The sequence below is a fragment of the Tepidiphilus succinatimandens genome, from assembly GCF_006503695.1.
GTDB classification, from domain to species: Bacteria; Pseudomonadota; Gammaproteobacteria; order Burkholderiales; family Rhodocyclaceae; genus Tepidiphilus; species Tepidiphilus succinatimandens.
Genome location: NZ_SBIK01000007.1, coordinates 1336 through 56904, shown reverse-complemented (window position 1 = coordinate 56904; position 55569 = coordinate 1336). Strand labels below are relative to the sequence as shown.

Annotated in this window: 50 protein-coding genes and 1 pseudogene (1 of these 51 only partly in view); 19 read left to right on the top strand and 32 right to left on the bottom strand. The window is 66.6% G+C overall.

The genetic code is table 11. The features are described from left to right. The 6 genes from EPD82_RS05830 to EPD82_RS05805 all read left to right on the top strand — a co-directional run. Positions 1-615, top strand: partial view of a branched-chain amino acid ABC transporter permease gene (locus EPD82_RS05830; RefSeq protein WP_141056104.1) — the 3' portion only. Its footprint begins 312 nt before the window's first position; 615 of the gene's 927 nt are visible here — the last part of the coding sequence; its start codon lies off the left edge, out of view; it ends in the stop codon at positions 613-615. Between the two features lie 21 nt (positions 616-636). Beyond that, positions 637-1704 (top strand): branched-chain amino acid ABC transporter permease, encoded by a 1068-nt coding sequence (locus EPD82_RS05825; RefSeq protein ID WP_055423258.1) that lies wholly within the window; start codon positions 637-639, stop codon positions 1702-1704. Between the two features lie 53 nt (positions 1705-1757). Next, positions 1758-3089, top strand: a complete 1332-nt coding sequence (locus EPD82_RS05820; RefSeq protein ID WP_141056103.1) for an ABC transporter substrate-binding protein — start codon at positions 1758-1760, stop codon at positions 3087-3089. Positions 3090-3157: 68 nt separating this feature from the next. Next, entirely contained in the window at positions 3158-3994 is an 837-nt protein-coding gene (locus EPD82_RS05815) for an ABC transporter ATP-binding protein (protein ID WP_055423256.1), read from the top strand. Between the two features lie 12 nt (positions 3995-4006). After that, complete coding sequence (locus tag EPD82_RS05810) at positions 4007-5269, top strand: phenylacetate--CoA ligase family protein (RefSeq protein WP_141056102.1); 1263 nt, start codon at positions 4007-4009, stop codon at positions 5267-5269. Further along, positions 5262-6335, top strand: a complete 1074-nt coding sequence (locus EPD82_RS05805; protein WP_206202209.1) for a CaiB/BaiF CoA transferase family protein — start codon at positions 5262-5264, stop codon at positions 6333-6335. The genes EPD82_RS05810 and EPD82_RS05805 overlap by 8 nt, the downstream gene beginning before the upstream one ends. Here EPD82_RS05805 and EPD82_RS05800 read toward each other — a convergent pair. From EPD82_RS05800 to EPD82_RS05755, 10 genes are all read right to left on the bottom strand, one after another. Then, positions 6332-6889 carry a PhaM family polyhydroxyalkanoate granule multifunctional regulatory protein gene (locus EPD82_RS05800; RefSeq protein WP_141056101.1) on the bottom strand — a complete coding sequence of 186 codons (558 nt, stop codon included), beginning with the start codon at positions 6887-6889 and terminating at the stop codon, positions 6332-6334. The genes EPD82_RS05805 and EPD82_RS05800 overlap by 4 nt on opposite strands. A gap of 71 nt (positions 6890-6960) precedes the next feature. Then, a complete protein-coding gene (locus tag EPD82_RS05795; RefSeq protein ID WP_141056100.1) occupies positions 6961-7656 on the bottom strand; it encodes a nucleotide-binding protein in 696 nt (231 codons plus the stop codon). A gap of 102 nt (positions 7657-7758) precedes the next feature. Then, positions 7759-8508 carry a class I SAM-dependent methyltransferase gene (locus EPD82_RS05790; protein ID WP_141056099.1) on the bottom strand — a complete coding sequence of 250 codons (750 nt, stop codon included), beginning with the start codon at positions 8506-8508 and terminating at the stop codon, positions 7759-7761. A gap of 33 nt (positions 8509-8541) precedes the next feature. Continuing rightward, positions 8542-12129, bottom strand: coding sequence for an indolepyruvate ferredoxin oxidoreductase family protein (locus EPD82_RS05785; RefSeq protein WP_141056098.1), 3588 nt, complete (start codon positions 12127-12129; stop codon positions 8542-8544). A gap of 160 nt (positions 12130-12289) precedes the next feature. Continuing rightward, positions 12290-12760: a 23S rRNA (pseudouridine(1915)-N(3))-methyltransferase RlmH gene (rlmH, locus tag EPD82_RS05780; protein ID WP_055423249.1), complete on the bottom strand. Its 471-nt coding sequence runs from the start codon at positions 12758-12760 to the stop codon at positions 12290-12292. Between the two features lie 10 nt (positions 12761-12770). After that, positions 12771-13136: a ribosome silencing factor gene (gene rsfS, locus EPD82_RS05775; RefSeq protein WP_141056097.1), complete on the bottom strand. Its 366-nt coding sequence runs from the start codon at positions 13134-13136 to the stop codon at positions 12771-12773. Then, complete coding sequence (gene nadD / locus EPD82_RS05770) at positions 13133-13861, bottom strand: nicotinate-nucleotide adenylyltransferase (protein ID WP_141056096.1); 729 nt, start codon at positions 13859-13861, stop codon at positions 13133-13135. Before nadD ends, rsfS begins: the two co-directional genes overlap by 4 nt. Beyond that, a complete protein-coding gene (locus EPD82_RS05765) occupies positions 13842-14591 on the bottom strand; it encodes a BPSS1780 family membrane protein (protein WP_055423246.1) in 750 nt (249 codons plus the stop codon). The genes nadD and EPD82_RS05765 overlap by 20 nt, the downstream gene beginning before the upstream one ends. 13 nt (positions 14592-14604) lie before the next feature. Beyond that, complete coding sequence (locus EPD82_RS05760; protein ID WP_206202208.1) at positions 14605-14952, bottom strand: DUF2782 domain-containing protein; 348 nt, start codon at positions 14950-14952, stop codon at positions 14605-14607. Positions 14953-15030: 78 nt separating this feature from the next. Then, entirely contained in the window at positions 15031-15756 is a 726-nt protein-coding gene (locus tag EPD82_RS05755) for an LOG family protein (protein WP_055423244.1), read from the bottom strand. Positions 15757-15824: 68 nt separating this feature from the next. On the opposite strand from EPD82_RS05755, the gene polA reads away from it, so the two are divergent. After that, a complete protein-coding gene (gene polA, locus EPD82_RS05750; RefSeq protein WP_141056095.1) occupies positions 15825-18545 on the top strand; it encodes a DNA polymerase I in 2721 nt (906 codons plus the stop codon). 11 nt (positions 18546-18556) lie between these two features. Next, entirely contained in the window at positions 18557-20317 is a 1761-nt protein-coding gene (msbA, locus tag EPD82_RS05745; protein WP_206202207.1) for a lipid A export permease/ATP-binding protein MsbA, read from the top strand. Between the two features lie 67 nt (positions 20318-20384). On the opposite strand, the gene EPD82_RS05740 is transcribed toward msbA, so the two are convergent. From EPD82_RS05740 to cobU, 4 genes are all read right to left on the bottom strand, one after another. Then, positions 20385-20942, bottom strand: a complete 558-nt coding sequence (locus EPD82_RS05740) for a histidine phosphatase family protein (RefSeq protein WP_141056093.1) — start codon at positions 20940-20942, stop codon at positions 20385-20387. Further along, a complete protein-coding gene (cobS, locus tag EPD82_RS05735) occupies positions 20927-21706 on the bottom strand; it encodes an adenosylcobinamide-GDP ribazoletransferase (protein WP_141056092.1) in 780 nt (259 codons plus the stop codon). The genes EPD82_RS05740 and cobS overlap by 16 nt, the downstream gene beginning before the upstream one ends. Before the next feature lie 25 nt (positions 21707-21731). After that, complete coding sequence (gene cobT, locus EPD82_RS05730; RefSeq protein WP_141056091.1) at positions 21732-22772, bottom strand: nicotinate-nucleotide--dimethylbenzimidazole phosphoribosyltransferase; 1041 nt, start codon at positions 22770-22772, stop codon at positions 21732-21734. 71 nt (positions 22773-22843) lie between these two features. Beyond that, positions 22844-23377 (bottom strand): bifunctional adenosylcobinamide kinase/adenosylcobinamide-phosphate guanylyltransferase, encoded by a 534-nt coding sequence (gene cobU / locus EPD82_RS05725; protein WP_055423238.1) that lies wholly within the window; start codon positions 23375-23377, stop codon positions 22844-22846. Positions 23378-23447: 70 nt separating this feature from the next. Here cobU and ampD point away from each other — a divergent pair, with 70 nt between their 5' ends. Beyond that, positions 23448-24056, top strand: a complete 609-nt coding sequence (ampD, locus tag EPD82_RS05720; RefSeq protein ID WP_072247923.1) for a 1,6-anhydro-N-acetylmuramyl-L-alanine amidase AmpD — start codon at positions 23448-23450, stop codon at positions 24054-24056. Between the two features lie 257 nt (positions 24057-24313). After that, on the top strand, positions 24314-25156 hold the full coding sequence (locus EPD82_RS05715; RefSeq protein ID WP_055423237.1) for a lytic transglycosylase domain-containing protein: 843 nt from the start codon (positions 24314-24316) through the stop codon (positions 25154-25156). A gap of 28 nt (positions 25157-25184) precedes the next feature. On the opposite strand, the gene EPD82_RS05710 is transcribed toward EPD82_RS05715, so the two are convergent. Together EPD82_RS05710 and EPD82_RS05705 are read right to left on the bottom strand one after the other, a co-directional pair. Further along, positions 25185-26351, bottom strand: coding sequence for a pyridoxal phosphate-dependent aminotransferase (locus EPD82_RS05710; RefSeq protein WP_141056090.1), 1167 nt, complete (start codon positions 26349-26351; stop codon positions 25185-25187). Between the two features lie 19 nt (positions 26352-26370). Continuing rightward, a complete protein-coding gene (locus EPD82_RS05705) occupies positions 26371-28215 on the bottom strand; it encodes a phosphoenolpyruvate carboxykinase (GTP) (RefSeq protein WP_206202206.1) in 1845 nt (614 codons plus the stop codon). 200 nt (positions 28216-28415) lie between these two features. On the opposite strand from EPD82_RS05705, the gene pbpG reads away from it, so the two are divergent. Beyond that, positions 28416-29279, top strand: a complete 864-nt coding sequence (pbpG, locus tag EPD82_RS05700; protein ID WP_055423234.1) for a D-alanyl-D-alanine endopeptidase — start codon at positions 28416-28418, stop codon at positions 29277-29279. 119 nt (positions 29280-29398) lie between these two features. Here the strand turns inward: pbpG and EPD82_RS05695 are convergent, their stop codons facing one another. Beyond that, entirely contained in the window at positions 29399-30235 is an 837-nt protein-coding gene (locus EPD82_RS05695; protein ID WP_141056088.1) for an IclR family transcriptional regulator, read from the bottom strand. A 67-nt stretch (positions 30236-30302) separates the two neighbouring features. Between EPD82_RS05695 and mbhE the strand changes: the two genes are divergently transcribed. The 6 genes from mbhE to EPD82_RS05665 are packed head-to-tail and all read left to right on the top strand — an operon-like array spanning position 30303 to position 36166. Further along, positions 30303-33140: a hydrogen gas-evolving membrane-bound hydrogenase subunit E gene (mbhE, locus tag EPD82_RS05690; protein WP_141056087.1), complete on the top strand. Its 2838-nt coding sequence runs from the start codon at positions 30303-30305 to the stop codon at positions 33138-33140. Position 33141: 1 nt separating this feature from the next. Continuing rightward, positions 33142-33492 carry a Na+/H+ antiporter subunit C gene (locus tag EPD82_RS05685; RefSeq protein WP_141056086.1) on the top strand — a complete coding sequence of 117 codons (351 nt, stop codon included), beginning with the start codon at positions 33142-33144 and terminating at the stop codon, positions 33490-33492. Beyond that, entirely contained in the window at positions 33489-34985 is a 1497-nt protein-coding gene (locus EPD82_RS05680; RefSeq protein WP_141056085.1) for a monovalent cation/H+ antiporter subunit D, read from the top strand. Before EPD82_RS05685 ends, EPD82_RS05680 begins: the two co-directional genes overlap by 4 nt. Then, positions 34982-35500 carry a Na+/H+ antiporter subunit E gene (locus EPD82_RS05675; protein ID WP_141056084.1) on the top strand — a complete coding sequence of 173 codons (519 nt, stop codon included), beginning with the start codon at positions 34982-34984 and terminating at the stop codon, positions 35498-35500. Before EPD82_RS05680 ends, EPD82_RS05675 begins: the two co-directional genes overlap by 4 nt. Further along, a complete protein-coding gene (locus EPD82_RS05670) occupies positions 35497-35766 on the top strand; it encodes a K+/H+ antiporter subunit F (protein WP_055423228.1) in 270 nt (89 codons plus the stop codon). Before EPD82_RS05675 ends, EPD82_RS05670 begins: the two co-directional genes overlap by 4 nt. Before the next feature lie 10 nt (positions 35767-35776). After that, entirely contained in the window at positions 35777-36166 is a 390-nt protein-coding gene (locus EPD82_RS05665) for a Na+/H+ antiporter subunit G (protein ID WP_055423227.1), read from the top strand. A gap of 3 nt (positions 36167-36169) precedes the next feature. On the opposite strand, the gene EPD82_RS05660 is transcribed toward EPD82_RS05665, so the two are convergent. From EPD82_RS05660 to EPD82_RS05640, 5 genes are read right to left on the bottom strand one after another with little or no spacing between them, the layout of a single operon-like run. After that, positions 36170-37435 carry a sulfate adenylyltransferase subunit 1 gene (locus tag EPD82_RS05660; protein ID WP_141056083.1) on the bottom strand — a complete coding sequence of 422 codons (1266 nt, stop codon included), beginning with the start codon at positions 37433-37435 and terminating at the stop codon, positions 36170-36172. Continuing rightward, a complete protein-coding gene (gene cysD, locus EPD82_RS05655; RefSeq protein WP_141056082.1) occupies positions 37435-38337 on the bottom strand; it encodes a sulfate adenylyltransferase subunit CysD in 903 nt (300 codons plus the stop codon). The genes EPD82_RS05660 and cysD overlap by 1 nt, the downstream gene beginning before the upstream one ends. Then, positions 38334-39077 carry a phosphoadenylyl-sulfate reductase gene (locus tag EPD82_RS05650; protein ID WP_055423224.1) on the bottom strand — a complete coding sequence of 248 codons (744 nt, stop codon included), beginning with the start codon at positions 39075-39077 and terminating at the stop codon, positions 38334-38336. Before EPD82_RS05650 ends, cysD begins: the two co-directional genes overlap by 4 nt. Continuing rightward, positions 39074-39598 carry a DUF934 domain-containing protein gene (locus tag EPD82_RS05645; protein WP_055423223.1) on the bottom strand — a complete coding sequence of 175 codons (525 nt, stop codon included), beginning with the start codon at positions 39596-39598 and terminating at the stop codon, positions 39074-39076. The genes EPD82_RS05650 and EPD82_RS05645 overlap by 4 nt, the downstream gene beginning before the upstream one ends. Next, a complete protein-coding gene (locus tag EPD82_RS05640) occupies positions 39585-41300 on the bottom strand; it encodes a nitrite/sulfite reductase (protein WP_055423222.1) in 1716 nt (571 codons plus the stop codon). Before EPD82_RS05640 ends, EPD82_RS05645 begins: the two co-directional genes overlap by 14 nt. A gap of 103 nt (positions 41301-41403) precedes the next feature. On the opposite strand from EPD82_RS05640, the gene EPD82_RS05635 reads away from it, so the two are divergent. Next, entirely contained in the window at positions 41404-42345 is a 942-nt protein-coding gene (locus EPD82_RS05635) for a CysB family HTH-type transcriptional regulator (protein WP_141056081.1), read from the top strand. Here the strand turns inward: EPD82_RS05635 and EPD82_RS05630 are convergent. The 7 genes from EPD82_RS05630 to EPD82_RS05600 are packed head-to-tail and all read right to left on the bottom strand — an operon-like array spanning position 42333 to position 48087. Then, positions 42333-42971, bottom strand: coding sequence for a trimeric intracellular cation channel family protein (locus tag EPD82_RS05630; protein ID WP_141056080.1), 639 nt, complete (start codon positions 42969-42971; stop codon positions 42333-42335). The two genes, EPD82_RS05635 and EPD82_RS05630, sit on opposite strands and share 13 nt — an antisense overlap. Further along, the gene (locus tag EPD82_RS05625) at positions 42972-43844 is read right to left on the bottom strand and encodes a glycine betaine ABC transporter substrate-binding protein (protein WP_141056079.1); all 873 of its coding nucleotides are present in this window, start codon (positions 43842-43844) and stop codon (positions 42972-42974) included. Further along, positions 43841-44710, bottom strand: a complete 870-nt coding sequence (locus EPD82_RS05620; protein ID WP_141056077.1) for an ABC transporter permease — start codon at positions 44708-44710, stop codon at positions 43841-43843. Before EPD82_RS05620 ends, EPD82_RS05625 begins: the two co-directional genes overlap by 4 nt. Further along, entirely contained in the window at positions 44707-46068 is a 1362-nt protein-coding gene (locus EPD82_RS05615; protein WP_141056075.1) for a quaternary amine ABC transporter ATP-binding protein, read from the bottom strand. The genes EPD82_RS05620 and EPD82_RS05615 overlap by 4 nt, the downstream gene beginning before the upstream one ends. Continuing rightward, entirely contained in the window at positions 46065-46514 is a 450-nt protein-coding gene (locus EPD82_RS05610) for an OsmC family protein (protein ID WP_141056073.1), read from the bottom strand. The genes EPD82_RS05615 and EPD82_RS05610 overlap by 4 nt, the downstream gene beginning before the upstream one ends. A gap of 50 nt (positions 46515-46564) precedes the next feature. Beyond that, positions 46565-47167 (bottom strand): YqiA/YcfP family alpha/beta fold hydrolase, encoded by a 603-nt coding sequence (locus EPD82_RS05605; RefSeq protein ID WP_141056071.1) that lies wholly within the window; start codon positions 47165-47167, stop codon positions 46565-46567. Next, the gene (locus EPD82_RS05600) at positions 47167-48087 is read right to left on the bottom strand and encodes an NAD(P)-dependent oxidoreductase (RefSeq protein ID WP_476718293.1); all 921 of its coding nucleotides are present in this window, start codon (positions 48085-48087) and stop codon (positions 47167-47169) included. Before EPD82_RS05600 ends, EPD82_RS05605 begins: the two co-directional genes overlap by 1 nt. Before the next feature lie 414 nt (positions 48088-48501). Here EPD82_RS05600 and EPD82_RS05595 point away from each other — a divergent pair. Beyond that, positions 48502-48873: pseudogene (locus EPD82_RS05595) on the top strand (integrase core domain-containing protein); the annotation flags it as partial. 542 nt (positions 48874-49415) lie between these two features. Here EPD82_RS05595 and EPD82_RS05590 read toward each other — a convergent pair. The 3 genes from EPD82_RS05590 to EPD82_RS05580 form a co-directional block, all read right to left on the bottom strand. Next, positions 49416-52568, bottom strand: a complete 3153-nt coding sequence (locus EPD82_RS05590) for a CusA/CzcA family heavy metal efflux RND transporter (protein ID WP_141056067.1) — start codon at positions 52566-52568, stop codon at positions 49416-49418. A 16-nt stretch (positions 52569-52584) separates the two neighbouring features. Then, the gene (locus EPD82_RS05585) at positions 52585-54183 is read right to left on the bottom strand and encodes an efflux RND transporter periplasmic adaptor subunit (RefSeq protein WP_141056065.1); all 1599 of its coding nucleotides are present in this window, start codon (positions 54181-54183) and stop codon (positions 52585-52587) included. 2 nt (positions 54184-54185) lie between these two features. Beyond that, the coding region (locus EPD82_RS05580) for a TolC family protein (protein ID WP_206202204.1) at positions 54186-55569 on the bottom strand (1384 nt) is incomplete at its 5' end.

Below are 55569 nucleotides of genomic sequence, written 5' to 3'. Positions count from 1 at the left end.
CTCTTCATGGCCACCATCGGGCTCAGCTACCTCATCGAGGGGGTGGCGCAAGGTATGTGGGGGGCGGTGGTGCGTGGGCTGGATCTGGGCATCGCCGACGAGCCGGTGATGGGGCTGCTCGAGCGCTACAACCTCATGATCTCCAAGTTCGATCTCGTCGCAGCCACGGTGGCCGGGGTGCTGGTGGCGGTGCTCGCGCTCTTCTTCCAATACACCAAGGTGGGGCGGGCGCTGCGGGCGGTGGCGGACGATCACCAGGCGGCGCTGTCGATCGGCATTCCGCTGCAGCGCATCTGGGTGATCGTGTGGGCGGTGGCCGGGTTCGTGGCCATCGTGGCCGGGCTGGTGTGGGGCTCGCGCAACGGCGTACAGTTCGCGCTCACCTATACGGCGCTCAAGGCGCTGCCGGTGCTGATCCTCGGCGGGCTCACTTCGGTGCCCGGCGCCATCGTCGGCGGGCTCATCATCGGGGCGAGCGAGAAACTGGCCGAAGTGTATCTCGGGCCTTTCGTGGGCGGGGGGATCGATTCGTGGTTTCCCTACGTGTTGGCGCTCGTCTTCCTGCTGATCCGGCCCGAGGGGCTCTTCGGCGAAAAACACATCGACCGCGTCTGACGGTATCGGGAGGAACGTGAGATGATCTATCGCGAGGCGGGACAGTTCAAGGCGAGCTACGAGGAAGATCAGCAGATTTTCCCCATCAAGCAGGACCGCATCGTCATGGCGGCGCTCGTGGCTGCGGCGTTCTTCGTCGCGCCCTTCGTGGCGAGCGAATACTGGCTGCAGGCGGTGCTCACGCCGGTACTGGTGTTCGCCCTCGCTGCCCTGGGGCTCAACATCCTCACCGGTTACGCCGGGCAGCTGTCGCTGGGCACGGGGGCCTTCATGGCCGTGGGGGCGTACGCCACTTACAATTTCTTGCTGCGCCTCGACGGGCTGCCTTTCCTGGTGGGACTCGTCCTCGGCGGGCTGAGCGCGGCGGCCGTGGGGGTCGTCTTCGGCCTGCCTTCGCTGCGCATCAAGGGTTTCTACCTCGCCATGGCTACGCTGGCGGCGCAGTTCTTCATCGTCTGGGCGCTCGCCAAGTTTCCCTGGTTCTCCAACTATTCTTCCTCCGGCATCATCACCGCGCAGCGCATCGAGATCTTCGGCTTCGCTTTCGATACGCCGGCGCGCAAGTATCTGCTCACGCTCGCCATCGTCTCGCTGCTCGCCCTGGTGGCGAAGAATCTCGCGCGCACCAACACGGGCCGCTCGTGGATGGCGGTGCGCGACATGGACGTGGCGGCCGAGGTGATCGGCATTCCGCTCATGAAGACCAAGCTGCTCGCCTTCGCCGTCTCTTCCTTTTACTGCGGCATCGCCGGCGGGCTCTACGCCTACACCTACCTCGGCACGGTGGAGCCCGATGGCTTCGGGCTCGATCTTTCCTTCAAGATCCTCTTCATGATCATCATCGGTGGGATGGGTTCGGTGCTGGGGGCTTTTCTCGGCGCGGCCTTCATCCTGTTGCTGCCGGTGGGACTCAACGTGCTGATGCACACTTCGGTCGGGGCGCTCGTCCCGGCCACGCTCGCCTCGAACCTGGAGTTGATCGTGTTCGGCGTGCTCATCATCTTCTTCCTGATCGTCGAGCCGCACGGCCTCACCCGCCTGTGGCAGATCGGCAAGGAGAAACTGCGCCTGTGGCCTTTCCCGCACTGAGCGGAGGCGGTCGACGGCGCGGGCGTTTCACCACACCAAGAGGAGGCATGGCGATGAAACTGAAAAAAGCATGGCTGACGGCGGTGGCGGCGGCCACCGTCTGGGGCGCGGCCGGTCTGGGTACGGCGCAGGCGGCGGAACAGTACCTCGGCTTGCCGAGCTATCGCGTCGGACCGTACGCGGCCGGCGGCACGGGGGTGTTCGGCGGCTGGATCGACTACATGAAGCTCATCAACGAGCGCGAGGGCGGGGTCAATGGTGTCAAGCTCGTGTGGCAGGAATGCGAGACAGAATACAACAACGCGCGCGGCGTGGAGTGCTACGAGCGGCTGAAGAAACAGGGGGATCAGCAGAACGTGCTCTTCGCCCCGGTCTCCACCGGCATCACCTTCGGCGTGTTCGAGCGCGTGCCGCAGGACAAGATCCCGCTGCTGTCGATCGGCATCGGCCGCTCGGACACCGCCGACGGGCGCGTCTTCCCCTGGGTCTTCCCCATGATCGCCACTTACTGGTCGCAGGCCTCGGCCATCGTCGGCTACCTCGGCCAGCGCGAGGGCGGCATGGACAAGCTCAAGGGCAAGAAGATCGCCGTGCTCTATCTCGACTTCGCCCCGGGCAAGGAGCCTTTCCCCGTGCTCGACCGCTTGGCGCAGAAGTGGGGTTTCACCACCGAGAAGATCGCCGTGGCCATGCCCGGCAACGAGCAGCAGGCGCAGTGGCTGCAGATCCGGCAGATGCGACCGGATTACGTGATTCTGCTCACCTATGGCGTGTCGAACCCGACGGCCCTGAAGACTGCGGCGCGCACGGGTTTCCCGGCCGAGCGGATCGTGGGCTGGTGGTGGTCCGGGGCCGAGGAGGACGTCGTGCCGGCGGGCGATGCCGCCAAGGGCTTCGTGGCCGGGGCGTTCAACCCGGCGGGCACCGACTTCGCCGTCATCCAGGACATCCAGAAGCTCGTCTATGCCAAAGGCCAGGGCGATATGCAGGATCCCAAGCGCGTCGGCAGCACCTATTACAACCGCGGCGTGGGCCACGGCATCATCTACGTGGAAGCGCTGCGGCTCGCGCAGGAGAAATTCGGCAAGGGCAAGCCGGTCACCGGCGAGCAGATGCGCTGGGCGCTGGAAAACCTCAAGCTCGACGAGAAGCGGCTGGAGGCAATCGGCGCCAAGGGCCTGATGCCGGCGCTGGCACTGTCGTGCGCCGACCACGAGGGCTCGGGGCGGGTGCGCTTCCAGCAGTGGGACGGCACGAAGTGGGTGTCGGTCTCCGACTGGATCGAACCAGACCGCAAGCTGGTGCGCTCGCTGGTGGAAGAGTCGGCGGCGGCCTACGCCAAGGAAAAAGGCATCACGCCGCGTGATTGCAGCAAGGAGCAGTGAGGCATTGGCGGCGGTCCTCGACGGGCCGCCGCGCTTGGGGACAGGAGAGCCAAGGATGAGGGCTGGGCATGAATGCTGAAGCGCTTCGCGGGGCCGCCGGCGGCGAACCCTATCTCGTCGTCAACAACGTCGAGGTGATCTACGACCACGTGATCCTGGTGCTCAAGGGCGTCTCGCTCGAAGTGCCGCGCGGCGGCGTCGTCGCCCTGCTCGGCGCGAACGGGGCGGGCAAATCGACCACGCTCAAGGCCATCTCCAACCTGCTGCGCGCCGAGCGCGGCGAGGTGACCAAAGGCTCGATCAGCTTCAAGGGGGAACGCGTGGATGATCTCACGCCCAACGAGCTGGTGCGCCGGGGTGTCATCCAGGTGATGGAGGGGCGGCACTGTTTCGAGCACCTCACCATCGAGGAAAATCTTCTCACCGGGGCCTACACGCGCAGGCTCTCGCGCGCCCAGCTCGGCCAGGCGCTCGAGCGCGTCTATCACTACTTCCCCCGGCTCAAGGAGCGGCGCAAGTCGCAGGCCGGCTACACCTCGGGCGGCGAGCAGCAGATGTGCGCCATCGGCCGGGCGCTCATGGCCGCGCCCGAGATGATCCTGCTCGACGAACCTTCCATGGGCCTGGCGCCGCAGGTGGTCGAAGAGATTTTCGAAATCGTGCATGAGCTCAACGCCAAGGAAAACGTGAGCTTTCTGCTCGCCGAACAGAACACCATGGTGGCGCTGCGCTACGCCAATTTCGGCTACATCCTGGAAAACGGCCGCGTGGTGATGGAGGGCGACGCTCAGGAACTGCGCGAGAACGAGGACGTGAAGGAGTTCTACCTCGGTCTGTCGTCGCAGGGGCGCAAGAGCTTCCGCGAGGTGAAACATTATCGTCGGCGCAAGCGCTGGCTGTCTTGACGGAGAGAACACATGACCCAGGGGACGACTCGGGCGGCGCGGCGCCGCTACTACGACGAGCGCGAGACCTGGCCGCAGGAGCGGCGTGAAGCCGATCTCTTTGCCCGCTTGCCGGCGCAGATCGCGCATGCCAAGGCGCATGCGCCGGCCTACGCCAGATTGCTCGCCGACATCGATCCAAGTGAGATCACTTCGCGCGCGGCGCTCGCCCGGCTGCCGGTGGTGCGCAAGTCGGAATTGCTGGAACTGCAACAGCGCGAGCGGCCGTTCGGCGGTTTCGCCGCTGCCGGGTGGGGGCGGGAGGTGCTGCGCGTATTCGCTTCCCCCGGCCCGATCTACGAGCCCGAGGGCAACCGGCCGGATCATTACCGCGTGGCGCGTGCCCTTTTCGCCGCCGGTTTCGCCGAAGGGGATCTGGTACAGAACACTTTTTCCTATCACATGACGCCAGCGGGCAGCATGATGGAGACCGGTGCGCATGCGCTCGGCTGCACCGTCTTTCCGGCCGGAGTCGGGCAGACCGAACTGCAGGTACAGGCGATCGCCGATTTGAAACCGAATGCCTACACCGGTACACCTTCCTTCCTGCGCATCCTGATCCACAAGTGCCGTGAGGCAGGCGTGGCGCTTTCCCTGCGCAAGGCTTTCGTTTCTGGCGAAGCGTTCCCTCCGGCACTGCAGCGCGAAGTGGCCGAAGCCGGCATCGACGCCTATCAGGGCTACGCCACCGCGGATCTGGGCCTCGTCGCCTACGAGACCGAGGCGCGCGAGGGGCTGGTACTCGACGAGGACGTGATCGTCGAGATCGTGCGCCCGGGCGGGAGCGAACCGGTGCCCGAGGGTGAGGTGGGGGAGGTGGTGGTCACTACCTTCAATCCGGTCTATCCCCTGATCCGCTTCGGTACGGGGGATCTCTCGGCCGTCTTGCCCGGCATCTCGCCCTGCGGGCGCACCAACACGCGCATCCGCGGCTGGCTCGGACGGGCGGATCAGACGACCAAGGTCAAAGGGATGTTCGTGCATCCCTCGCAGGTGCTGGCGGTGGCTTCGCGCCACCCTGAAGTGCGGCGCGCCCGGTTGGTGGTCGAGAATCCGAATCTCTCCGACGTCATGATTCTCGAGTGCGAAGTGGCGCAGGGGGACGACGATCTGCGTCAGGCGATCGAGACGAGCTTGCGCGAGATCACCAAGCTGCGCGGCGAGGTGCGTTTCGTGCCGCCAGGCAGCCTGCCGAACGACGGCAAGGTGATCGATGATCGGAGGAAATATGACTGAGATGACTGAGCCCATGCCTCTGCTTGCGGGCATGACGGTGCTCGATCTCTCGCTGCTGCTGCCGGGGCCGATGGCCGGTTGGCATCTGGCCGAACTCGGTGCGCGCGTGATCAAGGTCGAGCCGCCCCAAGGCGACGACGCCGCGCGTTTGGGCGTGCGCCTGCCCGGGGAGGACGAATCCTTCATTTACCGTCGTCTCAATGCGCGCAAGGAAATCCATCGCATCGATCTCAAGAGCGAGGAGGGGCGGGCGTGGTTCGCGGCGCGTCTGCGCGAGGCCGACGCGGTGCTCGAAGGATTCCGTCCCGGCGTGCTCGAGCGGCTCGGCTGGGGGTTCGACGCCATGCGCGCGCTCAATCCGCGCATCGTGCTGGTGTCCATCTCCGGCTACGGCCAGGACGGGCCGATGGCGCAGGCGGCGGGGCACGACATCAACTATCTCTCGCTCGCCGGGGTGCTGCATCAGACCGGCACGGCCGGTGGACCGCCCGCGCAGTGCAACCTGCAGATCGCCGACCTGCTGGGCGGGGCGCTGCACGCGGCGCTGGCCGTGGTGGCCGCCGTGCATGCGGCGCGGCGCGACGGGGTTGGCGCGCACGTCGACCTCTCCATGACCGAGGCCAGCTGGGCGCATCTGGTATTTCCTCTGGCGCAGGCGCTGGTCGAAGGGCGCAGCGAACCGCGCGGTGCGGGGCTGCTCACTGGCGGGGTGCCGTGCTATGGCGTCTACGAGACTGCCGACGGGCGCCACCTCGCCGTCGGGGCGCTGGAAGAGAAATTCTGGGTGCGGCTGTGCGAGGCGATCGCTCGCCCCGACCTCATCCCTTTCCATCGCGCCGCGGGCGACGAAGGGGCCAGGGCCAGAGCGGAACTGGCGGCGGTGCTGCGCACGCGCACGCGCGACGAATGGGCGGTGTTCTTCGCGCCGCTCGATTGCTGCGTCACGCCGGTGCTTGCACCCGAGGAAACGCTGGAGCACCCGCTCTTTCGTGAGCGGAATGCCCTGAAGACGGCGGAGGAAGGCGGCCCCTGGCCTCGCTCGCCGCTGCGGGTGCGGCGGGGTTAGGCGTTTTCGCCGCCGCCTTGATCGGGCGCCTGGGCGCTTTTCTGCCGCCGTCGCGCCGCCTTGGGTTTGGGCGAAGATCCTTCCGGGCCCGTGTCCGCGCCGGCCGAGGGCGGCGCGGCCGGAGACTCGGCTGCGGGCGGTGGGGAAGGGGGTTGGGAGAAGGCCTGATGCGCCGCCTGAGCGGCGGTGGCGGTGGCCTCCACCGTCTGCTGGGCGGCCTGTTGCATCGTCTGCCACAGCTGCGCCATCGCCTCGAAAGGATTGCCGGCCGGCGTGGTGGCCGCTTCCGCTGCTGCGGCTTGGCTCGCCGTGCCCATCTGGGAGAGCGAGAGGATGGCGACCCGCTGCATTTCCAGCGATTGGCGCGTCATCTGCAGGGTGCTGAGGTTCATCTGCAGCCACTGTTCCACCGCCTTGAACTCGGCGATGCGCCGCTCGACGTCGGCGAGGTCCATCGTCGGAAACACCATTCCCGGCAGCGGCACGCCGATGTTGGCGCACATCTGCCGCATGAAGGCGAAGGGATCGCTGCTCTCGAAGAAATTCTGCGTCATGGTCTTCCTCCCCGGTCGGTGCGGCGCTGCGTGCCGCCGTTTTCCCTTGGCATTGTAGCGCGAGGCGCTCCTCAGCGCTTGAGGCGCAACGGCATTTCTTCTTCGGGAATGCCTTCACAGACTGCTTCGCCTTCTTCTTCCTCGAAGGAGGTGGGTAGCTCCCGGCCGAGGTCGAGCACTTCCAGCAGCTGGCGGGCGAAGCGCCGGGCCGTGTTGTTGAGGGGGGTGGGAAGTTGCGCCGGCAGACGCTTTTGCAGCAACAGCTTGCTTGCCGAGACCATCGGGACGGGGCGCAGGATGCGGCCGAGGTAAGGCGCCATCAGCTGCGCTACCGCGCGATCGGCCGCCTCGCGCTGCCAGGCGTTGACCGGCCACTGGCTGGGTACGGCGTAGGCGCGGGGGAACTGCTCGAGATCGGCGACGACCGTGCGGATATCTTCGTGCGACTCGCGAAACGGCAGCAGCACCAGATCGGACAGGGCATAGAGGCGCCGGTCGACGTCGGGACGGTTGCCGCCGCCGTCGATCACGCCGATCCAGTCATCGAGCGGGCGCAGCTTGTCGATGATGCGCTTGAGCGTATCGAGCGAGCGGGCGTCGGCGATCACGTAGCGCCGTCCGCGCGGATCGAGCGGTTGGCGGGTGGTGTCGGTGAGCACGCAGGCCGAGCGCCGGCCGAGCAGTCCCAGGCCGTGGCACAGCAGGTGCGAGAGCGTGGTCTTGCCGGTGCCGCCTTTGTTGCCGATGATCGCGATCAGGATCGCCATGACGAAAAACCTCGTGGTGGAGGGCAGCCTTGGCAGGATTATCGGCAGATACGCGCCGAATCTTGAGGAAAATAGCGGCCCCCTATCCCTCCAATTCCAACGCTACGCCACGCGGTAAAGCCAGAGAGGACGGGTGGTGCCTTGCGGCAAGACGCGGGCTTGGGGCTCGATCCCTGGGATGGGGAACTCGTTGCTACAGACGAGCGCTCCCGGCGGGAGTTCCGCGCAAGCCTTGCGCCACAAGTCGGGCATGGGCACGGGCGAGAGGAAGGCGTAGAGCACGTCGTATCCTGTCCAGGGCAGCGCGAAGGCATCGGCGCGCCGCAGGTGCAGGTTGGGCAGTCCGCGGCCGCGCCAGCGCGCGATCAGGTGCGGCAGGATCGCCTGCTCGACGCCCGTGAATTCTCCCTGGGGAAAGGCGCGTGCGAGCGCGACGACGACGCGTCCCGTGCCGCTGCCTACGTCCAGAAAACGAAAGAGGCGATCCGGCGGCAAGAGCGGCGCGAGCGCCTCTATCGTGGCGCGGTGCGACAAAAAGAGCGGTACGCGCGTGCGCACGGGATTGCCGAAGACGAGGGCGAGCGCGACGAAGGCCGCCAGATACCATGCCGGCGCGAGCCCCAGGCCGTGCAGGGCCACGAGGGCGGGGGAAAAGACGAGGTGCAGGGCGAGCCACCACCAGGGGCTGCGCAGCAGCGCGGCCGTGCCTGCCGCTGCGAACGCCTGCACGGCGAGGAGCGGCCACAGTCCGGTGATGAAGCCCAGGCGCGCGGCGGCGAAGGCGAGCAGCCAGCCCAGCAGCTGGACCAGGGCCGCGGCGAAAAGCGGCGAGCGCGGGAGGCGAAACGTCATGTTTTCATGATACCGCCTCGCGCGCTTCAGTGCTCAAGCCGGCACGGGGTATCCCGCCGCCGGCTGCGTCGCGCTGGCCGCGCCCGTTTCCTGCCAGCGTTGCCACAAGGCCGCGCGTCGCCGGGCTGCCTCTTCGCCGGCGGCGCGTTTGACGTGCCCGTAGCCGCGGATGCGCTGCGGCAAGGAAAGCAGCTCGGTGGCGAGCGCCAGGCGCTCGGCGGTGAGTTCGCGCAGCACGCGGTCGACGTCGCCCTCGAATTCGGCGACGAGCCCCCGCTCCCAGCGCCGCTCCTCGGTGCGGGCGAAAGGATCGAGCGCCGTGCCGCGCAGCCGTTTCATCTTCGCGAGCAGGGCGAAGGCGTGGCGCATGCTCGGACCGTACTCGCGCTTGGCGATGAGGCCGGTGACGGGGTCAGGGCGGGCAAGGAGCGGCGGGGCGAGATGGAAGCGCACCTCGAAGGGGCCTTCGAAGGTGTCCTCCAGTTTTTGCCAGAATTTCGGGTCGCAGTACAGGCGCGCCACTTCGTATTCGTCCTTGATCGCCAGCAGCTTGAAGTAGGAGCGGGCCACGGCGTCGGTGAGTGGCATCGTGCCGGGGGTCTCTTCGGCGGGGGCGCCGCGCAGCGCGCGTTCGGCCTCGCGCACGCGCGCCACCAGCCGGCGATAGCGTTCGGCATAGGCTTCGTCCTGGTAGTCGACGAGGTAGGCGGCGCGCCGTTCGATCACCTCGTCGAGCGTGCGGGCGAAGCGCGCCCCGGACTCGGCTGCGGGGCGGGCGAAATCGCGCACCGCCTGCGGCTCGTGCGCCATGCGCCGCCCCCACAGGAAGGCGGCGCGGTTCATCTCCACCGCCACGCCGTTCAATTCGATCGCCCGCATGAGCGATTCGTGGCGCACCGGCACCCAGCCTTTCTGCCAGGCGTAGCCCAGCAGGAAGAGGTTGGTGGCGATGGCGTCCCCCATGAGCCGGGTCGCGAGCCCCGTGGCATCGAGAAACTCGGCGCTTTCTTCGCCCACGGCCTCGCGCAGGCGGGTGCGCAGCTCCTGTTCGGGGAAGGCCCAGTCGGGATTGCGCAGAAAATCGATGGTGGGGATCTCGGCGGCGTTGGTGACCACGCGCGTGCGTCCGGCTGCCATCTTGGTGAGCGCTTCGGCGCTCGCGGTGACGATGAGATCCCCGCCGATGACCGCATCGGCCGCGCCGGCGGCGATGCGCACCGCGTGCAAGTCCTGCGGGGTGGCGGCGATGCGGATGTGGCTGAAGACCGAGCCGTTCTTCTGCGCCAACCCCGTCATGTCGAGCACGGTGACGCCCTTGCCGTCGAGGTGCGCCGCCATGCCGATGAGCGCACCGATCGTGATCACCCCTGTGCCGCCCACGCCGGTCACGAGAAGGTTCCAGGGCGATGCGAGCTCGGGCAGAATCGGTTCGGGCGGCTCGGTGAAACGCGCCGGCTCGTCGGCGAGCGCCTTGCCCTTGCGCGGTCGCCCCCCTTCGATGGTGACGAAACTGGGGCAAAATCCCTTGAGACAGCTGTAGTCCTTGTTGCAGTTGGACTGGTCGATGCGCCGCTTGCGCCCGAACTCGGTCTCCACCGGGACGACGGCCACGCAGTTCGATTGCACCGTGCAGTCGCCGCACCCCTCGCACACCGCCTCGTGGATGAACACGCGCCGGGAGGGATCGGGGTAGAGCCCACGCTTGCGCCGGCGCCGCTTCTCGGCGGCGCAGGTCTGGTCGTAGACGAGGGCGGAGACGCCCGGCAGTTGCCGCAGCTCGCGCTGGATCGCCTCGAGCTCGTCGCGATGCCGGATCGGGACGTGGCGCAGGTCGGCCGGACCATAGGGGCGCGGCGTGCCGTCGGTGACCACCACGATGTTGGCCACGCCTTCAGCCTGCAGCTGTTTGACGAGCAGCGGCACGGTGAGCGGGCCATCGACCGGCTGACCGCCGGTCATGGCCACGGCGTCGTTGAACAGGATCTTGTAGGTGATATTGACTCCGGCGGCCACCGCCTGACGGATGGCGAGAATGCCGGAGTGGAAATAGGTGCCGTCGCCCATGTTGGCGAAGAGGTGGCGCTCCTCGGTAAAGGGCGCCTGTCCTACCCAATTGACGCCCTCGCCGCCCATGTGGGTGAAGGTGGCGGTGCGCCGATCGGGCATCCAGGTGACCATGTAATGGCAGCCGATGCCGGCGACCGCCCGGCTGCCCTCGGGCACGCGGGTGGAGGTGTTGTGCGGGCAGCCTGGGCAGAAGGTGGGGATGCGTTCGGCAGCCGGTGGGCGCACGCTGAGCGCGCGTTCGCTCGCCTCGAGGAAAGCCAGGCGCTCGCGGATGCGCTCGGAGGTGTAGAAGCGCGCGATGCGCTGGGCGATGACGCGGGCGATCTGCGCCGGCGTGAGCTCGCCGGCCGCGGGCAGCAGCCATTGGCCGTGGTCTACCGTTCCGTCCGGGCGCAGGATGTGGGCCCATTCACCTTTCTCGTCGAACTTGCCGATCACGCGCGGCCGCACGTCCTCGCGCCAGTTGTAGAGCTCCTCCTTGAGCTGGTATTCGATGAGCTGGCGTTTCTCCTCGACGACGAGGATCTCTTCGAGCCCTTCGGCGAAACGGCGCACCCCTTCGGCTTCGAGCGGCCAGACCATGCCGACCTTGTAGACGCGCAGGCCGATCTGCGCGGCGAGCGTCTCGTCGATGCCCAGATCGTCGAGCGCCTGGCGCACGTCCAGATAGGCCTTGCCGGAGGTGATGATGCCCAGGCGCGGCTGCGGCGAATCGATGACCACGCGATTGAGCCCGTTGGCGCGGCAGTAGGCGAGCGCGGCATAGAGCTTGTGGTGCAGCAGCCGTTTTTCTTGCACCAGCGGCGGATCGGGCCAGCGGATGTTGAGGCCGTCGGGCGGCAGGGGAAAATCGTCGGGGATGCGGGTTTCGATGCGAAACGGATCGACGTCGATCGAGGCCGAAGTCTCCACCGTGTCGGCGAGCGCCTTGAAGGCCACCCAGCAGCCGCAGTAGCGCGACAGGGCGTAACCGTGGAGGCCCAGGTCGAGGTATTCCTGCACGCCGGCCGGTGCGAGCACCGGCATCATCAGCGCCTTGAAGACGTGATCCGTCTGGTGCGGCAGCGTGGAGGACTTGGCGGCATGGTCGTCGCCAGCCACGGCCAGCACGCCGCCGAAGCGCGAGGTGCCGGCGGCGTTGGCGTGGCGGAAGACGTCGCCGCATCGGTCCACCCCCGGCCCCTTGCCGTACCACATGGCGAAGACGCCGTCGTATTTGGCTCCGGGGAAGAGCCCCACCTGCTGCGTTCCCCAGACGGCGGTGGCGGCGAGGTCTTCGTTGACGCCGGGCTGGAAGACGATGTGGTGCGAGCGCAAGTGTTCCTTGGCGCGCCACAGGGTCTGATCGAGCCCGCCCAGAGGCGAGCCGCGATAGCCGGAGACGAACCCGGCGGTGTTGAGCCCGGCGGCTGCGTCGCGTTCGCGCTGGATGAGCAGCAGACGCACGAGCGCCTGGTAGCCGGTGAGATAGACGCGCCCAGTGACGCGATAGCGGTCGTCGAGCGAGGCGAGGGGGGCGGCCACGGCGGGCGCGCCGGCAGGGGTGCTGGCCATCGGTGTCTCCTCCTTTCATCCGCCGGGCTCGCTCGTGGCGAGTCGGCAGGGATTCATGCGGTCGGGCGCGGGTAGGCGCCTCTTCTCCGCTTCAGCTTAGTCGAGGAGTAAGCCTAGTGCCAAATGGTTGCTTGCGGCAGTCGGGTAAACCCTGAAGGGTTTACTCGCGGTGATAGGGATGTCCGGCCGTCAGGCTCCAGGCGCGATAGAGCGCTTCGATGAGCACGACGCGGGCGAGCGCGTGCGGCAGCGTCAGACTGGAGAGGCGCACGGTTTCGTCGGCGGCCTGCAGTAGCGCGGGATCGAGCCCGTCGGGCCCGCCGATGAGGAGCGCCACGTCGCGTCCGTCCCGGCGCCAGGACTGGAGCCGATCGGCGAGCTGCTTCGTATCGAGGTCGGAGCCATGCTCGTCGAGCGCGACGAGGCGTGCCCCGGTGGGGATCTGCGCGCGCAGCCGTTCGGCTTCGCGGCGCTTGAGTTCGACCACGGGCTTGCCGCCGGTGCGCGGCTCGGCTTTGACTTCCACGATCGCCAGCGGCAGATCGGGGGGAAAACGCCGCGCGTATTCGGCGCAGGCGGACTCGGCCCAGGAAGGCAGGCGCGTGCCGACCGCTAGCAGCGTGAGCTTCATCGGCCGGGGTTCAGGCGCTTTGCCGCCCGCCAGCGCCGTGCTGCCACAGGTCTTCGAGGCGATAGTAGGCGCGCACGGCCGGCTGCATGACGTGCACGACGACCGGTCCGAGATCGACGAGCACCCATTCGCCCAGCGCCTCGCCCTCGACGCCGACGATGGGGATGCCGACCTCCTTGGCGCGCTGGATCACGCGTTGGGCGAGCGCCTTGGTCTGGCGCGTGGACTGGGCGCTGGCGACGATGACGCGATCGAAGAGCGGCGAGAGCGCTTGCGTGTCGAACACGCGGATGTCTTCACCTTTGACGTCTTCGAGGGCGCCCACGGACAGGGCGGCGATGGCTTCGGCATCGAGCAGGGTATCGGTGGCGGTCATGGGATCAGAGAGTCTCCTTGGTACAGCGAATGGGTGGCGATGTAGCGCAGCACCGCCTCCGGCAAGAGATAGCGGGCGCTGCGCCCCTCGTGCAGCAGCCGGCGGATGCTCGTGGCCGAGATGGCGAGCGGCGTGTTGCGGAAGAATCCGACGAGGCCGGCCGGGGTCTCGGCAAGGTGCGCGAGTTTCGGTGCACGCCGTACGGCGAGTACCTCCTGCAGCGCCGGCGGCAAGCCGGCTCCGGGCTCAGGGGGATCGTCTTCGGGCGGTTCGCTTCCCCAAGGCGGCGGAAAATCCGGCCGCATGGCCACGAGCAGGTGGGCCAGCTCGAAGAGCCGCTGCCACTGGTGCCACGAAGGCAGGCCGAAGAAGGCGTCGGCGCCGAGAATCAGCACGAGCGGGCGGTGTGGACCGTAGCGGCGGCGCAAGGTTTCCAGCGTGGTGACGGTATAGCTCTTGCCGCCGCGGCGCAGCTCCAGGTCGTCGGCGCGAAAGGCGGCATGGCCACGGAGGGCGCAACGTACCATTCCGAGCCGATGGGCGGCCGGGGTGCCCGGCGCGGGCCGATGCGGCGGGTCGCCCGCCGGGATGAAGAGCACGCGCTCGAGGGCCAGCGCCTCGCGGGCCTCTTCGGCGAGCCGCAGGTGCCCGTAGTGGATGGGGTCGAAGGTGCCGCCGAGCACGCCGATCGGCCGCAGCGGGGCGTTAGCGGGGACCGAAGACATCGCGTACTTGCAAGTAGAGCCCGGCGAAGAGCGTCGGCACGAGCACCAGCGGCAGCAGGAACATGGCGATGCCGAGCACGTAGGGATGGATGAGCGCGGCGAGCAGCGAGACCGCGAACGCCACGACGAAGGCGAGCGCCGCGAGCCCCAGCGCATAGAGGAGGAAAGGGCGCCAGTTGCGCAGCATGGCGTAGAAGCTGAAGAAGAGCGCCTTGATCCAGGGCTGCCGGTACCAGGCGACCAGCGGCGGGGCGAACCAGTAGGCCATGGTCACCGGCAGCGCCACCGCGAGCCAGACGAGCAGCGGCCACAGGAGTTGCGGGTCGCCCTCGAGCGAGGCGGGATCGATCGTGCCGCGGTACAGGCCGAGCAGCAGGCCGCCGTCGACGAGCACCGTGGCGAGCACGGCGAGCAGGTTTCCCGCCAATTGGAAAGCGCCGAGGAGGGCGAGCGAGCGCCAAGGACCGCGGAATCCGGCGAAAAGAATCTCCGGTCCCGGACGGCGCCCGGCTTCGGCAGCGGCCATGCCCTCGAGCACGCCGATGGAAAGAATGGGCATGAGGAGCGGCGCGATGAGCTGTCCGAGATAGGGCAGGCTGGAAGCGAGCAGCAGGATCAGCACGTAGGCGAAACTGACGTAACTCGTGAGCGCCGGGGCGCGGCGCCACAGCGCGAACCCGTCGGCGATCCAGCGCCAACCCTGCGAATACCCTAGGATGTGAGCGTGCATGCGGCGCCCGTGCTCACCAGGACTTGAGGATCCACATTGGCACGGAGAGCTCCGGCGTGCCGTCGAAGCGCTCCATCGCGCCGTTGCCGGTGCGATCGATCAGATAGTACGGCGTCCCTCCGTGGGCCGGTACGACCTTGATCATATAGACGCGCCCGCCGACGCGGTATTCGGTGACTTCGTCCTCTCCTTCCTTGCGGATCGTCACCTGGGGTTCGATCAGATCCTCTTCGGTGATCGGTCCGGGCAGCGGCGGCGGCTCCGGGATCGGTTCGAGCGGCGGGCGCGAGGATTGCTGCGCCCAAGCCGTGCCGGCCATGAGCAAGGAGGCGAACAGGAAGGGGCGAAGGCGGGGTTTCATGGATACGATTCCGACGGGGAGGCTTCTTGCCGGCATTCTACAATAGCGGCAGGCAGACTCGCCCTTTTCTTCGCTTTTTCACAGGTTGAGCATCAGCTCGCGCTCCGTGGGCAGGGGCTCGAAACCGCGGCTTTCGTAGTACTTGAAGATCGCCGCGACGATCTCGTCGGGATCGTCGATGAGCTGCACGATGTCGAGGTCCTTCTCGTCGATCATCCCTTCGCCCACCAGGCGCTCGCGCATCCAGTCGAGCAGCCCCTGCCAGAAGGGGTGATGGACGAGGATCACGGGGATGCGCCGGCTTTTTCCCGTCTGGATGAGGGTCATCGCTTCGAGCAGCTCGTCGAGGGTGCCGAATCCGCCGGGCATGACGACGTAGGCCGAGGCGAACTTGACGAACATGTACTTGCGCGCGAAGAAGTGGCGGAACGTCTGCGAGATGTCCTGGTAGGGGTTGGCGTGCTGCTCGTGCGGCAACTGGATGTTGAGCCCCACCGAAGGGCTCTTGCCGAAGTAGGCGCCTTTGTTGGCCGCTTCCATCACGCCGGGGCCGCCGCCGGAGATGACGGTGAAGCCGGCGTCCGACAGTTTGCGCGCGATGCGCTCGGCGAGCAGGTAATAAGGATGGTCGGGGACGACGCGGGCGCTGCCGAAGATGCTCACCGCCGGCCGGATGGCGGCCAGCCGCTCGGTGCCCTCGACGAATTCGGCCATGATGCCGAAGATGCGCCAGGATTCGCGTCCGTTGTACTGGATGTCCTTGGGGTCGACGATGGGGTTGGGGAGTTTGTCGTGCAGCGGCATGGTCTTCCTTTCATCGTGCGCCGAACCGCGGTATAGTTTCCCGTTTGCAAGCTTCTGTGAGAGACGCCATGACGACGCGTCTGCTGCTCGTCGACGGTTCGAGCTATCTTTATCGAGCGTATCACGCTTTGCCCGATCTGCGTACCTCGCGTGGCGAGCCCACCGGTGCCATCCGCGGCGTGCTGTCGATGCTGCGGCGTTTGGCGCAGGAATTTCCCTCCCGTTATCGCGCCTGCGTGTTCGACGCGCCGGGCAAAACCTTCCGCGACGAGTGGTATCCCCAGTACAAGGCGCAGCGCCCCGAGATGCCCGAAGACCTCGCCGCGCAGATTCCCGTATTGCACGAGGCGATCGAGGCCGAGGGCTGGCCGCTCCTGATGATCCCAGGGGTGGAAGCCGACGACGTGATCGGCACGCTCACCCGTCAGGCACTGGCGCGCGGCTGGGAGGTGGTGATCTCCACCGGCGACAAGGACCTCACCCAGCTCGTCGGCCCGCGGGTGCTGTGGGTCGACACCATGCGCGGCGAGAAGCTCGACGCCAAGGGTGTGGAGGAGAAGTTCGGCGTGCCGCCCGAGCGCATCGTCGATTACCTGGCGCTGGTGGGCGATGCGGTCGACAACGTCCCCGGGGTGGCCGGCTGCGGTCCCAAGACGGCGGCGAAGTGGCTGCAGCAGTACGGCTCGCTCGAAGCGCTGCTCGCGCACGCCGACGAGATCAAGGGAAAGGTGGGGGAGAATCTGCGCGCGGCGCGCGACTTCCTGCCGTTGGCAAGAAAGCTCCTGACGGTGCGCTGCGACCTCGATCTGCCGGTGCGGCTCGACGACCTGCAGGCGCGTCCGCCGCAGCGCGAGAAACTCCTCGCGCTCTATGAACGGCTCGAATTCCAGGCGTGGTTGAACGAACTGCGGGCGCAGGGGGTTGCAGCCCCGGCGGGGCAGGAGGGCGGCGACGGGTTCGAAACGCCCGCGCAGGCCGCGGCGCGGCGTTCGGCCTACGCCTGCATCACCGACTGGGACGAATTCGAGCGCTGGCTCGGTGAAATCGAGCAGGGCGCCCGCGTGTCCTTCGACACCGAGACGACCAGCCTGGATGCGCGCAACGCATCCCTCGTCGGCGTTTCCTTCGCCGTGGGGCCCGGGCGGGCGTGCTACATTCCGCTCGCGCATCGCGGGCTCGAGGTCGGGCCGCAGCTGCCGCGCGAGGAAGTGCTGCGCCGGCTCGCGCCCTGGTTTGCCACGGCCGATGGCAAGGTGGCGCAGAACGCGAAGTACGACTGGCATGTGCTCGCGGCGCACGGGGCGGAGCCGGGCGGGACCATCGACGACACGATGTTGATGTCCTATGTGCTCGAAAGCGACGCCCAGCACGACCTCGATCGCCTCAGCCGCCGCTGGCTTTCGCTCGAACCGCTCACCTACGCCGAGCTGTGCGGCAGCGGCAAGAAACAGATCGGCTTCGACGAAGTGCCGCCGGCGCGCGCGGCGGCCTATGCCGCCGAGGACGCGGACCTCACTTGGCGGCTCTTCGAGGTGCTCTCGGCCAAACTCGCTGCCGAACCCAGGCTCGAGCGCGTCTATCGCGACATCGAGCGCCCGCTCGTGCCGGTGCTGGTGGCCATGGAGCGCGCCGGCGTGGCGATCGATCCCAAGGTGCTCGCGGCGCAGTCCCGCGAGTTCGAGACCCAGCTGCGTGTGCTCGAGCAGAAAGCCCATGAACTGGCGGGGCGGGCATTCAATCTCGCCTCGCCCAAGCAGGTCGCCGAACTCCTGTTTGGCGAGCTGGGCCTGAAAGCGGCCAAGAAGACCGCCGGGGGTCAGGCTTCGACCAGCGAGGAAGTGCTCGAACGCCTGGCGCACGAGCATCCCATCGTCGAGGTGCTGCTGCAGCACCGCCAACTCTCGAAACTGAAGAATACCTATCTCGACAAACTGCCGAAGATGATCGATCCGCGCACGGGGCGGGTGCACACCACCTTTTCCCAGAGCGTGGTGGTCACGGGACGCCTGTCCTCGAGCGAGCCGAACCTGCAGAACATCCCGGCGCGCACGCCCGAGGGGCGGCGCATCCGCTCGGCCTTCGTCGCCCCGACCGGCTGCCTGCTGCTGTCGGCGGACTATTCCCAGATCGAGCTGCGCATCATGGCGCACCTCTCGGGCGATGCGACCCTGGTGGCGGCCTTCCTGCATGGCGAGGACATCCACAGGCACACCGCTGCCGAGATCTTCGGCGTGCCGCTCGAGGCGGTCACGCCCGAGCAGCGGCGCGTGGCCAAGACCATCAACTTCGGCCTCATCTACGGCATGAGCGCGCATGGCCTGGCGCGCAGCCTGGGGATCGACCGCGCTTCGGCGCAGGAATACATCGACCGCTATTTCGCCCGCTATCCTGGGGTGGCAAAGTACATGGAGCAGGCGCGCAAGACGGCCTATGAGCAGGGCTACGTCGAGACGCTCTACGGGCGCCGCGTGTGGCTGCGCCACATTCGTTCGCGCAACCCGGCCCAGCGCCAGGCCGACGAGCGCGCGGCGATCAATGCCCCCATGCAGGGCACCGCGGCCGATCTCATCAAACTGGCCATGATCGGCGTGCATCGCGCCTTGCAAGAGGGCGGCCTCGCGACGCGGCTCGTCCTGCAGGTTCATGACGAACTGGTGCTTGAAGTGCCCGAGGCGGAGGTGGACGCCGCACGTGCGCTCGTCACCGACCAGATGCAGAACGTTGCCAAGCTCCGTGTGCCGCTCGTGGTCGACGTCGGCGTGGGACGTAATTGGGACGAGGCGCATTGATGGAACGAAGCATGGATTCTTCCTGGGTGCTCTATCGCCGCCTGTGGCAGTACGTGCGCCCCTATCGCGGCGCGTTCGCGCTGGCCATGCTCGGTTACGTGATCTTCGCCAGCGGCCAGCCGATGATGATGGGCGCGCTGAAGTATTTCGTCGATGGCCTGACCAACCCGGCGCGGGCTCGGCTGGTGGTGCCGGCGTTGGGCGAAGTCGACACGCTCTACCTCGTGCCGGCGGCCTTGATGCTGGTGGCGCTGTGGCAGGGGATCGGCTCGTTTCTCGGGGCCTACTCCATGTCCAAGGTGTCCGTAGGGATCATCCACGACCTGCGTGCGGCGCTCTTCGCGCATGGGCTGAGGCTTCCTACGGCCTATTACGATTCCCAGGATTCCGGGCGGATCATCTCGCGGCTCACCTTCGACGTGACCATGACCACCGGCGCCGTGACCGAGGCGGTGCGCGTCGTCGTGCGCGAAGGCTTGACCGTGGTCTCGCTCTTTTCCTATCTGCTGTGGTCGAACTGGAAACTCACGCTGGTGCTGGCGGTGCTCCTTCCCGTGCTCGGCGCGATGATGCGCAGCGCCGGGCGCAAGCTGCGCTCTGCCTCGCGCCGCTTGCAGGAGACGATGGGGCGCATCACCGCCATCGCCACCGAGGCGGTATTGGCCCAACGGGTCATCAAAGCCTTTGGCGGCGAGCAGCGGGAATTGCAGCGCTTCGCCCAAGCCAACGACGAGGATTTCCAGCGGCAGCTGCGGCTGGCGCGGATCGGGGCACGCAACGGCTCGACGACGCAGCTCGTCACCTTCGTGGCGATCGGCTCCTTGCTGTGGCTCGTGCTGTGGCTGCGCGGCGATGCTTCCGCCGGTGAGCTGGTGGCCTACGTCACGGCCGCGGGGTTGCTGCCCAAACCGATCCGGCAGCTGACCGAGGTCAATAGCCGCATCGCCCGTGGCTTGGCCGGGGCCGAGAGCATTTTTTCGCTGCTCGACGTGCCGCCGGAACATGACGAGGGGAGCTTTGCCCCCGAGCGTGCCCGCGGCGAGATCGCCTATGAGGGGGTGCGCTTCCGTTATCCCAATGCCCAGGACTGGGCGCTCGACGGCCTGGATCTGCGCATCGAGCCCGGCTCGGTGGTTGCCCTGGTGGGCCCCTCGGGCAGCGGCAAGTCGACCATGGCCCAGCTGCTGCTGCGCTTCTACGATCCCACCGAGGGCTGCATCCGCTTGGACGGCGTCCCCTTGCCGCAGTGGCGGCTCGCGGCGCTGCGCCGTCAGATCGCCTACGTCGGACAGCAGGTGGTGCTGTTCGACGCGACCGTGGCGGAGAACATCGCCTACGGGGCGGGCGAGCGGGCGGTGTCGCGCGAGGAGATCGTCGCCGCGGCGCGCGCGGCGCATGCGCTGGAGTTCATCGAGCGTTTGCCGCAAGGTTTCGACACCCCCATCGGCGAGAACGGGGCGCTGCTCTCCGGCGGCCAGCGCCAGCGCCTGGCGATCGCCCGCGCCCTCCTGAAAGACGCGCCGGTGCTGGTACTCGACGAGGCGACCTCTGCCCTGGACAACGAATCCGAGCGCGCGGTGCAGGCGGCGCTGGAGACCCTCATGCGAGGACGCACGACGCTCGTGATCGCGCACCGCCTCACGACCGTGGAGCGGGCCGATCGCATCGTGGTGATGGAGCGCGGGCGCATCGTCGAGAGCGGCACGCACGCACAGCTGCTCGCCGCGGGTGGGCGCTACGCGCAGCTGTACCGGGAGGATCTGGTGGCATGAAAGCCGGAGCGCCCTCCATGCTTCGGAGATAGATCTCGCTATCCCTGCCGGCGGCAGCCGTGCCGGTTCACGTCCGGTTGAACCACCGCAGCATGCTTCCCCAGGGTTCGAGGTCGATGCGGGTGGCCTGGGCGCAACCGAAGTCGAGCGACAGCCAGCGCTCGCGCGGCAGCCCGAGCAGATGCCCGGCGAGTACGCGCAAGGGGCCGCCGTGGGCGACGATCACGATCGCCTCTTCGTCCTGGTGACGTTCGCGCGCCTCCTGCCACCATTCGAGCACGCGCATGGCCATTTCGGCGGCCGACTCGCCTGCCGGCGGTTGAAACCCGAAGGGATTTTTCGCCCACTGTTCCAAGGCTTCGCCCAGCGACTCGAACGGCTGCAGCTCCCATTGGCCGAAGTGCATTTCTTTTAGCCGTTCGTCGAGGATGGGCTGCCCCAGGACTTGGGCCAGCGCGAGGGCTCGGCTCGAGGGGCTGGAGAAGAGACGGAAGCGTTCGGGCAGCCAGGGACGCAGACGTTCGGCAGCCTCTTCGGCGGGTTCGGCCAGCGGCACGTCGCTCTGGCCATAGCACAGCTGCGGGTCGATGGCCACGCGCGGATGTCGGATCAGATGAATTTCCATGCAGCCAAGATTCCTAGCAGAAAGGCGATTTCGCCCGTTTGTTGGACGGCGCCGAGCACGTCGCCGGTATAGCCCCCCAGCCGGCGGGCGCACAGCCGCGTCCATGCGGCCCCCGTGGCCCCGGCGGCGACGAGCCCCGCGAGCGCAACCGGCGGTGGGAGCAAGGCGAGCGGGCCGAGCACCCCGAGCGCGGCGGTGAGCCGCGCGGTGCCGTCCAGCCCTTGCACCACCGGTTTGGCGCGGCTCGTGGCATCTTCGGCGCGCGCGTAAGGCAGAGTCAGCATGGGGAGCAGCACCGTGCCGCGCGAGACCGCGTGCGCGGCCACGATCGCGGCCAGGAGCACCGCCCCGTCGAGCCGGACGGCGATCGCGGCAGTGAGTGCGATGCGCGCCGCCAGCGCCAGGATGAGCGCCGTGGCGCCATAATTGCCCAGCCGCACGTCCTTCATGATGGCGAGGATGTGCATTCTATCCCAGCCCGCGCCGAAGCCGTCGACGGTATCGCTCAGACCGTCCTCGTGCAGGGCGCCGGTGAGCGCCACTGCGGCGGCCACGGCGAGCACGGCGGCGACTTCCGGCGGCCAGAGCCAGCGCGCCAGGAGCAGCACGGCCCCGCAGAGCAGTCCGACGACGATGCCTGCCCAGGGGAAGAATCCGATGGCGCCGCTCTGGTGAATCGGCACCTGCGGCAAGTCGCGCGGCAGCGGCAGCCGGGTGAAGAACTGCAGCGCCGCGACGAACCGCCAGAAGAGGGTGCGGATCATGTATGAGGCGGGGGCGCGTGGCGGTTCAGCTGCCCGAGGCCACGCCGGCGGCCGAGAAACTGGCCATCTCGCGCAGGAAGGCGGCGGCGGAAACGATGAGCGGATAGGCGAGCGCTGCGCCGGTACCTTCGCCCAGACGCAGATCGAGTTCGAGCAGCGCTTCGGCGCCAAGCCGCTCGAGCTGCAGGCGGTGTCCCGGCTCCTGCGAACGGTGCGAGAAGAGGCAGTAGTCGAGCACGGCCGGTTCCAGGGCATGGGCGACGAGGAGCGCGGCGGTGACGATGAATCCGTCGACGAGGATGACGAGACGGCGTTCGGCCGCGGCGAGCATCGCCCCGGCGATCTGGCCGATTTCGAGCCCGCCGTATTCGGCGAGCACGTCGATCGGATCGGCGGGTACGCCGCCGCGCGCGAGCGCCGTCTCGAGCAGCCGGCGCTTGGTCGCCAGTCCCTCATCGTCGAGCCCCGTGCCGCGGCCAGTGATCGCCTCGAGCGGTGCGCCGGTAAAGCAGTGGGTGAGCAGCGTCGCCGAAGCCGTGTTGCCGATGCCCATCTCGCCCAGCAACAAGCAGTCGGTCTCGGGTGCCAGGCGGCGCACCAGCTCGGCGCCGGTGGCGAGGCAGCGCACGGCCAATTCCCGGCCGAGCGCCGGCGCCTGGAGATAGTCGTTGCTGCCGAAAGCGAGTTTGGCGTCGATCAGGCCGGGGCGCGGCGCGAACACGTGATCCACGCCGGCATCGACCACGGCGAGCGGGATGCCGTGCTGCCGGCAGAAGACGTTGATCGCCGCCCCGCCGGCGAGGAAATTCTCCACCATCTGCCAGGTGACCTCGCGCGGGAAGGCCGAGATGCCGGGCCGGTGCGTGGCACCGTGATCGGCAGCGAAGACGAGCGCCTGCGGGCGTTCCAGGCGGGGATCGAGGCGGCGCTGGATGAGCCCCAGACGCAGCGCCGTGGTTTCGAGCCGCCCCAGCGCGCCGCGCGGCTTGGTCTTGTCGTCGATGGCGCGCTGCAGGCGGGCGGCGAGGTCCGGGTCGTGCGTCGGCGTGAGGGAGAATTCGAGCATCGGAAGGGAAGGATCGTCGGCGAAAGCCCGCATTGTACGCAAAGGCGATGGCGGGGGAAACGCCGGCGCCGCTATTTCAGGCGCAACGGCAGTCCGGCAGCGACGAAGCTCACCGCGGCCGCGCGCGCGGCGACGTCCTGATTGAGCCGCCCGGCCTCGTCGCGGAAGCGCCGCCCGAGCGCCGTTTCGGGAACCAGTCCCAGCCCGACTTCGTTGGCGACCAGGACGAGCGGCCCCGGCGGGGCGGCTACGAGTTCGAGCAGCGCCGCACGTTCGGCGGAGAATTCCTCCGGGCCGCGGCGCGGCGTGTCGTCGAGACAGGCCAGGAGCCAGTTCGACAGCCACAGCGTCAGGCAATCGACGAGCACGAAGCGTCCGGGGGCGGCATGGGCGCGCAGCGCGTCGGCGAGTGCGAAGGGGGCTTCCACCGTGCGCCAGTGGGCGGGGCGCTCACGTCGGTGGCGGGCGATGCGCTCGGCCATCTCTGCGTCGCGCGGCTCGCCCGTGACGATCACCGTCACCGGCAGAGCGCTTTCTTCGGCGAGCCGCTGGGCCAGGGCGCTCTTGCCGCTGCGGGCGCCGCCGAGCAGGAAGTGGGCGCTCATGAGGTAGGGGTCCGATCCGTGGAAACCCTCTATTATAGGGAGGACGGCGACCACTGGTGTGGGGGGAACGATGGAGGGGAAAGAGGCGCTCGAGGCCTGCATCGACCGGCGCGTGGCCTCGCCCAACTGTGACGAGCGCCCGGCAGGGATGCCGATCAGCCTCGTGGTGCTGCACGCGATCAGCCTGCCGCCGGAAGTCTTCGGTGGCGACGCGGTCGAGCGGCTCTTTACCAACACGCTCGATCCGGCAGGGCATCCCGCCTTCGCCTCACTCGAAGGGCTGCGCGTGTCGGCACACTACTTCATCCGGCGCGACGCCGAGACGATCGAATTCGTTCCTCCGGATCGCCGTGCCTGGCATGCCGGTCTCTCCTGCTGGGAAGGGCGGGCCCGCTGCAACGATTTCTCCGTGGGCATCGAGCTGGAAGGATCCGATCGCCAGCCTTTCACTTCCGCCCAATATGAGCGGGTGGCGGCGCTCGTCGCCGCCCTCCTGAGACGATATCCTTCGATCGACTCGGTTGCAGGGCACTGTCATATTGCGCCGGTCCGCAAGACCGACCCCGGACCTTTCTTCGACTGGCACCGTTTCGCTGCCCTTCTGCCTCCGACGTCGACGGCGCGCGTGCGGATCGCAGGCCTTTCTTCGGGGCGTTTTCTTCCCCTTTTGCTGTCGTAAGGATGCAACAAACGCGGGTCGGCCGCGCATTCTGATCAGCCAACCCCTTGGCGGAACGAAAGTTTCGCGTTATCCTGCGTTTTCCTCAACTATCATTCTGCTTTTTCTCCCCTGCGGCGGCACCCCCGCCGCGCCCCGATCGGCCGCATTTCGGCCGGCATGTACGACCTCACGATCGCCTTCGTCGCCGCCATTTCTGCGGCAGCATCACTGTGATACTCGGCGAAGGCGCCTCGGTACGAAAGGAGGACATCGTCATGACCGAAGACCGACGGTATGACAAAGAAGTAGAAATTGCGACCGGTCGCACTGCCGTGCCCGGTCGCGTGGCGGCCACCGTCCTGCTCGCGCTCGCCTGCTGTACCGGCCTCTTGGGGCTTTTCGTCGTCTCCGGTCCCGGAGAAGCAGCGATGGCGCCGGCGGCCACGGCCTTGTTGCCTTTGCCCGAAGACGACGGCGACGACGATATCGATGCCGCTGCCGAAGTTTCGCAGCCGGTGGTCAGCGAAACGGCCGCGCCTGCTCCCGTGTCCGCTCCGGCCGAAAAGCGCGTCGCTTCTTCGTCCGTCCCTCGTGAGCCGGCCAAGGTTGCCAAGGCGCCCGGCGATTCGGTGCAGGCGCACCTCGGCATCCAGGCCCTGAGCCCCGAGATGCGCCGCGTGCGCGATCACGTGGCGCGGCGTTATCGCGTGGCCTCCGCCGCGCTCACGCCGCTCTTCCTTACGCTGGAGCAGGAAGCTCGCCGCCGTGGGCTCGATCCAACGCTGGTGGTGGCGGTGATCGCCATCGAGTCCGAGTTCAACCCCTTTGCCGAGAGCCCCGACGGGGCGCAAGGGCTTATGCAAGTCGTCCCGAAGTGGCACGTGCAACGCATCCATGCGCGGCTCAAGCGGAAAGCGCCCGAAGATGCGCTCTTCGATCCTCAGCTCAACGTTTCGGTGGGGATCGAAGTGCTGGCCGAAGCCAAACAGCGCTACGGTAGCACCGAGAAGGCCCTGCAAGCCTTTGCCGGCGCTTTGGACGACCCGGAGCAGCGCTACGCGCGCCGGGTGCTGGCGATGAAGCGCAGCCTGGAGCAGATCGCGCGGCGGCAAGGCTGAGGATCTGCGCGGAACTCGCTGCGTCGCTTCAGCGGCGCAGCACCTTGGCCAGCCGCTCGATGGCGGCGGCGATGCGCGCCTGGGTGGTGGTGTAGGCAAAGCGCAGGAATCGATCGGCGCGGTGCTCGCCAAAATCCCTGCCGGGGGTGACGGCCACGTGCGCCTCCTCGATAAAGCGCTGCGCCAGGCGCTCGGCCGTCTCTCCCAAAGCCGAGACGTCGGCGTAGGCGTAGAAGGCGCCGGTGGGTTCGGCCGGCACGGTCAGGCCCAACGTGTCGAGTCCGCGCAGCAGCACGGCTCTGCGCCGGGCGAACTCCGCGCGGCGCCGTTCCAGCTCGTCCTGCGTCTGCGGCAGGAAGGCGGCGAGCGCCGCGTGCTGCGCCACTGTCGAAGGCGAGATGAAAAGGTGCTGGGCGAGCTTTTCCGCCTCGCGCACCCAGTCGGCGTCGGGGAGCACCAGCCAGCCGAGCCGCCAGCCGGTCATGCCGAAATACTTGGAGAAGCTGTTGACGACGAGCACGTCGCGCCGGCGCGAGAGGATGGTGCGCATCGGCACGCCGTAGGTGAGCCCTTGGTAGATCTCGTCGACGAGGGTGATCGCGCCGCGCTCGGCCGCCGCCTCGGCGATCGCATCGATCTCATCGAGCGAGAGCAGGGTGCCGGTGGGATTGGCTGGCGAGGCGAGCATCACGCCGCGGGTGCGTGGCCCGCAGGCGGCGGCGATCATCGCCGCCGTGGGCTGGAAAGCCGTTTCCGGACCGACCGGCAGCAGCCGCACCCGGCCTTCGAAGGTGCGCACGAGGTGGCGGTTGCAGGGGTAGGACGGGTCGGGCAGCAGCCACTCGTCGCCGGGGTCGGTGATGAGGCCCAAGACCAGCACCAGGGCGCCAGAGGCGCCGGCGGTGATGACGATGCGCTCGGGAGCGACATCGGCCCCCAGACGTTCGGCGTAGAAGGCGGAAATGGCCTCGCGCAGGGCCGGCAGCCCCAGCGCCGGCGTGTAGGCCACGCGCCCGGCGGCGAGGAAACGCTGCGCCGCTTCCAGCACCGGTTCGGGCGTGGGAAAGTCGGGCTCGCCCACTTCCATGTGGATCACGTCGCAACCGGAGCGTTCGAGCTCGGAGGCGCGGCGCAGCAGCTCCATCACGTGAAACGGCGCAATCTCGCCCATGCGGGCGGCGAACCTCGGGGCCATCGCCGCGCTCCTTTGCCGGTCAGTCTTCGTGCAGCATCAGTTCGAAGAGTTCGCGCTTGAGTACCAGCTCGCGCGGCAGGCGCTCGCCGAGCTTGTCGAACCACTCCTTGTGCTCGGAGAGTTCTTTGCGCCAGGCTTCGACGTCGACGCGGGTGAGCGCCTCGAATTGTTCTCGGGTGATGTCGAGCCCCGTCCAGTCGATGTCCTCGAAGCGCGGCATCCAACCGAGCGGCGTCTCCTTGGCGCCGACGCGGCCGTGGCAGCGATCGACGATCCACTTGAGCACGCGCATGTTTTCGCCGAAACCTGGCCACATGAAGCGGCCGTTTTCGTCCAGGCGGAACCAATTGACGCAGAAGATGCGCGGCGGGTGCTCGACCACGCGCCCCATGCGCAGCCAGTGGTTGAAGTAGTCGCCCATGTGGTAGCCGCAGAAGGGCAGCATGGCGAAGGGATCGCGGCGCACCACGCCCTGCTTGCCGGTGGCCGCCGCCGTGGTTTCCGACCCCAGGGTCGCGGCCATGTACACGCCGTAGCCCCAGTTGAAGGCCTCATAGACGAGCGGCACGGTGGTGGCGCGCCGTCCGCCGAAGATGAAGGCGGAGATGGGCACGCCCTCGGGGTTTTCCCATTCGGGGTCGATGGAGGGGCACTGGCTTGCCGGCGCGGTGAAGCGGGCGTTGGGGTGCGCCGCCTTGCGCCCGGTCTCGCGGGCGATTTCGGGCGTCCAGTCGCGCCCTTGCCAGTCGAGGCAGTGCGCCGGCGGCTCGGACATGCCTTCCCACCACACGTCGCCGTCGTCGGTGAGCGCGACGTTGGTGAAGATCACGTTGGCGTGCAGCGTGGCCATGGCGTTGGGGTTGGTCTTCACGCCGGTGCCGGGCGCGACGCCGAAGAAGCCCGCCTCGGGGTTGATGGCGCGGAACTTCCCGTCAGGGCCGGGCTTGATCCAGGCGATGTCGTCGCCCACCGTGGTGACCTTCCAGCCGTCGAAGCGCTTGGGTGGGATGAGCATGGCGAAGTTGGTCTTGCCGCAGGCCGAGGGGAAGGCAGCGGCCACGTAGGTCTTCTCGCCCTGCGGGGATTCGACGCCGAGGATGAGCATGTGCTCGGCAAGCCACCCTTCGTCGCGTGCCATGGTGGAGGCGATGCGCAGCGCAAAGCACTTCTTGCCAAGGAGTGCGTTGCCGCCGTAGCCCGAACCGAAAGACCAGATCTCGCGCGTTTCGGGGAAGTGCACGATGTACTTGGTGTGGTTGCACGGCCAGCGCGCATCTTTCTGGCCCGGCTCGAGTGGCGCGCCCACCGAATGCACGGCCGGCACGAAGAATCCGTCTTCGCCCAGCACGTCGTAGACGGCTTTGCCCATGCGCGTCATGATGCGCATGTTGGCCACGACGTAGGGGCTGTCGGAGAGTTCGACGCCGAGGTGGGCGATCGGGCTGCCCAGCGGCCCCATGGAGAAGGGGATGATGTAGAGCGTGCGCCCGTGCATGCAGCCGCGGAAGAGCCCGGTGAGCGTGGCGCGCATCTTCGCCGGATCTTCCCAGTTGTTGGTGGGGCCGGCGTCGTCGGGGTTCTGCGTGCAGATGAAGGTGCGGTCTTCCACCCGGGCGACGTCGGAGGGGTCGGACCAGGCGAGGTAGGAGTTCGGGCGTTTCTCGGGGTTGAGCCGGATCAGCGTGCCGGACTCGACCATTTCCTGACACAGGCGGTCGTATTCTTCCTGCGAGCCGTCGCACCAATGGACGCGGTCGGGTTCGGTGAGCTCGGCGATGTCGGCCACCCAGCGCTTGAGCCCTTCGTGGCGGACGTAGTCAGGCGCCGATTCGAGCGCCATGCGGCGGAAACGATTGTCGGTCATGGACTTCCTCACGGGTGATACAGTAAAAAGCCGGTCGGCGACGCGGCCCGCAGGCGGCGGCGAAGCCGTAATTATCGCACGAGTCGATGACGGGGATGCCGGCGCGACGGCGTAATTCCGTCCGTGGGGGGCTCGTTTTTCGTCACGAACTGTTATATTTGGCGGATTGTCGGGTGCGCGATTTGCGTCGGGAGGCTGCCATGCTGCGTCGACTCGTTCAGAGGGGGATTTTCGCGATCCTCCTGGTGATGGTGTCGTGGGCCCAGGCGGGGGAGCCGCCGCTCAAATCCGAGTCTTTCCTCGTGGCGGATGCGCGCTCGCTCGAGCGCATCGCCCTGCGCGGTGATCCGGCCGAACCCATGCCGATCGCTTCCATCACCAAGCTGATGACGGCCATGGTGGTGCTCGAGAGCCACCTGCCGCTCGACGAGACGATCACCGTCGGCCAGGAGGACATCGATACCCTCAAGGGGACGCGTTCGCGCCTGCCGGTCGGCACCCGCCTCACCCGGCGCGAGGCGCTCCTTCTGGCGCTCATGGCTTCCGAAAACCGGGCGGCCATGGCCCTGTCGCGCCATTATCCCGGCGGGCGGCCGGCCTTTTTGCAGGCGATGAACGTCAAGGCCCGCATGCTGGGAATGCGCAATTCCCGTTTCGTCGACCCGGCAGGGCTCAACCCAGGCAACGTCGCCTCCATGCAGGATCTGGTGAAAATGGTGCGCGCCGCGAGCGAGTACCCCTTGATCCGCGACTTTTCCACCCGGGAACAGGCCGCCGTGCAGGTCGGCCGGCGGCTGGTGCAGTTCGGCACCACCAACCGGCTGGTGAAACGCGACGACTGGCACATCACGCTGCAGAAGACCGGCTATACCAGCGAGGCGGGGCGATGTCTGGTGATGATCAGCGAGGTCTCCGGCCGACCGGTGATCATGGTGCTGATGAACAGCCAAGGTAAGCTCACGCGGGTGGCCGACGCGCAGCGCCTGCGCCGCTGGTTGGAGACGGGCGGCAGCGTCACCGAGGCGCGCGGCGGCAAACCGCGGCTGGCGGCGCACCGCGGTTGATCTAGGGGTAGCGCCAGGGAATCGGGCTGGCGTCCGGTCCGGTCGTGGCGTCGCCCGCTCCTGGCGTCCGCGTGCCACGCTACTATCCCGAGCGGGGGCGAGTGCTTCGCGGCGGGCGCTCAGGGAGCGAAGACTTCGTGCGCCGGCGTCTCGGCCCGGCCCGTGGGGGCATGGCCGAGCGCCCGCGAGATCGCATCCGCCGTTCGCTTCACCGGTCCGGCCAGCGCCGGGTCGTAGCGCTCGGCCGGTGTGGAGAGCGATAGCCCCGCCACCAGCGCGCCGTCTTCGTCGCGAATGCCGGCGGCGATACAGCGCACCCCCACCTCCTGTTCGTCGAGATCGTAGGCGATGCCTTCCCGGCGAACCCGCGCCAATTCTTCGTGCAGCCGCGCCGGATCGGTGATCGAACGCGGCGTCATTGGGGGGAGGCCCGTGCGGGCGATGTAGCGCTCGACCTCCGCCTGCGGCTCTTCGGCGAGGAAGAGCTTGCCGGTGGCGGTGGTGTGTAGCGGCGCACGGGAGCCGACGATGTGCACCACGCGTACCGCCGAGCGCCCGCCGCTCGTGCGCTCGATGTAGACGATGTGATCGCCGTCGCGGATGCCCAGATTGACGCTCTCGCCGGTGGCGCGATGCAGCCGCTGCAGCCAGGGATGGGCGACGTCGCGCAGCGACAGGCGCGCCTTGACGAGCGCGCCGAGTTCGAGCAGCCGAATGCCCAGGCGGTAGGTTCCTCCTTCGAGCCGCTCGACGAAACCGGCCGCCGTCATGGCGGCGAGGATGCGGTGCGCCGTGGAGGGGTGCAAACCGGCCTCGCCCGCGAGCGCCTTGAGCGGCAGCGGATCGGGATGGCGGGCGAGCACGTCGAGCAGGGTGACGAGCCGGTCGATCACCTGGATCGAACTTTTTGCTTCGACCGGAGCCGGGTCGGGGGCTGCGCAGGGATGTTGTATCATCGGGTCGATCGCTTGTTTCGAGGCGAAAGTATAGCGCATTTTTCGCATCGTGAAATGAGGAGGGGCGATGGGGGTAAGTGCAATCGTCGCTTTGCCGCTGCTGGGGGCGATCCTGCCGCCGCTCTTCGCCCGGACGGGGCGTACGCCGGCGCTGCTCGCCGCCCTAGCACCGAGCCTGGTGGCGCTCGCGCTGCTGTGGGGGAGCGCGCCGACGGTATTCTCCGGCGCGGTGGTGGAAGAGGTCGTGCCCTGGGTACCTTCCCTGGGTTTGGAATGGGCGCTGCGCCTCGATGGTCTGGGGTTTTTCTTCGCCTCCCTGATCCTGGCGATCGGTATCCTGATCTTCATCTATAGCCGCGCTTATCTCGCCGGCAACGAACCTCTCGGCACGTTCTACGCTTATCTCCTCCTGTTCCAGGGGGCGATGCTGGGGGTGGTGCTCGCCGACAATCTCTTGCTCTTACCCGTCTTCTGGGAGCTCACCAGCCTTTCTTCTTTTCTCCTCATCGGCTTCTGGCACCATCAGGCCGATGGACGGCGCGGGGCGAGGCTCGCGCTGGCGATCACCGGTGCCGGGGGGCTCGCGCTGCTCGCCGGCCTGATCCTGCTCGGGGAGATCGCTGGCACCTACCGCATCTCGGAGCTCGCGGCGCGGCGCGAGCTGATCCTCGCCGCGCCTGTGGCGCCGGTGGTGCTTGCCTTGATCCTGCTGGGCGCCTTTACCAAGAGCGCGCAGTTCCCCTTCCATTTTTGGTTGCCGCACGCGATGGCTGCGCCCACTCCGGTTTCGGCCTACCTGCATTCGGCCACCATGGTGAAGGCGGGGCTGTATCTGCTCGCGCGCCTGTGGCCGGTGTTCGGCCAAACCGACGCGTGGAGCGCATGGGTGACGGGGGTCGGGGCAGCGACCATGCTCCTGGGAGCGGCGATCGCGCTCTTCAAGGACGATCTGAAGGCGCTGCTGGCCTATTCCACCGTGAGTCATCTGGGTTTGGTGACCATGCTCCTTGGCTTGGGCTCGCCTGCGGCGGTGTTCGCCGCTCTGCTGCACGTGCTGATGCACGCCACCTTCAAGGCGGCGCTCTTCATGAACGCGGGCATCGTCGATCACGAGACGGGTTCGCGCGACCTGCGCCGCCTCGGGGGCCTGGCCAAAGTCATGCCGGGGACGGCAGGCATGGGAACGCTGGCGGCACTGTCGATGGCCGGGGTGCCGCCGTTGAACGGGTTCGTCTCCAAGGAGACGATGCTCTCCGAGGTGCTGGCGACACGCTGGGGGGACGGCTGGCTGCTGTGGGGAATCGTCGTCTTGGCGACGATCTTCTCCGCGGCCTACGCGTTCCGGTATTTTTCGGCGCTCTTCTTCGGGCCGTTGCGCTTTCCGGAAGGACGACGTCCGCACGATCCTCCGGCGCTGCTGTGGGGGCCACCCTTGGCCCTGGTCGTGGCGGTGGTGGCGTTGGGGCTGTGGCCCGGTCTGGCCGAGCCCTTGCTCGTTGCGGCGAGCGCGGCCGCCGCGGGGAGCGGCCGTGAGTGGCCGGAGCTCGCGCCGTGGCATGGGTTCGGCGCGCCGCTCGTGGTGTCGGCCGCGGCCTTCGTTTGTGGTGCGGCGCTGGTGTGGCGCTACCAAGCGCTGTCTTGCCGGGTGCTTGCCTGGGCTTTGCCGCTCGATGGACGAAGGGCGTTCTTCGCCGCGCAGGAAGGGTTGGTGCGGGGGGCGCACTGCCTCGTCGCTCGCCTGCACTTGGGGGTACTGGGGCGCTACGTGCTGCTGCTCGCCCTGGTGAGCCTCCTTGCGCTCGCGCTGGGTTGGGGTACAGGGGAGGGCTGGCAGCCGCAGCGCCCGCCCACGCCCGCCAACGGACTGGCCTGGATCTTCGCCGGCCTTGCGCTCGTGGCCACCGCCGCCGTGCTGCGCTGGCATCACGAGCGACTGCGGGCGGTGCTGCTCATCGGAGTGGTGGGGCTGGTCGTTTCGCTCGCTTTCCTCCATGCGTCCGCGCCGGATCTGGCGCTTACTCAGATCGCGGTGGAGGCGGTAACCACCGTGCTGCTCTTGCTTACGCTGTTCTTCCTGCCACAGCAGGATGCACCCCGGGCGTCGGCACCGCGCGGTGCGGCGGTGGTGGCGATACTCGTCGGCCTGGCGGTGGGGCTGCTCGCCTGGGTGATGATGCGCAATGAGGCCCCCACCCTGGCCGAGTATTTCTGGAGCCGTTCGGTACCAGAAGGCGGAGGGCGCAACGTGGTCAATGTGATCCTGGTCGATTTCCGCGGCTACGACACCTACGGCGAGATCACGGTGCTTGGCATCGCCGGACTGGTGATCTATGCCCTGCTGCAGGGGATGCAGGAGGGGCCGGCGCGCGAGGGGCTTCGCGCCTGGCATTTCCCCTTCGCCCTCTCGCCCACGCGCCATCCTCTGCCTTTCGCCGTCACGGCGCGGGTGATGTTGCCTTTCCTGCTCACGGCCGGGGTCTATGTGTTCTTGCGTGGGCACAATGCCCCGGGCGGCGGGTTCATTGCCGCGCTGCTCGTGGCGCTCGCCTTCCTGATCCAGTACATGGCGAGCGGCCTGTGCTGGACGATGCAGCGCCTGCGCGTCGATGCCCATCTGTGGATCGGTGCGGGCTTGCTCGTGGCCGGCATCACCGGCATGGCGGCGATGGGCTTGGGCGCGTCCTTTTTGCGCAGTGCCCATGGAGAAGTGCATCTTCCGGGCATCGGGCCGGTGGCGCTGGCGAGCGCCATGGGGTTCGATCTGGGGGTGCTGCTGACGGTGTTCGGAGCGGTGACGCTGGCCTTGGCGCAGCTGGCGCGCCTGGGGCGGCTGGCGGGGTTTGCGCCGAACCGCACGCCCATGGATCCGGACGTGCCGCCGGAGTCGTCGAGGGAGGGAGAGTGAAATGGAAGGCTTGTTCGCCGTGCTCATCGGGGCGCTGACCGCCGCCGGGCTGTATCTGTGCTGTCTGAGGCAGGTTTTTCCCGTGGTGCTGGGTCTGTCGCTGCTCTCCTACGCCACCAACCTCTTCGTCTTCGTCGCGGGACGGCTGAGCTTGGGCGCGCCGCCGATCTGGGAGGAAGGCGTGACGCGCTTCGCCGATCCGCTGCCGCAGGCGCTGGTGCTCACGGCCATCGTCATTTCCTTCGGGATGACGGCGCTCCTGGTGGTGCTGGCGATCCGGGCGCGCTTCGAGGCGGGCGAGGAGCGTATCGACGTGCCGCCGGTGACGCGCGCGACGGAGACGGACCGGTGACGGCGCATCTGCCGGTCTTGCCGGTGCTGATTCCGGCGGTGAGCGCGGCAGTGATGGTGGCGCTCACGCGCCAGGACGTGGTGCTGGCGCGCGTGCTCGCCTTTGCTTCGGCCGCCGCCCAGATTGGAGTCGCCATCCTACTCTTCGCCGCGGTGCGCGAGGGCGAAATCCTCGTCTATCGGCTGGGGGACTGGCCGGTACCCTACGGCATCGCGCTGGTGGCCGATCGTCTGTCGGTGGCCTTGGTGCTGCTCACTGCCAGTTTGGGAGCCGTGCTCCTGCTGCAGGCGCTCTCTGCCTGGGACCGGGCCGGGCCGCATTTTCACCCGCTCTTCCAGTTCCAGCTCATGGGGATTTATGGCGCTTTTCTCACGGGCGACTTTTTCAACCTCTTCGTCTTCTTCGAGGTGATGCTGATCGCCTCCTACGGGCTGATGGTGCATGGCGGCGGCGCGGCGCGCCTGACGAACGCCATGCAGTACATGGTGGTGAACCTCATCGGTTCGACGCTCTTTCTCTTCGCCGTCTCGCTCGTCTACAACGCGGCCGGCACCCTCAATTTCGCCGATTTGGCACTGCGCGTGCCGACGGTGCCGGCTTCCGATCGGGGCATCCTCATGGCCGGGGGGATGCTGCTGTGCGTCGTTTTCTTGCTGAAAGCGGCGGTGGTGCCGCTGCAGTTCTGGCTGCCGGGGGCCTACGGGCACGCGCCGGGGGTGGCGGCGGCGCTCTTTGCCTTGCTCTCCAAGGTCGGGGCTTATGCGCTGCTGCGCTTCGCGCTCGTCGGCCTGGGTCTGGGGCAGCTGGCGGCGCTGGAGCCGCTCGCCTGGCTTACCTTGTTGGCCGGGGCTTTGGGGGTTCTGGCCGCACCCACGCTGGGGGTGCTCGCCGGTTTTGCCTCCATCGCCTCGATCGGCGTGCTCTTCGTCGGCCTTGCGGGGGCGCAGGCGCCGCGCCTGGGGGCCGGGCTCTATTATCTGGTGCATTCCACCCTGGCTGGCGCCGCGCTCTTCGTGCTCGCCGATCTGGTGCGTGCGGCACGGCGCAAGGAAGGCGACGCCGTTGTCGGCGGCCAGAATTTCGCCGGACGGGCGCTGCTCGGCGGGGGCTTTTTCCTCGCGGCGATCGCGGCGGTGGGCCTGCCGCCGCTCTCCGGCTTCGTCGGCAAGATCGCGCTGCTGCGCAGCATCCCGGTGGAGGGGGGCGCCGGGGCAGCGAGCTGGGCCTTCGTGCTCGTGACGTCTTTCCTCCTGCTGCTGGGTCTGTCGCGGGCGGGTTCGCGGGTGTTTTGGAAGGCGCAAGGGGAGGCGCCGGCCGCGGCACGCGGACCGGCGGCGGGCGGCGTGGCGGCGCTCGCGCTGCTGTTCGCGGCGATGTTCGCCTGGGCGATCGCTGCCGAGCCGGCGCTCGCCTATTTCACGCAGGCAGCCCAGGCCCTGCTCAAGCCGGGTGCCTACGTGCAGGCGGTGACGGGGGCGGGGGTGTTCCGATGAGCGTTCGTGCGCGCCTGCGGCGCTGGCTGCCGCATCCGGTCTTGAGCCTGGCACTGATCCTGGCGTGGGTGGCGCTGCAAAACGAGTTCGCCGCGGCGCATTGGCTGATGGGTGCGATTGTGGGCGTGGTGATTCCGCGGCTCCTGCGCCCTTTCTGGCCGGATCCGCCGCCGGTGCGCTCGTGGCGCGCCGCGCTGGCCTATGCGGCCGTCGTGCTGTGGGACATCGCCAAGGCCAACGTGCAGGTGGCCGGCTGGGTGCTGCTGCGCCGGCCCGAGACGCTGCGCTCGAGCTGGCTCGTCGTGCCGCTGGAATTGCGCGTACCGGAGGCGATCACCTTGCTCGCGGGCACGATCACCATGACACCGGGCACGGTGAGCTGCGATCTGGCCGCAGACGGTTCGGCGCTGCTGGTGCATTGCCTGCACACCAAGGATGCGGCGGCGACGGTGGCCGAGATCAAGGCGCGTTACGAAGCGCGCCTGATGCGGATGTTCGGGGAGGATGAATCATGATCGAGATGGCGGCGTTGGTGGCGCTGGCGGCGTTCGGGTTGGGGGTGCTGCTGTGTGCCTGGCGGCTTTGGCGCGGCCCGGATCTGGTCGACCGGGTGCTGGCGATGGATACCTTGACGGTGAACGTGATCGCGCTCATCGTCACCTCGGGCATCTGGCAGGGAAGCTCGGTGCCGTTCGTGGCGGCGCTTTTTTTCGCCATGATCGGGTTCGTGTCGACGGTGGCGTTTTGCCGCTATGTGCTGCGCGGGCAGATCATCGAATAGGAGGGGCGAGATGGCGGATATGCTGGTCGCGGCCTTGCTGCTCGTGGGGGCGTTCTTCGGTCTGGTGGGCTCGTGGGGGCTGGTGCGGCTGCCGCAGACGATGCAGCGCCTGCACACGCCGACCAAGGCGACCACGCTGGGAGTGGGCGGAGTACTGCTCGCGTCGATCGTCTATTTCGGCGGTGTGCGCGGCGAGTGGTCGATCCATGAGCTGCTCGTCACCCTCTTTCTCTTCCTGACGGCCCCGGTTTCGGCGCTCATGCTCGCTCGGGCCTGGCTGCACCGCGAGCGGGAACGGGTGCGCGCAACGCTGCCCCGTCCTGGGGCGTCCGGCGTCGACTGGGGAGTGTACCAGCCGATACCGGAGGAAGCGGAGCACGGTGCCGCACCGAAGCGATAGGCTTCACTGCGCTCCGCGGATCATCCCCGCGGCCACCGTGTCCCAGGTGACGGGGTCGAGGAGAAGGAAACTCCCGGTGTCGCGCAGCGCCTCGTAGGGGTCGGCGGCGATCGGCTGGGCGAGCTTCACGCGCACGCGGGCGATGTCGTTCATCGCGAGTTCGTGCGCCGGCACGCGCTCGAGCGTGGCCACGTCCAGGTTCCATTCGATCGTTTCGATCCGCGCCTGTACTTCGCGCGTGGTGTGGCGCAGCAGGTAGGTGCGCCGCGGCGCGAGGGGAGCCGGGTCGAGCCAGACGAGGTCGGCCTCTACGCCGCGGGCGAGCGTCGGGGCGGATTCGTCGGCGCGCACGAGGAGATCGCCCCGGCCGACGTCGAGATCGTCGGCGAGCCGGATCATGACCGAATCGCCGGCGAGGGCGCGCTCGCGCGGCACGCCGCCCAGTTCGATGGCGGTCACGCGGCTGCGGCGCCCAGAAGGTAGCACGACGATCTCCTCGCCCACGGCGAGCGTGCCGGCCGCGACCTGTCCCGCCAGGCCGCGGTAGTCGTGCAGCAAGGGGTCGGTGGATTCGCGCGGCCGGCAGACCCATTGCACGGGAAAGCGGAAGGGCTTGTCGCGCGCGCCGTCCTCGACGGGGGTGCGCTCGAGCACTTCCAGCAGCGTCGGGCCCAGGTACCAGGGCAGATGCTCGCCGCGCTCGACCACCATGTCGCCCAAAAGGGCCGACATGGGGATGTAGTGGCGGCGCGCGCGCAGGCCGCTTGCCTCGGCGAAGTCCTCGAAGGCGTAGACCACCGCCTCGAAGGCGGCCGGGTCGAACCCGACGAGGTCCATTTTGTTCACCGCGATCGCCAGCGCCGGGATGCCGACGAGGTCGGCGAGCAGGGCATGGCGCCGGGTCTGGGCCGTGAGTCCCTGGCGCACGTCGACCAGCAGCACGGCGAGCTGGGCGGTGGAGGCGGCGGTGACCATGTTGCGGGTGTATTGCTCGTGGCCCGGTGCGTCGGCGATGATGAAGGTGCGCGCGCCGCTGCGGAAGTAGCGGTAGGCGACGTCGATGGTGATGCCCTGTTCGCGCTCGGCGATCAGCCCGTCGGTGACGAGCGAGAGGTCGGGGGCGGTGGCTCCGCGGCGCCGGCTGGTGCGTTCGATTCCCTCGAGAGTGTCGACCAGCAGCGCCCGGCTGTCGTAGAGCAGACGCCCGATGAGCGTGCTCTTGCCGTCATCGACGCTGCCGCAGGTGAGAAAGCGCAGTACGGTATCCATCAGAAATAACCCTCGCGTTTGCGTTGTTCCATCGACGCTTCGTGCGTCTGGTCATCGAGCCGGGTGGCGCCTCGCTCGGAGACGGTGGTCGCGGCGGTCTCGCGCAGAATCTCCTCGATCGTGCGGGCGCGCGATTCCACCGGCGCGGTACAGGTGATGTCACCCACCGTGCGAAAACGTACCCACAAAGTTTCGACCGCTTCGCCTTCCCGCGCCGGAGTGAGCTCGGTGACCGGCGCGAGCAGGCTGCCGCGGCGCACGCAGGGGCGGGGATGGGCGAAGTAGATCGAGGGCAGTTCCAAGCCCTCGCGGGCGATGTACTGCCATACGTCCAGTTCCGTCCAGTCGCTGATGGGGAAGGCGCGCACGTGCCCGCCCGGCGGGACCTTGGCGTTGTAGAGGCGCCAGAGCTCCGGACGCTGGTTCTTCGGATCCCATTGGCCGAACTCGTCGCGCACGCTGAAGACGCGCTCCTTGGCGCGGGCTTTTTCTTCGTCGCGGCGCGCGCCGCCGATGAGGCAGTCGAAACCGAACTCCTCGATCGCCTCGCGCAGGGTCACCGACTGATGTCGGTTGCGCGACTCGTCCGGACGGGCGAGGCGGACCGTGCCGCGGGCGATGGAATCTTCCACCGAGCGCACGATGAGCCGCTCGCCGAGTTCGGCGGCGCGCCGGTCGCGGAAGGCGATCACCTCGGGGTAGTTGTGACCGGTGTCGATGTGCAGCAGGGGAAAGGGAAAACGGCCGGGGCGGAAGGCTTTTTCGGCGAGCCGCAGCAGGCAGACCGAGTCCTTGCCGCCGGAGAAGAGCAGGGCGGGGTTCTGGCATTGCCCCGCCACTTCACGCAGGATGTGGATGGCCTCGGCTTCGAGCCGGTCGAGATGGGTGCGGGGGGCGATCATCGGGTCTCTCCGGTGAGGACGGGGCGGCGGTGCAGGCCGCATTCCTTGTGTTCGGGCCGTTCCCACCACCAGCGTCCGGCGCGCGGGTCTTCGCCCACGGCCACGGCTCGGGTGCAGGGGGCGCAGCCGATGCTGGGGTAGAAACGCTCGTGCAGGGGGTGGAAGGGCACGCCGTGGTGGCGCAGGTAGGCCCAGACGTCGCGCGCGCTCCAGTCGGCGAGCGGGTTGAACTTCGCCAGCCCGTGCGCTTCGTCCCATTGCTCCGGCGGCAGGTCGCTGCGGGTGGGAGATTGCTCGCGGCGCATGCCCGTGATCCAGGCTCGCTTGCCGGCGAGCGCCCGGGCGAGTGGGCGCACCTTGCGCGCGTCGCAGCAGGCAAGGCGCGCTTCGAGCGAATCATAGAATCCGTTGATGCCATGGCGGGCGACGAAGGCTTCCACGTCCTCGGCCTGCGGGGCGAAGAGCTGCAGACGCAGGCCGTAGTGCGCTTCCACCCGGGCGATCAGAGCATAGGTCTCCTCGTGCAGACGGCCGGTGTCGAGCACGAAGAGGCCGATGGAGGGGGCGTGGCGGGCGATGAGGTCGGTGAGTACCATGTCCTCGGCGCCGAGGCTGCTCGCGAGCACCGCCGGGGCGTGCTCGCGGGCGATGCGCTCGAGAAGGGCGATGGCGGCCTCGGTTTTTTTGTCGAGCGCCGCCAGTTCGGCGGCATCGAGCCGGGGGCGGGTGGGATCGCTCATGGGGTTCGCTCCTCGGCAAGTCCGCGCGCCCGGCGACGGAAAAGCGGCTCGGGTACGGCGGCGCTCGCCTGATAGGGTTCGGGGAAGACGGTCAGCAAACGGGTGCCGTCGCGCTCCAGGGTTGCACGGTCGTAGCGGGCCGGGTCGGGAACGAAGCCGTCGAAACCGCAGCGGCGAAGATAATCGAGCTGGTCGAGCAGGAAGGCACCGAAAGCGGTGAGCCGGCCATGCCAGCCGCGCCGACGCAGGCGCGTGGCCTGGCTGAAGGCCCGTCCGTCGGTGAATTTGGCAAAAGGCAGCACGATCTCCCCGAGCCGGGCGCATTCTTCCGCCGTGAGGATCGGTTCTTCTTCCGGAGCGAGCCACACCCGCCGCGGCAGGGGTGATGCGCCCGCGGCGAGCGCCTCGCGCCAGGCCGGGAGTGCCAGCACGGCGTCCGCTTCGTCGAGCGCGGCTTCCCAGGCCGATACCAGCACCGCGCGGTAGGCAGAGACGCGGCCGTCGAGCTCAAGCTTCCACATCGGCGGCCTCCTGGAGCGCGGGGTGACGGGCGGCGGGGGTACCGGCATAGACGGCCTCCTTGAAAGGCGCAGGCCCCAGACGGTCGAGCGTGTCGAGGAAGGTCTCGCCCGGGGCGCGTCGGGCGCGGTAGGTTTCGACCAGGGTGCGCGCCACGCGCGGCATGTCCTCGGCGCGGAAGGCCGGCCCGATCACCTTACCCAGCCGCGTGTCGTTCCCCTGCCGTCCGCCGATCGTCACCTGGAACCATTCCTCGCCGTTCTTATCCACCCCGAGCACGCCGATGTGCCCCACGTGATGGTGGCCGCAGGCGTTCATGCAGCCCGAGACGTTGATCGACAGCGGTCCGATGTCTTCCAGCTCCGCTTCGGTGAACTCGGCGAGCAGCGCCTGCGCCACCGGAATCGAGCGGGCGTTGGCGAGGGCGCAGTAGTCACCGCCGGGGCAGGAGATGAGATCGTGCGCGAGGCGGAAGCTCGGATGCCCGAAACCGAGCGCGCGTGCTTCGCGCCACAGTCCCGGCAGCGTTTCCTCGCGCACCCAGGCAAGCGCCAGGTTCTGCTCGTGCGTGACGCGGATCTCGCCGTCGCCGTAGCGTTCGGCCCAGTCGGCGATCGCCTCCATCTCATCGGCGGAAACGTCGCCCGGGGCGCTCGCTGCGCGCTTGGTGGTGAGCACGACGAGGGCGTAACCCGGCTGACGCTGCAGGTGCACGTTGCGCTGCCGCCAGCGCGTGAAGGCCGGCCATTCGTCCGCGCCGAGCGAGGCGACGGCAGGCAGCTCGGTTTGCCGCGCCCGCACGCGGCGCAGATCGTCGAAGTGCGCTGCCACGCGTTCGATCTCCTCGCGCGTGGGCCGCAGGGCCTCGCCCTGGGCCGCGAGTTCGGCGCGGTAGGCATCGACCTCGGCGCGAAAGGCGTCGACGCCGATCGCCTGCACCAGGATCTTGATGCGCGCCTTGTAGAGGTTGTCGCGCCGCCCATGGCGGTTGTAGACGTGCAGGATCGCTTCCAGCACGGTGAAGAGTTCCTCGGCCGGCACCTCGTCGTAGAGGAGTTTGCCCAGGATCGGCGTGCGTCCCAGCCCACCGCCCACGAAGACGCGCACCCGCGGCAGGAGGGGATCTTCGCCCGGCAAGAGTTCGAGGCCGATGTCGTGGGCCCGGACGAGCACGCGGTCTTCCTCGGCTCCATGCACGGCGATCTTGAACTTGCGCGGCAGGAAGGCGAACTCGGGGTGGAAACTCGACCATTGGCGGATCAGTTCGCACCAGGGGCGCGGATCGACGCGCTCATCCGGGGCCGCGCCGGCAAACGGATCGGTGGTGAGGTTGCGGATGCAGTTGCCGGAAGTCTGGATGGCGTGCAGCCCCACTTCGGCCAGACGCTCGAGGATGTCGGCCGTGTCCTCCAGCCGGATCCAGTTGAACTGGATGTTCTGCCGGGTGGTGAAGTGACCGTAGCCGCGGTCGTAGCGGCGGGCGATGTTGGCCAGCATCCGTAGCTGCCGCGCCTCCAGCAGTCCATAGGGAATGGCCACGCGCAGCATGGGCGCGTGGCGCTGGACGTAGAGGCCGTTTTGCAGGCGCAGCGGGCGAAATTCGTCCTCGCCGAGCTCACCGGCAAGGAAACGGCGCAGCTGGTCGCGATACTGGGCGACGCGGGCCTGCACCATGGCTTGATCCCAGGAATCGTAGCGGTACATGCAAGTTTCCCCTATGCGATGGCGGCAGTGTAGCGGCCGCCTCTGGCGCATAACAGGCGATTTGCGTTAGACTTCGATAACCGGCGGTTATTAGGAAACGGTGATGAACCTGCAGCAGATCCGCTACGTCGTCGAAGTGGTGCAGCACAATTTGAACGTGTCCGAGGCGGCCGATGCGCTCTTCACCTCGCAGCCCGGCGTCTCCAAGCAGATCCGTGCCCTCGAGCAGGAGCTGGGCGTGGACATCTTCGTGCGTCACGGCAAGCGCTTCACCGCGCTCACCGAACCGGGGCGCCAGATCGTGGCGATCTGCGAGCGCATGCTGCGCGACATGAACCACCTGCACGCGGTGGCGGAAGAATTCTCGCGCGCCGACGAGGGGGTGCTGTCGATCGCCACCACCCACACCCAGGCGCGCTATGTGCTGCCGACGGTGATCCGCAACTTCCGCGAGCGTTTTCCCAAGGTGCGCTTCTCCCTGCACCAGGGCAGCCCGCGGCAAGTGTGCGAGATGGTGATCGCCGGCGAGGCCGATCTGGCCATCGCCACCGAAGGCATCGGCGATTTCCCCGAGCTGGTCGAGCTCCCCTGCTACCAGTGGACGCACGCACTGGTCGTGCCCAAAGGCCACGAGCTCGCCACGTTGGAGCCGCTCACCCTGGAGGCGATCGCCCGCCATCCCATCATCACCTACGACGGTGCCTTCACCGGGCGCGATCACATCAACAAGGCTTTTCTCGGGCGCGCCCTCAAGCCAGAGGTGGTGCTCACGGCGATCGACTCGGATGTCATCAAGACCTACGTGCGCATGGGGTTGGGCGTGGGGATCCTGGCGAAAATGGCCTTCGACCCGGCGGCCGACACCGACCTCGTCTGCCGCGACCTGGGGCATCTGATCGAATCGAACACGACGCGCATCGGCGTCCTGCGCGACGCCTACCTGCGCGGATTCGTCTTCGCTTTCATCGAAGCCTTCGCGCCGCACCTCAAACGCGACGTGGTGGAGCGGGCGCTACGGGGGGATGGGGAGGATTATGGGTTGTGAGGGGTTTCCCCTTGGTACGCCGGCAGATGCCAGCCCCGCGTGATGCCCAGTCCGCGCAGCGCGAGGGCCGTGCCGGCACCAGCGGCGAGCGTGGGATCGTGGGGCCAGCCGGCTCGTAGCCCCAAAACGTAGACCGCGGCCCCGGCTGCGGCGGCGGAGGCATAGATCTCCCGGTGCAGGATCATGGGGATCTCGTTGCAGAGGATGTCGCGCAGCAATCCGCCGAAACTCGCCGTCATCATGCCCATGACCACGGCGATGAATCCGTTGGCCCCGGCCGAGAGCGCGGCTTGCGCACCGATGAGGGCGAAGACCGACAGCCCTATGGCGTCGGCCCAGTCGAGCAGCCGGCTCCAGCGCACGGGGCGTGCCGGGCGCGGCGCGAAACGCCCCCAGACGAACACCGCCCAGGCGGCGAGCAGAGTGATGACGAGATATTCCCACTGCGTGATCCAGTAGACGGGGCGATCGAGCAGCAGGTCGCGCAGCGTGCCGCCGCCGATGCCGGTCACCGTGCCGATGAGGGCGAATCCGACCGGGTCGAGCCGCTTGCGCGCCGCGGTGATGCCGCCCGAGAGGGCGAACACCGCCACGCCCGCGTAGTCGAGCCATTGGATGAGCGTCATTCAACCCACTGCGGCTTGCGTTTCGGCAACCCACTGCTCGATCGTGGCGCGATTGCGATCCAGCCACTCCTGGGTCACCGCTTCGAGCGCTTTGCCTTCGTCGAGCGCGAGCATCATGCGCTGGAGTTCGTCGAGCGGCATCTTGTAGCGTCGCAAGAATTCCACCGTCTCGGGCGAGCGCTCCTGAAGGTTCGGGTGGATCACGGCATCGATATGCCCTTGCTCACCATAGATGTTCTTGGGGTCGGCGAGTTGTTTGAGTGGGAAACGCGCCCAGATTCCCAAGGGAGTCCAGGCCGTGACCACGATCCACTGCTTACGGGCCACCGCCCGGGCGAGTTCGGCCTGCATGGCCGGAGTGGAGCTGTTGATCAAGCGCAGGTTCTTGATGCTATAGGCTTCGATCGCTTCTTGGGTATTGATCATGATGCCGGCGCCGGCTTCGATGCCGACGATGCGCCGTCCGAAACGGTCGGCGTGCGCATCGAGCTCTTCGATCGAATCGATCGGGACGTAGTCGGGAACGGCCAGGCCCAACCAGGTTCCCTCGGTGATCGGACCGAGGTTGATCACCTGATCCTTGTAGCGTTCCCAGTAGACCTGGTGGGTGGTGGGAAGCCATGCCGTCAGCGTGGCATCGGCCCGACCGGTGGCGACGGCCGCCCACATGGGGCCGGCGTCGGTGTTGATCAGCTCCACCGTCTGTCCCAGATGCTCGCGCAGAATGTGCGCGGCGATGTTCGTATTCAGATTGCTGTCGGGCCAGGACTTCACGTAGGTGATCCGGACGGTGGCGCTTTGGGCGAACGCGCGCGGCACGAACGAAGCGAGCGCGGCCGCGGAGCTCAGGAACAGGAAGTGGCGTCGTTTCATCGCGGTTTCCCCTTTTGTTGATAGATTTTCCCCGTGGACTGAGTGATGCGATCGAGGACGATGGCGAGGATGACCACGGCGAGCCCGCCGACGAATCCTTTGCCGACGTCGAGCTGGGTGATGCCCTCGAGCACGACGTTGCCCAGCCCCCCGGCGCCGATCATGGCGGCGATCACGACCATGGAGAGGCCGAGCATGATGGATTGATTGACGCCGGCCATGATGGCAGGAAGGGCGACGGGAACCTGGACCTTGGTGAGCAGCTGCCACCACGTGGCCCCGAAAGACAGCGCGGCTTCGACCAATTCGCGGGGCACTTGCCGAATACCCAGGCTGGTGAGGCGAATGAGGGGCGGGAGGGCGAAAATGGTGGTCGAGATCACGCCAGGCACCAAACCGAGCCCGAAGAAGATTACCGCGGGGACGAGGTAGACGAAAGCGGGCATCGTTTGCATCACGTCGAGCACCGGGCGCAGAATGCGCTCCACCATGGCGCTTTTGGCGGAGGCGATGCCCAAGGGGATGCCCACGAGCAGCACCAAGACTTCGCTGGCGAGCACGAGGGAGAGCGTCGTGATGAGCTCGTCCCACAGGCGCAGGTTCCAGACCAGGCCCAGACCGACCAGGGTGAAAAGCCCCAGCCCCCAGCCGCCAGGGCGCCGCCACCCTGCGGCGAGCACGGCGAGCAGGGAAATGAGCACGATGAACCACGGCGCAGGAATGGCATGCAGAGCACTTTGCAGGGAGTCGATCAACTCGTAGATCACGAAACTGATCGAGTCGAAGGCCGTGGCGTATTCGAGGGTGAGCCGGTCGATGCCGTCACTCACCCACTCACCCAGCGGGATGGGAGCGAATTCCTTCATGATTTGTCCTCGCGTTCCATGGAGACTCGCGACTCGCCGGACGGCGGTTTCTGCGCGGATTCGTTGGGCGTCGGCTCCGCGCAGGCCGGCTGCTCGGCGGTTTGCTCACTCGTCGCGGCAGCGGATTCGTCCGTCTCACCCTGTTGCGCCAAGGCTGCCAGCAAGGTGGTTTTGTCGATGACCCCGATGACCCGACCCTTGGCGTCGCACACGACCATCGGAGAGCCTTCGACGTTGGATCGCCGAATGAGCTCCGACAAGGGTTCCTCGGGCGCGGCACAGGGCAGGGGGCGCAAGGCGGAGCGTTCGAGACGCGCTTGGTCTCGCATCTCGATCACTTGCCGTAATTCGACATAGCCCAAGGGATGGCGCTGATTGTCGAGCACGATCAGGCCGCTGAAGCCGCTGTGCTGCATCTTGCGCAACAAGGCCCGGGGCGAATCGCGCAAATGGGCGAAAGTGTGCAATGGCAGCATGACGTCGGCGGCGGTGAGCACCTTGGTTCGGTCGGCGCCCCGCACGAAGGCGCTCACGTAGTCGTCGGCGGGTGCAGCGAGGATTTCTTGCGGGGTGCCTACCTGCACCAAGCGCCCGTCGCGCAAGATGGCAATGCGCGTGCCGATCTTGATCGCCTCGTCCAGGTCGTGCGACACGAACACCACCGTCGTGCCCACGCGCTCCTGGATCTCGATGAGGTCGTCTTGCAGTTGGCCGCGGATGAGCGGGTCGAGCGCGCTGAAGGCCTCGTCCATCAAAAGGATTTGCGGATCGACCGCCAGCGCCCGGGCGAGCCCGACACGCTGCTGCATGCCGCCAGAGAGCTCGTCGGGATATTTGTGTTCGTAGCCGCTCAAGCCCACCGTCTCGATGGCCTGCTGCGCGCGTTCTCTCCGTGTCGGGCGGGGTACGCCGTGCAACTCGAGGCCGAATTCGACGTTGCTGAGCACATTGCGGTGCGGCAGCAGGGCGAAGCTCTGGAATACCATCCCAAAAGCGCTGCGGCGGAGACGGCGCAGCGCATGCGCCCCCATGGCCGTGATGTCTTCCTCGCCGATGAAGACTTTGCCGGTGGTCGGCTCGTGCAGGCGATTGATGAGGCGCAACAGCGTGGACTTGCCGCAGCCCGACAGCCCCATGATGACGAAGATCTCTCCTTCGGCGATTTCCAGAGAGACGTCGTAGACCCCCACCACGACGCCAGTGCGCTCCTGTACCGTTTTCTTGTCCAGCCCCTGGGCCAGCAACTCGAGCGCCCGATCGGCATGACGCCCGAAGATCTTGCTGACTTTTTCCAGGCGAATCTTGGGCGTGCGCGCTTGGTGGACGGAATCGGTCGGCGTCGGTGCTGTGGCGCTCATTTCAACTGCACTCCTTCGCCGTCGAAGACGCTGAGCACCAGCGGGATGCCGGCGGCCACGCTCTGGCCGACGACGCAGAATTCCTCGAACTGCCCCAGGATGCGGTCCAGGTGCTGCAGGGAGGCGGCGGGCGCCCCGATTTCCAGGCGCACGTGAATGCGGCGCACGCGCAAGCGGCCCGCTTCGTTGCGCCCCATCTCGGCGCTCGCCTCGGCGCGCACGCCTCGAGGGTCATTCTTGAACTTCGTCAGGGCGAAATAGAGGCTGGAAGCCATGCAGTTGCCCACGGCCGAGAGCAGCAGGTGAGTCGGCGTGGGGCCCGTGCCCTTGCCCAGCGGCGGCGGCTCGTCCGTGAGAAGCGGCGGCATGCCTTCGCCGAAACGCACTTCGAACTGGAACCCTTCGATCTGGCGCAGGCTGACACTGGGCGGGTTTTTTTCTTCCATGATCGCTCCTTCCGATGAATGGGTGGAGTCAATGGTAGCACCGACGGCCGTCAGTCTTTCTCTGCCTTCCCTGCCGGCATCAACCCGGCCCAGACGAGGATCTCGTCGAGATAGTCGTTCCAGCGGGTGAAACTGTGATCGCCCCCTTCGAGCACCGTCTGCTTCGCGCCTTGGTAGAAGGCGATGGTCTGGCGGTGATCGAGCAGCTCGTCGCCCAGCTCCACCATCAGCCAGATCCGCTCGGGATGTTCCAGGCGGTCGCGCTCCAGCGCACGCAGCTGCGCCACGTGCTCGGGCGTCCACTCGAAAGGCTCACCGGTGTAGAGGTTGGTGAGCCGGCCCACGTAGGCGGACAGCCCCCGCGACGGATGGACGACCGGATTGGCCGCCACCGCCCGCACGCCCAATTCCTCGGCGAGCCGGGTGGCGTAGAAACCACCCAGCGAGCTTCCCACCACCGTCGGCAGCCGTCCTGTGTGCTCGGCGAGCCGCGCCACTTCGGTGCGCAGCATGGCCATCGCCTCCGCCGGAGCCACCGGCAGCTGGGGGCAGCGGAACGCGTCGGCGAGCCCTTTGGCCGCCATGTGCGCGGCGAGCGCCCTCGCCTTCACCGATTGCGGCGAGGAGCGGAAACCGTGGAGGTAGAGGATCATCAGGAGGCGTCCTTTGAGGGGGAAAGCAAACCGGCTTCCATCGCCGCGATGCGGGTGAGCGCCGCCCAGTCGAGCGACTCTCCGCCCTGGGCCATCAGGGCGAGGAAGCGGTCGCGCACGAGGCTCGCGAGCGGCATGGGCGCCGCGGCGCGTTCGGCCGAAGCGAGCACGAAGCGCACGTCCTTCAGCCCCAGCTTGGCCGCGAAGCCGGCAGGGGAGAATCGCTCTTCGGCCACGATGCGGCCGTAGTTTTCATAGACCGGCGAGCGAAAGAGCCCGTTGATGATCTCGAGAAACTGCAGCGGCTCGATACCGGCCTTGCGCATCAGGGCATAGGATTCGCCCAGCGCCTCGAGAAGCGCCATGATCATGAAGTTGCCCGCGAGCTTGACGACGTTGGCCAGTTGGGGTTGCGTGCCGACGACGTGCACGGCTTCGCCGATCGCCTCGAAGATCGGACGAGCGCATTCGACGAACTGCGGTGTTCCGGCGACGACCACGCGCAGTTTGCCCGCCGCGGCGGCCTCGGGCCGGCCGAACACCGGGGCGGAGACGAAACCGTGCCCGGCACGGGCGTGTTCCTCGGCCAGCCGCACGACGAAAGCCTCGCTCAGGGTGCTCGACGAGACGTGGATCGCACCAGCAGGAAGCGCGGCAAAGGCGCCGTTCGCGCCGAAGAGCACCGTTTCCACCGCTGCATCGTCGGCAAGCATCGTCACTAGGGCATCCACACCCTGAACTGCCTCCGCGGGGCTGGCTGCCGGTTTCGCGCCTTGCGCCACCAACGGCTGCATCCGCTCCGGCGTGCGGTTATAGACGACGAGCTCATGGCCAGCGCGCAGCAGGTTCTGTGCCATGCCGGAACCCATCCGGCCGAGGCCGAGAAAAGCGATTTTCATGCCGTGGACCTCCTCAGGGATAACGGAATCATGATAGTCGAGATGAGGGGTGGTGCAACTTTCTTCCTGTAAATGTACCAAGTCGATGTCATTGAAATGTCAAGATCAGGCATGCGAGTTGAGATAGACCTTGTCGCTCATCCTTTCCTCGTTGCATTCGGCGAGCAGGGCCGAGGCAAGGAGTAGGCAGGACGCCGGGGTGGGAAAGATCTACTGCTGGCACCGATCCGGTCCAGCATGATGCCGCTTCCATTCAACTCGGTGTATCAAGTTGCACTCGTTGGCCTGTGTCACTGAATTTACAGCCGTTGCTGACGCACGTCGGAGAGTTGATCGATCGGGGTTGATTCCCCATGTTGTCAGGGGGCTAAATCGTCGTGTTGCCTGATTCCACCGATTGACGGCTTGGCGCAGCGGGAGGAGGGAACCTCAGGACCCAGGGTGTCCGACGACAACGCCTTCGTCGAATCGCTCTTCAAGACGGCGAAGTACCGCCCCGAATTCCCGGCGCGCGGCTTCGCCAGCCTGGACGAAGCCCGTTGCTGGGGACAGAACTTTGTGCACTGGTACAACGTCGAGCATCGCCACAGCGGCCTGCGCTACGTCACCCCCGCCCAGCGACATGCAGGGGAAGACCACGCGATCCTGGCGGCACGGCACCAGACCTATCTGCAAGCCCGCGAACGTCACCCGGCACGCTGGTCCGGGCAGACACGGGACTGGACACCGATCGGGGCCGTCACGCTCAACCCGGAACGGGACAGCGTCGTTCAGGACTCTACCCAAGCTGAAATAGAAGGCAGGTGATGGCATGAATCAGGCGACAACTATCTTGACTTGCCCGAGGTACGTGCTCAAGAGGCAAAGGCCGGAATCCGCGCCAATGCTGGGGGAATGAGCAAAAAAATCCCAACCGATAAGGGTTGGGATTTTTGGTGTTGGTGGTGGAGCACGGAACCGAACCCGCGTCCGCTTTCAGAGACAGATAGTAACAGGTGGGTCTTGAGGGCACGGATTCGACCATTTGGCCGAGTCTGTTCACAGCAACGATATATCTTTGATCAGACGAGACCGGCGAGCCTGTCTTTTGACCTGATCATCAGAGTCGTCTGCCCACGCGTGAGACGAACTACCCCAAGACCAGTCTGTGCCAGTAATGCCCACCAAGCGAACCTCTCCTGCCATGCCGGAAATTGTTCGGTCAAACGACTTCCCGCCAGCACTGAAGGCGATTCGATGGCTGCCAGCCTTTACCCGTAGGCGGATCATTGAGTTCGGAACAGTTTCCATCGCAGTCCCGCCATTGACCGAAATATCCAGCGGATGGTGTCCATCACCCCAATAGCGAACTACGTATCCTCTTCTTGCTCGTCTGGTCGATGGGCCAGACGATAAAGAATGGGGAGTATGAGTAGCGTCAGTAATGTGGAAGACACGATGCCGCCGATCACCACAGTGGCCAAGGGCCGCTGAACTTCTGCGCCGGTTCCAGTGGCAATCGCCATCGGGATGAAACCCAAAGACGCCACCAGGGCCGTCATCAGCACGGGACGCAAACGGGTCAACGCGCCGGCCCGAATGGCCGCGTCCAGAGGCATTCCCTCCTCTCGCAGGGTGCGGATGTAGGAAATCATCACAAGGCCATTGAGTACGGCGACGCCTGAGAGCGCGATGAAGCCCACTGCCGCCGAGATCGACATGGGGATGTCGCGCAGCCACAGCGCCAGGATTCCACCCGTCAACGCGAACGGAATGCCGGTAAAAACCAGCAAACCATCCTTGGCGTTGCCGAACATCGCAAAGAGCAAGACGAACACCAGGAGCAGAGAGACTGGAACAACGATCTGCAGGCGTTGTGTTGCCGACTGCAGGTTCTCAAAAGTTCCGCCCCAACTCGTCCAATACCCAGGAGGGATCTTGACCTGTGCCAGAGCTGCTTTTGCATCCGCGACGAACGAGCCCACGTCTCGACCACGAACGTTGGCACTTACAACGATGCGACGTTTTCCATTTTCCCTGCTGACCTGATTCGGGCCGGGTGCCAACTCGAAGCTCGCCACTTCACCCAGTTGAATGAAGTTGGTTCGGCCTTCAAGACCTCCCGTACCTGTTCCGCGCGGCAAAGGAATCGGCAAGCGCTTCATGCCTTCCAAGTCGTTGCGCAGGGATTCTGGCAACCGAACCACGATGTCGAATCGACGGTCGCCTTCAAACAGCGTCCCGGCCTCACGCCCGCCGATGGCCGTGGCCACTGCATCTTGGATGTCGGCCACGTTCAGCCCGTAGCGCGCGGACTTCTGACGATCAATGTTGACCGTGAGCATCGGCAATCCTGTGGTCTGTTCAACTTTGACCTCAGACGCACCGGGGATCTTCTGCAACATGGACGAGACTTCTTCGGCTGTCTTGTTCAATACGTCCATGTCGTCGCCGAAGATCTTCACCGCCACATCGCTGCGGACCCCTGAAATGAGTTCGTTGAAGCGCAATTGGATAGGCTGCGAGAACTCGTAGTTGTTGCCCGGCACCTTGCCCACGACCTCCTGAATGGCCGCCAGCAATTCGTCGCGCGACTTGCGCGGCTCCGGCCACTCGGACACCGGCTTGAGCATGATGTAGCCGTCGGAAATGTTCGGCGGCATGGGGTCGGACGCGATTTCCGCCGTGCCGGTGCGCGCGAAAACGCGGTCGATCTCGGGGAACTTGGCCTTCAGCGTGGCTTCCAGTTGCTGCTGCATCGCAACCGATTGCGAAAGGCTGGTGCCCGGAATGCGCAGGGCCTGGATGGCGAAATCGCCTTCGTTCAGGCTGGGCACAAATTCACTGCCCATGCGGGTCGCGATCAAGCCGCACAGAACCACCGCTACTGCGGCAACCGCCAAGACGACGGCCTTGGCAGCCATGACACGGTCCAGCAAAGGACCGTACCAGCGCTTGGCCTGCACCATCAGCCAGTTTTCCTTCTCGCTGACGCGGTTGCCAATGAACAGTGCGACGGCTGCTGGGATGAAAGTCACCGACAGAATCATGGCACCCACGAGCGCGGCGACCACGGTGAACGCCATCGGGTGGAACATCTTTCCTTCAACACCGGTCAGGGCGAAGATGGGTAGGTACACCACCATGATGATGAGCTGACCGAACAAGAGCGGTCGGCGCGATTCCTTGGAGGCCAGGAACACCTCGTGGAATCGTTCCGAGCGCGTCAAAGGCCTGCCGTATTGAGCTTGCGCATGCGCGAGACGACGGACACAGTTCTCGACAATCACAACCGCACCGTCGATGATGATGCCGAAGTCCAGCGCCCCGAGGCTCATCAGATTGGCACTCACCTTGTTGGTCACCATCGCCGTGAAGGTGAACAGCATTGACAAGGGAATCACGGTCGCCGTGATGATGGCCGCTCGAATGTTGCCCAGGAATAGGAACAGGATCACGATCACCAGGATCGCACCTTCCAACAAATTCTTCTTCACCGTGCTGATGGCTTTATCCACCAACACGGTACGGTCGTAAACGGTGACCGCATGCACGCCTTCAGGCAGGCTGCGGTTGATTTCTTTCATTTTTTTGTCGACGGCCTGGGAAACCGTTCGGCTGTTTTGCCCGATGAGCATGAAGGCCGTGCCCAGCACCACTTCGCGCCCGTTGGCTGTGGCGGCACCCGTGCGCAGTTCACGCCCCAGCCCAACCTCGGCCACGTCACGCACCCGGATCGGCACACCACCGACGCTGCTGACGATCACGTTGCTGATGTCCTCCAAGGTTTTGACCTGACCGGGCGCTCGAATCAGATATTGCTCGCCACGCTTTTCGATATAGCCCGCGCCCACGTTGCCGTTGTTGCGATCCAATGCCGTCACGATGTCCTGTAAGGTGATGCCCAGCGAGGCAAGTCGCTCGGGTATCGGCGAGATCTGGTATTCCTTGGCAAAGCCGCCAATCGAGTTGATTTCTGTGACGCCGGGCACGTTGCGCAACTGCGGCTTGATGATCCAGTCCTGAATCTCGCGCAGATCGGTGGCCGTATAGGGTTGGCCATCAGGCTTCTTCGCACCATCCTTGGCTTCGACCGTCCACAGGTAGATCTCGCCCAAGCCGGTCGAAATCGGACCCATGGTCGGGGTAATTCCGGGGGGCAACTTGTCGCGCGCCTCCTGGATGCGTTCGTTGACCAATTGGCGCGCAAAGTAGATGTCGGTGCCGTCCTTGAAGATCACGGTCACCTGTGACAGTCCATAGCGGGACAGGGAACGGGTTTGCTCCAGGTTGGGAAGGCCCGCCATCGCGGTCTCAATCGGGTAAGTCACCCGTTGCTCGGTCTCCAGCGGTGAGTACCCCGGTGCTTGGGTGTTGATCTGTACCTGGACGTTGGTGATGTCCGGCACTGCATCGATGGGGAGCTTCTGGTAGTTGAATACGCCGACGGCCGCCATACCGATGACTGCTAGCAACACCAACCATCGATGTTCGATGGATGCTCGAATAAGTTTTTCAAACATGTGCGCGACTCCGGTATCAATGGGTGTGTTCGGCAGAGGCCTTGCCGAGCTCAGACTTCAAGACAAAACTTCCTGCTGCCGCGTAGGGAGCCCCCGGCTTGAGTCCTTGCACCACCTCGACCCGCTTGCCATCACTGCGGCCCAACTGCACGGGCTGGGCAATGAAGCCTCCGTTCACTTTCAGGAACACCACGGGCTTGTCGCCCAAGGTCTGAATGGCGTCACTGGCCACAGTCACGGGTACTTCCGCCTCCGATGCAGTCACCTCCACACTGACAAACAGACCAGGACGCCAAACGCCCTTGGGGTTGGACAAGACCACGCGGGCCTTGGCCATGCGAGTCTGTTCACCGATCAACGAACCCACAAAAGTTATGGTTCCGGTCGCGCTGGCATCGAAGGCCGTCGCTTTGATGGTGACCTTCTCGCCAACCCTGACCAGCGGCAAATCCTTCGCGGGCACGTTGATCTCGGCCCAGACCTGTCCCAGGTCAGACACGGTGAACACGGCGGCATCTTCCTTGACTGCCTCACCGAGGCTGAGATGTTTTTCGATCACCAAGCCGTCGAATGGCGCGCGCAGCTCGAAGCGATTGAGCCCCCCCGAAGATCCTGATGTCAGACCCAAGGCGGACAGCTTCTGCTGGGCGTTGGCCACGGCGACCTCTGCCTCGTGTAAGGCTTGCTTGGCTTGCAGGTAGTCCTGCTCGGCAGAGATCTTCTGCTCCCAGAGCCGCTTTTCACGCTCATACGTGGTCTTGGCCAAGGTCAATCGCTTTTGTGCTGTCTGCAACTCGCTGCGCAGCTCTGATGCCGCCGGGCTGGCGATGACGGCCAAAACTTGGCCTCGTCTGACCGCCTGCCCCAGACTGACCTGCACACTCTCGACCACACCCGCAATGCGCGGAACAATGTGCGAAGTCCGGTCTTCATTCAGACGAATTTCGCCTGGCAATTGCAAAACAGACTTGATGCGCGCAGGACCTGCCGTGTCGATGCCAATGGATGCGGCCTTGATTTGTGCATCGCTAAGCTCGACCTTCCCTTCCTCTTGGTTCAGGACGAACATGAAGGACTCGGTGGCAGTCTGGGCAACGATGCTGATCTCGAACGCGTGTGGCTCGGGCACCACCTCACGGCTCACCAGGCTGTCCTTGTCAGGTGCAAAGTTGAGGGTCTGCGTCTCTCCGGTCAAGCGCGTGATGGTGGCGCTGACTTTGGCTGCATTGTTTGGAAGCGGCTTATCTTTGCTGAACAGCCAGATCCGCAGGCGTGGTTCGCCTCCGTCCTCGGCCAGCAAAGCCTCCAGCCCAAAATCTCCTTCCTTGAACAGCTTGCCGCCATGAGGCCCCTTGCTGGGGCCTTCGTGGTGCTCGCCGTCAGCGTGGCCTTTGTCATGATCGTGCCCATCGCCACTCGTCTTGCCGTGGTGCTCACCATCACTGTGCGCTTTCGCTTCAACGTGGCTGCCATGACCGTGGCCATCATCTTCCGCCGTCTTGCTTGTCTTGTTGCTCAGAATGGCGGTGCCAAGCACTACGCCAGTCACGGCAATTGCAGCGATGGCGACCAACTGCTTTTTGCTGATGTTCAGTTTTTTTGTGTCGATTTTCATATTCATTCCTGATTGGATGGCTTGTCGGCATTCGGGGTGGAGTCGCCGAGCACCCGGTCAATGTCCGCCGCCGCGCGATGCGCTTCGGCCAGTGCCTTGAGGTATTGGGACTTGGCGGCGAAGTAGGTGCGCTGCGCGTCTAGCACTTCGAGGAAGTTGAACTTGCCGTTCTCGAATCCGATGGTGGCTGCGTCGTAGGCACTCTTAGCCCCGGGGAGTACGTCCCGTTGCAAGACCTCGACTTCCCTGCGAATGGCGTCCAGCCGCTCGCGGGCTTGCATCACTTCAGTGCCGACTCGCACGTTCAACGCCTGGAGTTCGTCCCGGGCTTTGTCTTCGCGCTTCAGCGCTTCCAGCAAGTTGCCCTGATTGCGATCAAACAACGGCAACGGCACGGAGACGCCGAACAGCAGCTGATCACGCTGCAGCTCATTGGGGCGCTTCACTCCCAGGCTGAAGGTGACATCGGGTACCCGCTTGCTGCGCTCCAAATCGACCAGTGATCTGCGGCGTTCCATCTCTAGCTGCGCACGACGCAAGGTTGGCGAGACAGACAGGCGTTGCTGGACACTGTCGAAGCTTGGAACGGGCGGGAGCGCTTCAATATTGCCCGCGACGAGGGTGAAGCGAGGTGGATTGGCACCCAGCAAGCTGGCAAGACGTCCCCGAGCGTTGCGCAGCTCGCTTTGCGCCTGGGCGAGTTCAACGCGCACCCCGGCCTCAGCCACCCGGGCCTTTGATTCTTCGACGGGAGAAGCCTTACCCGCTGCCACGCGCTTGGCAACCGCGTCGGTCACTTTTCTCGCCAAATCGACACTGTCAAGAGCCAGTGCTACACGCTCCTGGGCTGCCAGCGTTTCGAAGAAGGCGGCGACCACAGCGGCGCGGATTTCGATGCGCCGCACATTCAGGTCTTCCACTGCGATGTCGCGCCCTCGCTCGGCGGCCGCGATACGGGCCGCGCGCTTGCCGCCCATTTCAACGGGAAGGTTGATCTGCACGCTTTGTGTACGGGTCTGTGCGCGCTGGTCTTCCAGTAAATAGGCAAGCTCTGGGTTAGGGCGCGCTTGCCCTTGAAGCACCTGACCTTCAGCAGCCTCAATTTCACGTTTTGCGACGGTAAGGTCTGGATTGCCGTCGAGCGCCAACGCGATGGCTCTCTGCAACGTCAGAGGCGTCGCCACATCGGCCTGCGACTCAGATTGGGCTGTGCGGTTGGCTTGCGCAGCAGGCAGCGATTGGGCAAAAGATACCCCTGCGGTGAGCGCAATGAGCAGGCCCGCTGCAGTTGCCTTTTTTGTAGCCCTATGAACGGCAAGTGACGCCCGTCGTTTTTGCTTGTGAATACTCTTCAACATCCGATTCTCCAGTGATTTCAAAGACACG

Coding starts and splice junctions, on each gene's coding strand:
- EPD82_RS05640 (WP_055423222.1), bottom strand. CDS start 41,300: ATGTACCGCTACGATTCCTGGGATCAAGCCATGGTGCAGGCCCGCGTC.
- ampD (WP_072247923.1), top strand. CDS start 23,448: ATGGAGGGGAAAGAGGCGCTCGAGGCCTGCATCGACCGGCGCGTGGCC.
- cobU (WP_055423238.1), bottom strand. CDS start 23,377: ATGAGCGCCCACTTCCTGCTCGGCGGCGCCCGCAGCGGCAAGAGCGCC.
- EPD82_RS05670 (WP_055423228.1), top strand. CDS start 35,497: ATGATCGAGATGGCGGCGTTGGTGGCGCTGGCGGCGTTCGGGTTGGGG.
- EPD82_RS05820 (WP_141056103.1), top strand. CDS start 1,758: ATGAAACTGAAAAAAGCATGGCTGACGGCGGTGGCGGCGGCCACCGTC.
- EPD82_RS05760 (WP_206202208.1), bottom strand. CDS start 14,952: ATGAAACCCCGCCTTCGCCCCTTCCTGTTCGCCTCCTTGCTCATGGCC.
- EPD82_RS05635 (WP_141056081.1), top strand. CDS start 41,404: ATGAACCTGCAGCAGATCCGCTACGTCGTCGAAGTGGTGCAGCACAAT.
- polA (WP_141056095.1), top strand. CDS start 15,825: ATGACGACGCGTCTGCTGCTCGTCGACGGTTCGAGCTATCTTTATCGA.
- pbpG (WP_055423234.1), top strand. CDS start 28,416: ATGCTGCGTCGACTCGTTCAGAGGGGGATTTTCGCGATCCTCCTGGTG.
- EPD82_RS05705 (WP_206202206.1), bottom strand. CDS start 28,215: ATGACCGACAATCGTTTCCGCCGCATGGCGCTCGAATCGGCGCCTGAC.
- EPD82_RS05755 (WP_055423244.1), bottom strand. CDS start 15,756: ATGCCGCTGCACGACAAACTCCCCAACCCCATCGTCGACCCCAAGGAC.
- cysD (WP_141056082.1), bottom strand. CDS start 38,337: ATGATCGCCCCCCGCACCCATCTCGACCGGCTCGAAGCCGAGGCCATC.
- mbhE (WP_141056087.1), top strand. CDS start 30,303: ATGGGGGTAAGTGCAATCGTCGCTTTGCCGCTGCTGGGGGCGATCCTG.
- rsfS (WP_141056097.1), bottom strand. CDS start 13,136: ATGACCGCCACCGATACCCTGCTCGATGCCGAAGCCATCGCCGCCCTG.
- EPD82_RS05665 (WP_055423227.1), top strand. CDS start 35,777: ATGGCGGATATGCTGGTCGCGGCCTTGCTGCTCGTGGGGGCGTTCTTC.
- EPD82_RS05795 (WP_141056100.1), bottom strand. CDS start 7,656: ATGGCGATCCTGATCGCGATCATCGGCAACAAAGGCGGCACCGGCAAG.
- EPD82_RS05805 (WP_206202209.1), top strand. CDS start 5,262: ATGACTGAGATGACTGAGCCCATGCCTCTGCTTGCGGGCATGACGGTG.
- EPD82_RS05715 (WP_055423237.1), top strand. CDS start 24,314: ATGACCGAAGACCGACGGTATGACAAAGAAGTAGAAATTGCGACCGGT.
- EPD82_RS05710 (WP_141056090.1), bottom strand. CDS start 26,351: ATGGCCCCGAGGTTCGCCGCCCGCATGGGCGAGATTGCGCCGTTTCAC.
- EPD82_RS05695 (WP_141056088.1), bottom strand. CDS start 30,235: ATGATACAACATCCCTGCGCAGCCCCCGACCCGGCTCCGGTCGAAGCA.
- EPD82_RS05825 (WP_055423258.1), top strand. CDS start 637: ATGATCTATCGCGAGGCGGGACAGTTCAAGGCGAGCTACGAGGAAGAT.
- nadD (WP_141056096.1), bottom strand. CDS start 13,861: ATGTCTTCGGTCCCCGCTAACGCCCCGCTGCGGCCGATCGGCGTGCTC.
- rlmH (WP_055423249.1), bottom strand. CDS start 12,760: ATGAAGCTCACGCTGCTAGCGGTCGGCACGCGCCTGCCTTCCTGGGCC.
- EPD82_RS05790 (WP_141056099.1), bottom strand. CDS start 8,508: ATGACGTTTCGCCTCCCGCGCTCGCCGCTTTTCGCCGCGGCCCTGGTC.
- EPD82_RS05615 (WP_141056075.1), bottom strand. CDS start 46,068: ATGAGCGCCACAGCACCGACGCCGACCGATTCCGTCCACCAAGCGCGC.
- EPD82_RS05815 (WP_055423256.1), top strand. CDS start 3,158: ATGAATGCTGAAGCGCTTCGCGGGGCCGCCGGCGGCGAACCCTATCTC.
- EPD82_RS05625 (WP_141056079.1), bottom strand. CDS start 43,844: ATGAAACGACGCCACTTCCTGTTCCTGAGCTCCGCGGCCGCGCTCGCT.
- EPD82_RS05585 (WP_141056065.1), bottom strand. CDS start 54,183: ATGAAAATCGACACAAAAAAACTGAACATCAGCAAAAAGCAGTTGGTC.
- EPD82_RS05605 (WP_141056071.1), bottom strand. CDS start 47,167: ATGATCCTCTACCTCCACGGTTTCCGCTCCTCGCCGCAATCGGTGAAG.
- EPD82_RS05620 (WP_141056077.1), bottom strand. CDS start 44,710: ATGAAGGAATTCGCTCCCATCCCGCTGGGTGAGTGGGTGAGTGACGGC.
- cobS (WP_141056092.1), bottom strand. CDS start 21,706: ATGATCCGCACCCTCTTCTGGCGGTTCGTCGCGGCGCTGCAGTTCTTC.
- EPD82_RS05800 (WP_141056101.1), bottom strand. CDS start 6,889: ATGACGCAGAATTTCTTCGAGAGCAGCGATCCCTTCGCCTTCATGCGG.
- EPD82_RS05650 (WP_055423224.1), bottom strand. CDS start 39,077: ATGAGCGATCCCACCCGCCCCCGGCTCGATGCCGCCGAACTGGCGGCG.
- EPD82_RS05785 (WP_141056098.1), bottom strand. CDS start 12,129: ATGGCCAGCACCCCTGCCGGCGCGCCCGCCGTGGCCGCCCCCCTCGCC.
- EPD82_RS05610 (WP_141056073.1), bottom strand. CDS start 46,514: ATGGAAGAAAAAAACCCGCCCAGTGTCAGCCTGCGCCAGATCGAAGGG.
- EPD82_RS05810 (WP_141056102.1), top strand. CDS start 4,007: ATGACCCAGGGGACGACTCGGGCGGCGCGGCGCCGCTACTACGACGAG.
- EPD82_RS05590 (WP_141056067.1), bottom strand. CDS start 52,568: ATGTTTGAAAAACTTATTCGAGCATCCATCGAACATCGATGGTTGGTG.
- msbA (WP_206202207.1), top strand. CDS start 18,557: ATGGATTCTTCCTGGGTGCTCTATCGCCGCCTGTGGCAGTACGTGCGC.
- EPD82_RS05630 (WP_141056080.1), bottom strand. CDS start 42,971: ATGACGCTCATCCAATGGCTCGACTACGCGGGCGTGGCGGTGTTCGCC.
- EPD82_RS05675 (WP_141056084.1), top strand. CDS start 34,982: ATGAGCGTTCGTGCGCGCCTGCGGCGCTGGCTGCCGCATCCGGTCTTG.
- cobT (WP_141056091.1), bottom strand. CDS start 22,772: ATGCTCGAATTCTCCCTCACGCCGACGCACGACCCGGACCTCGCCGCC.
- EPD82_RS05645 (WP_055423223.1), bottom strand. CDS start 39,598: ATGTGGAAGCTTGAGCTCGACGGCCGCGTCTCTGCCTACCGCGCGGTG.
- EPD82_RS05740 (WP_141056093.1), bottom strand. CDS start 20,942: ATGGAAATTCATCTGATCCGACATCCGCGCGTGGCCATCGACCCGCAG.
- EPD82_RS05660 (WP_141056083.1), bottom strand. CDS start 37,435: ATGGATACCGTACTGCGCTTTCTCACCTGCGGCAGCGTCGATGACGGC.
- EPD82_RS05685 (WP_141056086.1), top strand. CDS start 33,142: ATGGAAGGCTTGTTCGCCGTGCTCATCGGGGCGCTGACCGCCGCCGGG.
- EPD82_RS05765 (WP_055423246.1), bottom strand. CDS start 14,591: ATGCACGCTCACATCCTAGGGTATTCGCAGGGTTGGCGCTGGATCGCC.